Raw genomic sequence first — 55941 nt, forward strand, 5'->3', positions numbered from 1 at the left:
CACCCTCAAGTAGGCGGGTGCGGCGCCGTCGAATAGGCGGGTGCGGCGCCGGCGGGTGTGAACGAGTTCGCTTACGCGAACTCGGCGATCAGCTCCACCTCGACGGGCGAGTCGAGGGGCAGCACCGCCACGCCCACGGCCGAGCGCGCGTGCACTCCCGCGTCGCCGAAGACATCGGCCAGGAACTCCGATGCGCCGTTGATGACGCCGGGCTGGCCCGTGAACGACGGGTCGGAGGAGACGAAGCCGGTGACCTTGATGATGCGGGTGACCCGGTCCAGCGATCCGATCACGCTCTCGACCGCCGCCAGCGCGTTCAGCGCCGCCGTGGCCGCGAAGGCTTTGGCGTCGGCGGGCGACACGAGCCCTGAGCCCTCCCCCACCTTCCCGGTCTGGGCGAGTGCGCCCCCCACGAACGGCAGCTGGCCCGCCGTGAAGACGAGGTTGCCCGTGACGATCGCGGGGATGTAGGCCCCGGCGGGGGCGGAGACGGTGGGGAGCTCGATGCCGAGCTCGGCGAGGCGCACTGAGGTCTGAGACATGGCCCTACGCTATCGGCTCAGCTCTGCACGGGCCGCTTCAAATAGGCGACGAGACCACCCTCGGGCCCGGTGACGATCTGCACGAGCTCCCAGCCCTCAGAGCCCCAGGTGTTCAGGATGCCTGTGGTGTTGTGGATCATCAGAGGTGTCGTCACGTATTCCCAGGTGGGCACGGGCGCCCCTTTCTCGGCTTTTCTCATGGTTGTCGCTTACCCTGAATCTTATGTCTGCCTCGAAAGCCTCGGCTAGCGGTGTGGTCGGAGCCATTCTCGGCATCGTAGGTATGAGCGCTATCGCGGGCATCCTCGTCACAGCCATGGTCACGCCCGCTCTCGCTGTCACCGGTATTGCCGCGAACAACTCCATCGGGATGTTCGAGAACCTCCCGAGCTACATCAAGCCGGATGCGCTCGCCCAGAAGACCAACATCTACGCCACCAAGAGCGACGGTACGAACGTGCTGCTCGCCAGCGTGTTCGAGCAGAACCGCGAAGAGGTGGGCTGGGACCAGATCGCGCAGTCGGTGAAAGACGCCGTGGTCGCCGTCGAAGACCCGCGTTTCTACAGCCATGGCGGGGTGGATGTGGCCGCGACGCTGCGCGCCGCCGCCGGCAACGCCCTCGAGACCTCGTCGAGCGGCGCCTCGACCATCTCGATGCAGTACGTGCGCAACATCCAGGTGCAGAAGGCCGAGGCCATCCAGGACGAGGCCGAGCGCGACGCCGCCTACGAAGAGGCCACGAAGACGAGCATCGACCGCAAGCTCAAGGAGATCAAGCTCGCGATCGGCCTCGAGAAGGAGTTCTCGAAAGACGACATCCTGCTCGGGTACCTCAACATCGCTCCGTTCGGCGGACGGGTGTACGGCATCCAGTCGGCGGCCCAGTACTACTTCGGCGTGAATGCCTCCGACCTCACGGTGGCCCAGGCGGCCAGCCTCATCGCCACGGTGAACGAGCCGAACGGCCTGCGCATCGACGAGCCCGACAACGTGGCGGCCAACCAGGCCCGCCGCGACAAGGACGTGCTGCCGGCGATGCTCAAGGAGCACAAGATCACGCAGGCGCAGTACGACGAGGCCATCGCCACACCGGTCACCCCGAACGTGCAGCCACCCTCGACCGGCTGCCAGACCGCGAACCTGATCAGTGCCGGCTTCTTCTGCGACTACATCACCCGGATCGTGAAGAACGACCCGGCCTTCGGCACCGACGAAGACACCCGGTGGAACAACTTCAAGACCGGCGGCTACGACATCTTCACCACGCTCGACCTCGACCTGCAGAACTCGGCGGCGAACGCGATGAACGCCTACGTGCCGAAGTCGGGCGCGGGATTCGACCTGGGCTCCTCGCTCGTGACGGTTCAGCCCGGCACCGGCAAGGTGCTCGCCATGGTGCAGAACAAGGACTTCAGTGACGACCCCGAGGTGACGGCCACCAACGATGGCGCCTCGGCCATCAACTACTCCACCGACTACGCCTACGGCGGGTCGACCGGATTCCAGGTGGGCTCCACCTACAAGATCTTCACCCTCGCCGAGTGGCTGAAGACCGGTCACTCGCTGGGCGACATCATCAACGGAAACGCCGGCACGCTCAACCTCGCCCAGTTCCGCGACAGCTGCACCGGCGGCAACGGCGGCACCTACTCGGTGAAGAACGACGGGGGCTCGAACCCCGGCAACGTGACGGTGCTGCAGGCCACCGCCCAGTCGGTGAACCTCGCATACCTCCGCATGGCGCAGAAGCTCGACCAGTGCGAGATCCGCAAGACCGCCGAGGCCTTCGGCGTGCACCGCGCCGACGGCGGACCGCTCGGCGAGAACCCGGCCGACGTGCTGGGCACGAACGAGATCGCCCCGCTCACCATGGCCGCCGCCTTCGCCGCCGTGGCGAACCAGGGCACGTTCTGCACCCCGGTGGCCATCTCGCGCATCGTCGACTCCACCGGAGCCGAGCTGCCCGTGCCGCAGACCACCTGCAGCCAGGCCGTCGAGCCGAACATCGCCGCGGCCATGGCCACCGCCATGCAGGCCGTGCTGGCCGGCGGCGGAACGGCCGGCCTGTCGAACCCCAACGACGGCATCCCCCACCTCGGCAAGACGGGCACCACCGACTCCGAGAAGGACACCTGGTTCGTGGGCGCCAGCACCAAGCTGGCCACCGCGGTCTGGGTGGGCAACGTGGTGGGCACGGTCTCCATCCGCAACACCTCCATCATGGGAAACAGCGGCGGCAACATCCGTCACTACATCTGGAAGCAGTACATGACGGATGCGGACGGCAAGTACGGGGGCGACGCGTTCCCGGCGGCCGATTCGACACTGGTGAACGGCGTGAAGGTGGCCATCCCGAATGTGGCGGGCATGACCATCGACCAGGCCCAGGCCGCCATCACCCAGGCCGGCTTCGACTTCCAGGACGGCGGGCAGATCGACTCCACCCGCGCGGCCGGCGTCGTCGACTCCAGCTCGCCCTCGGGCAGCGCCAGCAAGGGATCGACCATCTCGGTCTTCACCTCGAACGGGCAGCTCCGCACCGTGCCGAACCTGGTGGGCCTCACGGCCGATCAGGCGAAGGCGGCCATCACGGGCGCCGGGATCGATGCGGGTCAGATCGTGTTCGACGGGCCCACCGGCAACGCCAAGGTGCAGTCGAGCAGCCCGGCAGCCGGGCAGCCCATCCGGGCCGGTTCCGACAAGCTCCGAGTCACCACGAAAGCCGGCTGACCCGGTGACCGCCCTCACACGGGCCGCCGCGGGCGCTCTGGGCGTCGCCGCGGCGGCCGGTGTCGGAGCGTTCGCTTACGGCTCCCTGATCGAACGCAACCGGTTCACACTGCGCACGGCGACGATCGACGTGCTGCCTCCGGGAGCCGCCGACATCCGGATGCTGCACCTCTCCGACCTGCACATGGCTCCCTGGCAGGAGCACAAGCAGGAGTGGGTGCGTGACCTGGCCCGCCTGAAGCCCGATCTGGTGGTGGACACCGGCGACAACCTGGGGCACCGTGACGGGCTCACCGGTATCCGCTCGGCGCTCACCGCGTTCGACGGCATTCCCGGCGTGTACGTGAACGGGTCGAACGACTACTTCGGCCCGTCGTTCAAGAACCCGTTCCGATACTTCCTGGGTCCGTCGAAGCACAACCGCACCGAAGAGCACCTCGACACCCCGGCGCTCGAGGCCTTCTTCGGATCGCTCGGCTGGAAGAGCCTGAACAATCGCGCCGAGACCATCGAGGTGAACGGCACGATCATCGACTTCTTCGGAGTCGACGACCCGCACCGCCGCTTCGACCGCCTCGAACGCATCCCGGGAGCGCTCGACGACCTGCGGGAGGACGACGACCGCGGCCCCCGCGTTCTCATCGGGGTGGCCCATGCGCCGTACCAGTACGTGCTCAACTCGTTCGTCACCCACGGCGCCGCGGTGATGTTCGCCGGGCACACGCACGGTGGACAGGTCTGCGTGCCGGGCTTCGGGGCGCTCGTGACCAACTGCGACATCCCGCGCTCGCAGGTGAAGGGGCTCAGCCTCTGGCGTCACGGCTTCCACTCGGCGTACCTGAACGTGTCGGCCGGGCTCGGAACGTCGATCTACGCGCCGGTGCGGTTCGCCTGCGCGCCCGAGGCGACGCTGTTGACACTCACTGCACGCAGTTCCTGACCGTGGTCTCGGGCCGGAGGAATATCGGCTATTCTTGTCTAGTCGTCAGCCGCGTTCGTCGCGGCGATGAATCGGGGTGTGGCGCAGCTTGGTAGCGCGCCTCGTTCGGGACGAGGAGGTCGTGGGTTCAAATCCCGCTACCCCGACACACGAGAAACCGGCCAGGGCAGCTGCCCTGGCCGGTTTCGTGTCTCGCGTGCCCCGGCTCGCGTGCCCCGGCTCAGTGGTGGCCGAGCACCCCGTGCGACTCGTCGAGGTAGCAGGCGCCGCAGAGCGACTCGTAGGTGACGTCTTCACCGTCGATGGCCACCTGCTCGCCGTCGAACACGTAGCGCCCGCCGATGGTGCGGGCGTTGAAGATGGCCTTTCGGCCGCACCGGCAGATGGTCTTCAGCTCTTCGAGGCTGTGCGCCACCTCGAGCAACCGGATGCTGCCCGGAAAGCCCTCGGTCTGAAAATCGCTCCGGATGCCGTACGCCAGCACCGGAACTCCGTCCAGAATGGCGATGCGCAGCAGGTCGTCGACCTGGGCCGGGCCGAGGAACTGCGCCTCGTCGACCAGCAGACAGCTCACGTCGACTCCGGAGTCGCTGCGCACCTGGGCGCGCCGGGCGGCGAACTCACTCCGCACATCCGTGGAGGGTGCGATGAGGAAGTCGGCGTCGCGGGTGACGCCGAGCCTCGACACGATCTGCAGGTCGCCCTTGGTGTCGACGGACGGCTTCGCGATCAACACCTGCTGGTCGCGCTCCTCATAGTTGTAGGCGGCTTGGAGCATTGCCGTGCTCTTGCCGCTGTTCATCGCCCCGAATCGGAAATACAGTTTCGCCACCCGAACACCCTATGCCCCGTACGGCGGAGCTCGGCCGGACGCCGGTGTCGCCGCGGAGTGGCGCGGCGCGAAGCGAATTACCAGCCGAAATGCAGGCAATTCGACGACTGCGGGGCGACTATGTACTCATCAGTTCGAACCCGAATTGCACACCGGCCGCAGATCCCCCATCCGGCGGCTGGTCAAGCGGTCGGTCGTGTGGCTCCCCATCCCCGCGACCGGCCGCTTCTTCTGTATCGGGCCGGTCTGTGTCGGGCCGGTCTGTGTCGGGCCGTTCCGCGTCGGGCCGTTGAGCTCTCCGCGATCTCGCGGTCAGAACAGCGTGGGCTGGCCTCCGCCGCCGGGCTGCAGACTGGGCAGCGAGACCTCGTCGGCCTGGCCTGGGGGCAGCACTCCGCCGGTGGCCGCTGAGAGCCGCGCCCGCTCGAGGCCGTGCCGTCGGACGATCGGGCGCATCCGCTCGGCCAGCCATTCGCGGTACGCCTTCGGGGCGTAGGTGCCCGCCGAGTAGAGGCGCTCGTAGGGTGCGACGAGTTCAGGATGCTCGCGACCGAGCCACAGCATGAACCATTCGCGCACGCCCGGCTTGAGATGCAGCGCCGAATAGGCCAAGCTCGACGCCCCCGCCTCGGCCGTCGAGCGCACCGCCCGCTCGAGGTGTTCGACGGAGTCGGTGAGAAACGGGAGCACAGGCATCAGGAGCACCTGGCAGTCGAGCCCCTTCTCGCGCGCGGCCGTCACCGTGGCCAGCCGGGCCTTGGTGCTCGGCGTGCCCGGCTCGATGGACTGCTGCAGCTCGTCGTCGAAGACGGCGATCGAGAGCGCAACCCGGGTGGGCACCACGCGTGACGCCTCGGCGACGAGATCGAGGTCGCGGCGGAGCAGCGAGCCCTTGGTGAGGATGGAGAACGGGGTGCCCGACTCGGCGAGGGCCCGGATGATCGACGGCATGAGCGCGTAGCGCCCTTCAGCGCGCTGATACGGATCGGTGTTGGTGCCGAGCGCGACGGCCTGGTGCTGCCAGGACTTCTTGGAAAGCTCTTTCGTGAGCACCTCGGCCACATTGACCTTCACGATGATCTGCCGGTCGAAGTCGTCGCCCGCGTCGAGCTCGAGGTAGGAGTGGGTGGGCCGGGCGAAGCAGTACACGCAGGCGTGCGAACAGCCGCGGTAGGGGTTCACCGTCCAGGCGAAGGGCATCGCGTTACTGGTGCCCGGCACATGGTTGAGTGCGCTTTTGGCGAGCACCTCGTGAAACGTGATGCCGGCGAACTCCGGCGTCTGCACCGTGCGCACGAGATTGCTGAGCCGCGCGAGCCCCGGCAGGGCGGCCTCGGCTTCGGAGTCGAGGGCCTGACCTGTCCAGCGCATACCGACAGTCGAACATACTTTCGAACGTGGTGCAAGACCGCCGAAGCCCGGGCCGGGGCTTCACGCCGCGGCGTACAGCTCCAGCGGCTGACCGTCGGGGTCGAAGAAGAACATCATGTCGCGGCCGGTGTGCGGATCGGTGCGGAGGTCTTCACACGGCACTCCTTTCGCGAGCAGCTCGGCACGGGCATCCGGAACCGAGTCGACCTCGAACGCCAGATGGCGGAGGCCGGTCGACTCCGGCCAGCTGCGGCGCTCGGGCGGATCGGGGAAGGAGAACAGCTCGATGAGGTACTCGCCATTGAGGGCCAGGTCGCCCATCCACGAGTCGCGTTCGGCCCGGTAGACCTCGCTCAGCAGGGTGCAGCCGAGCACATCGAGGTAGAAGGCCTTCGACCGCTCGTAGTCGGTGGCGATGATGGCGATGTGGTGCACGCGGTTGAGTCTCACGCCTACGAATGTAGCGGGCGACGGCGATGCGCCTGAAGCCGGCCGCGACCGATGTCGCCCGTTAACGATTTAGCGGGATGAGAGGACCCGATACTCTCATCCCGCAAGGAGCCGTCACGGTGCCTGTCATGTTGAGCCGTTACCCTTACGACCATGAAGCAGAACCGCTGAAGACGTCCCCGTTGCCCACACATTACACGTTCTGAGCGGTGTCTCCTACGCGGCGGGCGCCCAGCGCGACCCCTTGACACGGCGCCCCGGGCATGACATCGAAGTCACGCGTTTTCGAAACCTCAGGGCCGCAGATGGACCCCCAGCCGATGCAGCAGACACGCCAGCGCGACCCACAGCGCGAGCAGCGCGAGGGTGAACGGGAGCTGCCGCTCACCCCCGACCGCGAGTGCGTCGGCGATGCGATCGGCGAGGTTCGAGCCGTCGGCCTGCGGATGACGCAGCACGCTCATCAGCACGTGCGAGCCGAAGTACACCAGCAGGCTGTTGCGGCCGAGCGCGAGCAGCGGCCACGACAGCGCGGCGGTGACGCGACTCACCCGTTGCCGGTCGATGACCAGATGGCCGAGCAGCAGCAGGAGCACGGCGAGCGCCGCGGTGGCGAGGGCGAACGGCGGCGTCCACATCCGCTTCATCACCAGCGGTGGCGCGCCCCCGAGCCAGATCGGCACGACCACGGCGGCGACCGCGAGCGCCACGAACACACCGGCAGCCCCCAGCAGAGGCAGCACCGACCGACCGGGAGCCCGCACGGCCCGCAACCGGAGGAGCAGGTGCCCCACGGTCGCTCCGGCCGAGGCGCTCACCACGGCCCCGAGCAGCGCCATCAGGCCCACGGGATCGTGGCCCCACTCCCCCTGGTGATACACGTGGGCGGCGCCGAAGACCGCGACGTCGATGGTCGCCGACGGGTTGCAGCCGGGCACGAGCTCGCGGTCGGGACATCCGTTCGCCCAGAGCGCCAGCACCGTGGCATAGGTGGCCGCCGTCACCACCGTGATGACGAGCCACCCCCACCACGACCGTGTCACCAGGTGCAGCAGCCCGAGCACCAGCACCACCCCCGCGTAGAGCTGCAGCACCCCCGTGTAGACCCAGGTAGCCGGGTCGAACGAGTTCAGCACGATGGCGTTGTACACCAGACCCACCGCGATCAGGATGACGACGCGTCGCGCGAGCGGCCAGAACCGCACGCGTCGGTGCAGTGCGAAGGCCAGCCCGCAGCCGGTGAGCGTGACGAACACCGGGAAGACGAGGTCGAGCCCGTGCACCCCTTCCCACGCCGCGTGATTGAACCAGTCCTGCGTCAGCAGCAGCGAATTGACCGTCACGCTGACGAGGAGCATGATGCCCTTCGTCCAGTCCAGGCCCGCCACGCGCGCCGGTCGCGCCGGTCGCGCCACATCGTCAGTCATGCAGGTGAGGCTATCTCACTATCGGGCGTTACTCCCCCGTGGCCGCGCGTCGGGCGATGTCGTCGTGCGTGTACGCCCCCTGCGGGTTGCGCCCCGCACGGTCGCGCGCCAGCGCCGCGAGCAGGTGCCGCCAGTGCGTCGCCTTGCCGGCCCGGATGATGCGGCTTCGCAGCGTGTAGGCGTCGACCACGGCCAGCCGCGGCGCCCAGATGGGCCTCCGGCGGCGGTTCTCGATTCCCGCCGCCGCCGTGAGGTGCAGGAACGCCTGGGTGGTGCCGAGCGCACTCGCGAGATCGACGCCCGGGGCGATCGAGGGCAGCGAGGGGCGCGTGCCGTCGTGGCCGTCGCTGTTCATCGCCGCCAGTCCGCGCAGGTCGCTGTACGGGGGGATGTAGGGCAGGAAGCGCGCGAAGTCGACCTGCTGCTCGGCGATCTGCTCGAGCGACGCGTGCTCCGGCAGCCCCATGAACCGCTCGAAGGTGAACCCGCCCTCGGGTCGGAAAGCGGTGACGGTGGCCGCGAACCCCACGTTCACCACCAGCAGGTCGGGGATGCCGAGCGCCCGTGCGTGCCGGGCGATGGCCGTGCCGATCTCAGGATGCGTCGTCTCCGACTCGTCGAACACGAGGTCGCAGCCGGCGAGGAACTCCGCCGCATTCTCGGGGGTGACCCCGTCGCGATAGACGTGCACCACGGCACCGGGGTTGATGGCCAGCACCTCGTCGCGGAACACCTCCGCCTTCGGACGGCCGTAGGTTCGCGTGGTGGCACCCGGCACCCGGTTGGTGTTGGCGGGCTCGAAGGCTTCCGGGTCGGCGATGCTGAAGCTGCCCACGCCCATGCGCGCCAGCTTGCTGCCCACCTGATAGCCCACACCGCCCACACCGGCGATGGCCACCCGCGAACCGATCAGCGCCTGCTGCTCGGCCTCGCTCCAGAATCCGTAGTTGCGCGAGAATTCTTCGGCCTGCAAAGACCTCATCCGGTCTCGACGACCCCCGCCGCGACATCCGGGGCAGTGCCGTCGGCCAGCGCGTTCTCGCGCTGCACCCGGGAGATGCGACCGAAGTACTGCAGGTCTCCGTCGGCTGCGGCCAGCTGACCCAGGATGGTGGCGTTGCGCTCGGTGATGCACGCGGCCGAGCCCGGCAGATCGAACTCCACCGGGAGGTTGTAGTCGAGGTAGTGCTCGATGTAACGGGGCTCGCCGATGCGCCAGATGGCGAGCATGCCCGCGAGGTGCCGCTCGAGCCAGGGCTCGATGACGGCGAAGGTGCGGCCCACCTCGTGGGTGGAGAAGTACGACGACATCAGCGCGAACAGGTGCCACTGCACGAGCTCCTGCATGGCCACGCGCTCGTGCCGGGCGATCACGCGCGACACCTCGACACTGCCGGCGGGCAGCGGATGCTCGGCGAACAGCTCAGGACAGAAGTCCTCCACGGGCAGGGGGCGGTCGGTGCCGTCGGCGCCCTTGATGATGGTGCGGGCGACGCCCACGATCCGCACGCCGGCGGGCGAGTTCTCGAACACCGCGAAGGTGACCGAGCGCGAGTCGTCGTCGTCGCGGTCGAGACCGTCGTCGGAGAGCTCCGACGGGTCGAGCTGACCCGTCTGCTCCACGTACACCAGGCGCCGGAACTCGAGGTGCTGGCGGTAGGCGAGCTCGAAGCCGGGGCGGGCCACACCGTTCAGGGCGATGATGCCGGTCGCCAGGCGCGACTCCGGATCGCGGGTGAACGCGGGCGATCCCGCGATCAGGGGGATGACGGCGGCGTTGGACACCGAGCGATCAATACGTGACACCAGTTGGCCTCTGTGGATTCGCGTGGGTGTGTGGAATCGGGAGCACTGTGTGGTCCTCCGATTTTCACAGGAGTCGGGGTCGACCGGCGGGTCCGCTGGCGGTGGCTGCCGTAGACCCGAGCATAGAAGTGGCCCCCACGGGTTTGCAACTTGGGACGTGTTGTCCCAATATAGGATCGGAAGGGCGAATCGATGTCTGAGAACAGCTGGACGAGGTCCACCGGCGGTCGGCCACGAGCCCCGAAAGACGATGTGCGCACCGCCCTGATCGAGGCGGGTCTCGCCCGGGTTCAGGAGAACGGTCTCACCGTCGGCTTCGAGCATCTGTCGTTGGACAGCCTCATCAAGGAGGCCGGAGTGGCCCGCAGCGCGGTGTTCCGGGTGTGGGAGACGAAGGAGGCCTTCTTCGAAGACCTCCTCACCGAGGTGGCGAACCAGGTCTCGCCCGGCCGGGCCGACGAGGAGTCGCTCGTGGCCACCTGGGAGTACCTCGGCTTCCGCGCCGACGAGCTGCGCACGCCCGAGGGCCGCCGCCGCATCCTGGTCGACGTCACCGGTCTGGCCGCCGAACAGAACTTCGAAGCCGTCACCTCCTCGGTGCAGTGGCGCAGCTACGTGGCCCTGTCGTCGACGGCGCTCTCGTACGCCGACGTGCGGGTGCGCGAGCGCATCATCGAGGTGCTTCGCGACAGCGAGCTCGCCTTCCTCGACCAGATGGAGGTGTTCTACCGCAACATCGTTCCCGCGGTGGGCTACCGTCTGCGCCCCGACCTGAACGACGACTGGCGCCCACTGGTGGTGGCGGCCGCCGCCATCATCGAGGGCCTCGGCATCGCGCGCACGACCATCCCCGATCTCGTCGAGGCCCGCTACCAGGTCGACAACGAGGGCCGGCCGGCCGAGATCTCGCTGGCGGCCATCTCGTACCACGCCATGATCACGACCTTCATCGTGCCCGACCCGAACTACGACGCGGAAGCCGCCATCGCGCGCCTCTCCGGCGGCATCGACGAGATGCCCGTGGTTCAGCCGCGCAGCCGCGGCATCGACGACTGATTCACGGCCTCGGCTGATTCGCGGCTTCGGCTGATTCACGGCCTCGCCTGATTCACGGCATCGCCTGACGGGCAGATCCCGTCGTCAGTCGCGCGGGCGCTGATCGGCGAACAGCATCCGCAACGCGCCCGCCTCGACGGTGATCTGCGAGCGGCCGAACGCCGCGTTCATCACCGCGATGAAGCTGCCGTAGCTCCGTCTGGCCGCGGCCTCCCCGCCGGTCCACGGCGCGAGCACGAACACGCTGCGGTGGCCGCCCACCTCGGTGAGCCGAACCTCGACGACGCCCTCGTCGCGGCCCGGCCCGGCCAGCAGTGCCGTGACGAGCGCCCGCAGCGCGACCTTCTGCTCCGCACTCAGCGTCTCGGCCGACCCCGCCCGGTCATGCACGACGAGCTGCCCCGGGCGCCCCTCGACCAATCTCGTCAGCCAGGGCAGCCGCACCCCGGCGATGATCTCGGAACGCAACACCGCCGACAGCCGCCGCGCCTCGGCCGCATCGGCATCCGTCACCGCGCCCTGCGCGAGCACCCGGGCGAAGAAGGGCACCAACTCGGCCGAGAGCCGCGCACGGCCGGAGTCGCGCAGCATCTCGCGCACCCGGATGCCCACGCGGCGCGCGAGCCCGTGGCGAGCCCGCGCAGCCGCCTCCGCCTCGCGCATCAGCGCAAGACTCATGCGGTACGAGAACACCGAGGCCAGAGTGCCCAGGAGCACCACGGGGGTGACCGAGATGACGGCCGCCGTGAGCGGTGACACCTCGTCGGGCAGGAACGGCACCTCGGCCGCACTGGCCGCCCCCACCAGCACGGCGGCAAGCACCGTGCCGAGCGCGAGCTCGCGGCCGGGCCTGAACATGCTGAAGCTCAGGATGGTGACGCCCACCACGAACGGGCCCCAGGCGGTCCAGAGCACGGTCGACACGCCCCAGCTGCTCACCGCCGAGAGCAGATCGGCCGCCACCGCAGCGGCCACGGCGCCCGCGAACGCGGCCGCACCCGCACCGCCCACGCGCGTGCGCACGGGGTCAGTGGAACCGATGACGATCAGCCCGGCGAGCACGACGGCCGCCACGGCGGCGATGGCGAACCCCGGATGCACGATGAGCGGCCCGGCGGTGGCGGTGCGCGCCAGCGCCAGCACGGTGAACGCGATGGCCGACACCGAGAGCAGCGGATGCAGGGCCCCCGCCGCGATCGGAGCCTCACTCCGCGGAGCCTGCCGCCAGCTGAGGAAGCCGATCACGCTCCGCTGCGGCCACTCGCCCTGGTCGGCGGATCTGGGGCTCGAGGCCGCGGCCTGCGGGCGCCGGCCGACCTCTCGAGCGGGCGTCGCCGGCCAGGTGTTCTCGGGCGTCGGCGGCAGACTGAACAGGTAGGCCGTTCCCGAGCCGGCCGAGGTGAAGAGCTCGGTGCGCCCGCCCACGGCCTGGATGCGCGCGATGATCGACTGCCGCACCCCGAGCCGATCGGCCGGCACCGTCTCGGGGTCGAAACCCGCTCCGGCGTCGCTGGCCATCACGACGACCCCGTCGGCCTCGCCGTCGACCACGATCTCCACGCGGCCGGCACCGGAGTGCTCGCGCGCGTTCACCAGCACCTGGCCGAGAGCGAGGCCGAGCGCCTCCGCCGTGTCGGCACCGAGGCGCTGCAGCGAGGCGAGGTCGCCGGCGACGTCGACCTCGAGGCCCGAGGCCCGGCCGTCGGCGATCACCCCGCACAGGCCAGACGGCATCGTGAGGTCGTCGACGGGCACCGGATGCGCGTTCCCCTCGTCGGCGGGCCAGAAGCCGCCCTCCTCGATCATGCGCAGGTCGCGCTCGAGCGCGCCACGCAGCGAGGGGGCCAGCGGACCGGGCTGCTGCAGCGCCAGCACCGACAACTCCCCCAGCACGGTGTCATGGAACAGCGACACCACCTGCGCCTCGACCTCGCGCTGGTAGGCGTCGGCATCGGCATCTCGACGCGCGCGCTCCACCGCTCGGGCGTCGCTGTCGGAGCGGCGCTGCGACACGAGGTCGGAGACTCCCACCAGGAGCACCACCGCGGTGAGGGCGGCGGTGACACCGTCGAAGACCGGAACGCTGCCGCGCCCGACCGACGCCGCGTAGACGGCGCCCTGCGAGAGCAGATATGCCGAACCGATCACCACGAGGTTGCGGCGACCGAGCACGGATGGCGCCACGGAGTAGATGAAGGCGACCTGCGGCAACGCGAGGATGAACGGCGACTCCACCACGGGTGCAGCCGTGGTGCCGATGACCACCCAGGCGTACAGGCCGATGCTCGCGGTGCCGACGGCGAGGTGCACGAGGGTGAGGGGCATCGGCACCACCCGGACGACGCGCCCCGGAACCCCCGTCGCGGCCTGCCGGGCGCGCGACCGTGACAGCAGCATCAGAGCCGCGAGGGGTGCGAGCACCACGAGCGCCGGCCACACCGAGTTCTGCGGCATGTTCACCCCGCGAAGTGCCACGAGCACGGCGGCGATGAGGAGAGCCATCGCCGCGAAGGCCGAACTGGCGGCCGAGATCGCGTCGCCGGCGCTCCGCCCGGCAGGTGCGGATCGTGTCTCGCCCGTCATCGCTCCCCCTGGAAACGGCACCCAGCTCAGAGGTGATCTGGTCGAGTCTTCCACACGGCGGGTGTCCGGGAGACCGTCCAACCACCCGACCGCCCAACGACCTGAAGATCGGCTATCAGCAGGCTGTGTAAACACCTTGTTGCAGTCGTGTTGCCGGAGGCCGCCGCCCGAAATCACGCGGCTAGCGTGGCAGGTGCCCATCGGCGGGTCAGCTCCATCCGCCATCGAGGGCGGTGGGACGACACGTGCCGACGAGCTCCTCCCGCACACCCGCATCGAACAGGAGCACCTTGTCCCGATCACCACGCGCCTGGAGGTCGGCGGCCGTCGCCACCGTCCTCGCCGTCGCCGCCTCCCCCGTGTTCGTCGGCCTCCCGGCCTTCGCCGCATCCTCACCGACCGCGACCTCGCCGGCCACCTCCGCGGCGGCCACCTCTGTTCCCGCCGCACCGGTCGCATCCGGTGACGACTGGAGCGTCGAGGAGGTGCCGGGCGGGTACCAGGTCACCAAGACCCTCACCGAACCGCTCGAGATCCGCGCCGACGCCCCCACCCTCTGGGCCGACGGCCTCGAGCTCGGCATCGCCACCCAGTCGCTCGACGGACTCACGCTCAGCCTCGTGACGCCCGACCCGGCCGTCGCCGACGCCACCGTCGTCGACCAGGGCTGGTTCGGCGCCGGTGACCCGGCCGTCGAGCAGGAGCTCGACCGCTCGGGCTACCGCTCGCTGACCGATGCGGTACCGCTCGCCGACGCCGCTCCCGCTCTCGAGGCCGACCCCTCGGCCACCGGCGCGTACACCGTCGACCGCTACGACTACGACCTCGGCGACGAGGCCATCGACATCCGCGGCTTCAACCGCAAGGGCGAGGTGCGCGCCGCCGTGTTCATGCCGAAGGAGGCCGAGGGCGAGCGCCCGGTGGTCGTCTTCCTGCACGGCCGGCACACCTCCTGCTCCGGCGCCGGGGCGAACCCGCTGGCCTGGCCCTGCGGCCCCACCCAGGTCGACGTCGAGAGTTACCTCGGCTACAACGACGCCGCCGAGACCCTGGCCTCGCAGGGCTACGCCGTGATCTCCATCTCGGCCAACGCCATCAATGCGCTCGACGGCTCGCTCGCCGACGACACGGGCGCACTCGCCCGCGGCCAGCTGGTGCTGGACCACCTGTCGCTGCTGCGGCAGGCGAACGCCGGTGCATCCGTGGGTCTTGACCCGGCCCTCACCGGCCGGCTCGACCTCGACAATGTGGGCCTGATGGGTCACTCCCGAGGAGGCGAGGGCGTGATGCGCGCCGCACTGCTCAACTTCGAGCAGGGCGAGCCGTTCGGCATCAAGGCCGTGCTGCCGCTGGCCCCCACCGACTACACCCGCATGACGGTTCCGGATGTCGCGACGGCGGTCATCCTGCCGTACTGCGACGGCGACGTCGAGGACCAGATGGGCCAGAAGTACATCGACGACTCCCGTCACGCCTACGGCGACGACGTGTTCCGCACCTCGGTGCTCGTGATGGGCGGCAACCACAACTACTTCAACACCGCGTGGACGCCCGGCAAGTACCCCGTCGCCACCAGCGACGACTGGGCGATCATGGACCGCAACCAGACCGACCCGGTCTGCGGCGCATCCGCCCCCACGCGACTGAACGCCGACGAGCAGTACGCGTTCGGCAACGCCTATATCGCGGGCTGGTTCCGCCTCACCCTGGGCGGCGACGAGCAGTTCCTGCCGATGTTCGACGGCTCCGACGCCAAGCCCGCCTCGGCCGGCCGCGCCGACGTGCGCGTCTCGGCCACGAACGCGCCGAGCGACCGCATCGACATCGCCGACTTCACCGCCCCCGACCAGAGCGTTCAGGTCACGGGAGCCGGCACCTACGCGGTGTGCGAGAGCATGAGCCCGCTCGACGTGCCGGCCACGCTGCCCTACTGCGTGACGAAGCTCGAGTTCGCCCAGGCGCCCGACTACGGCTTCCTCAGCCCGCTCTACGGCAACGGTCGCGCCACGGCGGTGCCCTCGACCCCGTCGATGCACTTCACCTACACCGCTCCGGCCTCGGCCACGGCGGCGGCCGGTGAGCTGCGCGTCCCGGTTCCGGCCGAGGCCCGTGACTTCACGGCGGCCGGCAGCCTGTCGTTCCGCGTGTCACCGGATGACTCGGTGGCAGTGGGCGGCAGCACCGACCTCACGGTGACCCTCGTCGACTCCACCGGCGGATCGGCCTCGGTCACCGCCTCGCAGTTTGGCGACGCCCTCACCGTGCTGCCGGGTTCGACGAACCCGCTGCGCAAGGTGCTGCTGCAGCAGATCGAGGTGCCGGTCTCCTCGTTCACCGGGGTCGACCTCACCGACGTCACGCAGGTGCGGTTCACCGCTCCCCGCGCCGCCGGCGGCGTGCTGCTGAGCGACCTCGTGCTGCAGAAGGTCGAGACCACCCTGGGCTCGCCGACCATCTCGACGCGGCCCACCGTCTCCATGCGTGACGTGAAGGTCGAAGAGGGCAGCGGCGTCGGCGAGGTGGCTGTGCCGGTGGTGCTCTCGCGTCCGGCCGAGATCGCCTCGACGGTCTACGTCACCGCGGTCGCGTCCAGCGCGAGCAGCAAGGTGCTCCCCGCCATGCAGAAGCTGGTCTTCCAGCCCGGTGAGGTCTGCCGCACCATCACGGTGCCCGTCCAGGGCGACTCGGCCACGAGCACCACGGCGAGTGCCTCGTTCATCACCAACACCTCGAACACGCAGGCGGGCGTCACCATCGGCGACTCGTTCGGCAGCATCGCGGTTCGCGAGGATGACGGTGTCGTCGACCGCCAGGGTGCGACGCTCCCGTCGCTGCCCGAGGTGGGCGTGCAGGGCGACGCCTGCGCCGAGGCCCTGGCCACGCCGGGCGTCCTCGCCGTGAGCGCCGCCGAGGCCACGGCCGGAGACCAGGTCACCGTCACCGGCAGCGGCTTCCGCGTGGGCGAGTCGGTGGAGCTCACCCTGGGCGGCGTGAGCGCCGGCCGCGTGGTGAGCACCGACGGAACCGTGTCGTTCACCGTCACCGTTCCCGAGGGGACCGCGCTCGGAGCCACCGCACTGACGGCGACCGGCTTCGGCTCGGGCTTCACCGCCCAGGGATCGCTCTCGGTCGTGGGCCCGGTGCCCACGACCGACCGCATCGCGGGGGCCGACCGCTACGAGGTGGCCGTCAATGCCTCCAAGGCCGGATTCCCGGAGGGTGCCTCGACCGTGTACCTCGCGTCGGGCGCCACCTTCCCGGATGCCCTGTCGGCCGCACCCGCCGCCGCCGTGGCCGACGCGCCCATCCTGCTCACCCCCGCCGGCGCCCTGCCGTCGGTGGTGAGTGCGGAGCTCGCGCGACTCAACCCCTCGGAGGTCGTGATCGTGGGCGGGCCGAACAGCGTCAGCACGGCGATCGAGGACACACTGCGGGCCTCCCGCACGGTGACCCGCATCGGTGGGGCCGACCGTTACGAGGCCTCACGGGCCATCGCCGCGGCCGCGTTCCCCGAGGGTGCGGCGAAGGCCGTCCTCGCCACGGGCAGCACCTTCCCCGACGCGCTGTCGGCGGGTGCGGGCATCGCGGAGCAAGGTCCGGTCATCCTGGTGAACGGAGGCGCGGGCTCGCTCGACGCCGCCACGAAGTCGCTGCTCACGAGCCTCGGTGTCACCGACATCGTGATCGCGGGCGGGCCGGCCTCGGTCTCTCCGGGCATCGAGGCCGATGCGGCGACGCTCGGCAGCACGGTGCGGCTGGCCGGTGCCGACCGCTACGAGGCGTCACGGGAGATCAACGCGTACTTCTTCACGAGTGCCGACCGGGTGCTCGTGGCGACGGGCGCGGGCTTCGCGGATGCTCTGGCCGGCTCGGCCCTGGCACCCCGGCTGGATGCGCCGCTGTTCACGGTTCCCGGCACGTGCGTGCCGGCCGAGACGCTCTCGCAGATCCGGGGGCTCGGCGCCACGCGCGTCACACTGCTCGGCGGGCTGAACACGCTCACCGTGGCCGTGGAGGAGCTCGCTCCCTGCGCCGGGTGACCGAGGTCGTCTGACAGGTCGAAGGCCTCGTCTCCGCTCAGGCGGTGGCGGGGCCTTCGCCCTGTCGGCGCTCAGGCGTCGCGGATGACGCGGGCGACGAACCGCCCCAGCCGGGGCTTGCTCGTCACGATCTCGAGCCGCAGACCGAGCGGCCCGTACAGCCGATCGACCAGCGCCCGCAGCGACTCGTCGTCGACCAGCTCGGTGAAGTCGAACGAGTCGACCAGCACGGCGTCGGTCGAACCGGTGGAGTGCACCGAGAACTCCCACCGCTCGTGCCCCTCGACCTCCTCCACCCGCGAACCGGTGACCATGACGGCGTCGGCGAGATCGGGATTCACCAGACGATCGTATAGGCGGGCCTGAGAACCTCTCAACACCCCCTTTGGGGTTGCGAGGGTCCTGGGTGAAGATGGGTGGGTGGGCGAACCCGAGACCGTGTCGAACCGACAGCAGCAGAAGGCCCAGACGCGGGAGCAGATCCTGCGGGCTGCGGCGGCGCAGTTCGCCGAGCGGGGCTTCGACGCCACCAGTCTCGCCGACATCGCCGCCGAGATGGGGCGCCCGAAGTCGGCGCTCGGCTACCACCAGTTCCGCTCGAAGGACGAGATCGCGAACGCCGTGGTGACGCAGAAGCTGCACGACTGGGACGCCATCCGCATGCGGGCCGACCGGCACGAACCCGCCGGGGTACCCCGGCTGCTCACGCTGCTCCTGACCGCAGCGGTCGATGCGCGGGCCGACGCGTTCGGGCTCGCGACCATCCGGCTCATTCTCGAGTCGCGTCGGTTCGGTCGCTTCGAGCTGCCCGGCCTGCCGTTCAACTGGTTCGACTACACCGATTCGCAGCTTCGGGATGCGGTGCAGCTCGGTCAGCTGCCTCCCGAGGCCGAGCCCCGCGAGGTGGGCCAGCTGATCATCAACGCCGCCTTCGGCCTGTTCGAATCGGAGAACCAGGGGTTCCAGCCGGTGGACACCGAGGCGGGCCTGCGCGACATCTGGCTGCGGCTCCTGGTGGGCCTCGGCGCGGCCGACCCGGAAGGGCTCGTCGTGTCGACGATCGTGCTGGATGGGCGCGACCTCTCAGGCATGGGCCAGCGCCGACCGTAGAATGGTGACCCGGCCTTGCCCTCGAGGCCCGGCCGGAAGGGGCCCCTGATCACGCAGACCAGAGCACGCCCGGTGGCCGCGGTGCTGCTCGCCGCGTACTCGGTGCTGGTGCTCGTGATCGTGGCGTGGCCGACGCCGGTCGATCAGAAGGCGCACGGCTACATCATCCGGCTGCTTCGGGAGGCGCACGACCACCATGTGCTGATGTTCGTGGGCTACGCGCAGGTGGAGTTCTCGGCGAACGTGGCGATGTTCGTGCCGCTCGGGCTGCTGCTCGGTGTGCTTCTCGGGCCGCGCCGGTGGGGCTACGCCATCCTGATCGGGTTCGCGCTCAGCTCCACGATCGAGCTGCTGCAGTTCGCCCTGCTGCCCGGGCGGTACGGCACGGTCGACGACGTCATCGCTAACACCTCCGGTGCGGTGATCGGCGCGCTGCTCGCCCGGTCGTTCCTCAGGCGAGAGGCCGCCCGCGCGACGCGGACGGCCTCCGGCCCTCGATGAGCGCGGATTCCGCGCCGACTACTCCTGGTGCGTCCTACTCCTCGTGCTTCAGCGCGATGCCGATCGCGAAGAAGGTGGGCGCCCAGTGGCCGATGAAGATGCCCCATCGGTCGGACTGCGCCTTGTCATCGGTCTTCTTGCCGCGCGACACGAGCCACGCGATGAGCGAGATGATCACCGAGGCGAAGCCGGCCAGGTAGGCGTGCTTGCTACGGATGCCCAGGTCGTGGGCGAATTCGATGGGGTCGAAACCGACCTTCTCGATGTCTTTCTTGGCCATGAGACGTCCTCTCCAGAGTTCCCGGGGCGGGATGATTCCAGCGTCCACCCGACGGCCGTTTCGCGCCACACCTCCGCGGAAGCCCTCGGGGCGGGGAGACCCGCCCTAGGCGTCGAGCGATTCGGCAGCACGGAGCCAGGCGCCGAGCGCCTCGGGGTCGAGCTCGCCTAGGGCGGACACCTTGAGGCTGCCCATGCGCGACGAGCCCGTGGGCGTGAGGCCGGGCGCGTCGATGTCCTGTCCACGCCACAGCATCACGGTCACCCACTTCGAGGCCGCCTTGAAGCCCGCGACCGGGGTCGAGCCGATCATCCACACGGGGTGACCGTGCCAGACGGTCGCCTGGGCACGCTCGAGGTTCTCGTCGAGCACGGCCGTGAGGGCCTCGCAGATGCTCCGCAGGTTCTCGGGCTGAGCGGCGACGTACTCGCCGACGGTTCGGGTGGTGGCGGTCATGGCGTTCTCCTCAGGACGATCGACGGCGCTGCCGGTCGCGTCGCAGCGGTCACTCATTGTCACATTCGCCGGCGGCGCCGTGGGGTCGACTTAGGGTGGGTGCATTCCGCGGCGTACCCAAGTGGTCGAAGGGAACGGTCTCATAGCCCGTCAGTCGCAGGTTCGAATCCTGCCGTCGCGTCTCCCGGACCAGGCCAGATCTGCCGACCGCAGCTCACCAGCAGAGCTCATGCGCTCATCCGTGACACCGCCTCCGCGCGGCTCGAGACCTCCAGTGTGCGGAACAGGCTCGAGATGTAGTTCTTGACGGTCTTCTCGGCGAGGTGGAGCTCGTCGCAGATCTGTCGGTTCGTCAGCCCCTGTGCCATCAGCTCGAGGATGCGCCGCTCACGGTGACCGAGGCCGTCGAGCCGGACGTCGTCGGCGTGACCGATTCTCACGGCGGGCCCGGCCGGGGAGGCCAGAGGCCGGGCCGTCCGCGCCACGCTCGACGCCGAGCGGATCGCCTTCGCGAGCACCTCGGACGGCGCGCTGTACGACACGTAGGCATGCGCTCCGGCGTCGCGGGCGGCCCTCATCGACATCAGGTCGTCGCCCGACCCGAGCACCACGCACCGTGCCCCCGGGTAGTGGAGGGCGATCAGGGAGCACAGCCGAGCCGCCCCGTCGTCAGGTAATCGGGCTGCCACGAGAACCACCTCGACGGCCACCTCCGCCATCCGATCGATCGCACTCCGGGCGGTGCCCACCTCGTCGACGAGGTGGACCTCGGCCGACTCCCGGAGCGCCTCGAGCGCGCGACGATGGTGTGACGATCGGCCGCCGACCATCAGCACTGCGGCAGCTGTCGTCACGAGTTCCTCCGTTCGGCGGCCAGGGCAGACGCTCCGGGCATTCGGAGTGCGTCGTCGATCGGATGGGTCGATCACGTCCGACACTCAGGAATGCAGCCGACCTTCGTCGAAGTCCGCCGGAACGCGCCGATCGGGTGCGACAGTACGTCGGCTGGGCCCGCATGTCGATCCCCTAATCGCATTCGGATGCACGAGCTTCACTGTGACCACGCCCTTAGGCCGGCTCCGTCACCCGCGGAGTTCTCAGGCCGCGGTCATCGACGACCGGCACCAGTGATCGCTCCCGCTGGTGCACGGGACCCGCCCACCCACGCCACGAAGAGGTACCCACAGATGACCCCACCGCCAGACTTCATCGACGCCCTGAACACCATCTCGGCCGCCTGGCTGCCGGCCTGGAACACGGTTCAGGACACCGTCCGCACCCTTTCGGCCTACTTCCCGATCGCCATCGCCGGGCTCGTGGTGTGGGGGTTGTGGGTGTACCGCTTCGTGCTGTCGCGTCGCGCCGCGCCCATCGTGAGCGACTTCCGCACCACCACGTCGGTGGTCGTGCCGTCGTTCCACGAGGATCCCGACATCCTGATGAACTGTCTCGAGTCGTGGCGGGGCCAGAACCCCACCGAGATCATCATCGTGCTCGACGTCGACGACCTCGAGGCCTACCACCGCATCCTGGCCCTCGGCGACGACCGCGTCATCCCGATCCTGTTCCACCATGTGGGTAAGCGCTCGGCTCTTGGCGCCGGCATCCGGCACGCGACCGGCGAGGTCCTCGTGCTCACCGACTCCGACACCTGGTGGAAGCGCGGACTGCTCGCCTCGGTGCAGATGCCCTTCGCCGACCCGCTCGTGGGCGGCGTGGGAACCCACCAGAACGTGTTCCAGGCCTCGACCAGCGTGTGGCGGCGGATCGCCGACTGGATGGTCGACCTGCGCTACTACGACTACGTGCCCGCCATGGGCCGTGCCGGCGCGGTGCCCTGCCTGTCCGGCCGCACGGCCGCCTACCGCCGCCGCGCCGTGGTCGACGTGCTGGATCACCTCGAGAACGAGTACTTCCTCGGCCGGCGCTGCATCGCGGGCGACGACGGGCGCCTCACCTGGCTCATCCTGGCCTCGGGTTACACGACGGTGCACCAGTCGTCGGCCCGCGCGCTCAGCATGTTCCCCGACACGTTCCGCGCCTTCGTGAAACAGCGCATCCGCTGGAGCCGCAACTCGTACCGCTGCTACCTCACCGCCATCGCGCGCGGCTGGCTCTGGCGCGTGCCGTTCATCACGAAGGTGACGGTGCTCCAGATCCTGCTCACGCCGGTGACCATGGGGCTCACCCTCTTCTACCTGGTGTTCAGCCGCCTCGAGTTGTCGGTGCCGGGGGTGGCCCTGACTCTCGGATGGCTGCTGCTCGGCCGCGGCATCCGTGGGTACTCGCACCTGCGTCGCAACCCGGGAGACATCCTGCTGCTGCCGCTGTACGCCCTCGTGGTGATCTTCATCGCCCTTCCCATCAAGGTGTACGCCTTCGTGACCATGAACAAGCAGGGCTGGCTCACCCGGCACGCCGATCAGGTCGGCGGCGACGGCCAGGCCGCCCGCACTCTCGAAGAGGTGGCGTCATGAAGGTCGTGACCGGGATCTCGATCGGCGTCGCCGGCGCCGTCGTCGGTGCACTCGTGGCGGTGGGGGCGTCCGCCTTCTCGTCCTCGGACGACACTCCGGAGGCCTACGGCCTCAACGAGATCGCCCGCAACGGCACCGTTCAGGGCGACCTCTACCCGGGCGATCCCGGCACCGAGGCGGCCCTCGTGGCGAGCGAGGACCAGCGCGTGGTCTACGTGCGCAAGGTGGCGTCGGCTGCGTACTGGAACCTCGCCGTCAGTGCCCCTTACCGCTTTCAGACCGGCGCAGAGACCACCCTCGTGCTCCCGGCCCGAGACACCCCGTACTCGTTCGACGAACTGCGTTCCCTCGCCCCGGAGACCCTCCTGGCGAACCCCGACGGCTCGTACCTGCTCACCGAGGACGTCGCCGTGATGGAGGGCGCCACGCTCGACCTGTCGTCGTCGGGGACGCTCGAGTTGCGGCTGCAGAGCCGGAGCGGCTCCTTCGCCTCGATCATCGCCTTCGGCGGCACGCTCGACCTCTCGGGCACGAACGCGGCACCGATCTCGATCCTCAGTTGGAACCCGACCGTGAACGCACCCGATCTCGACACGACCGATGGCCGGGCGTACCTCCGCGTGATCGGCGGTTCCGCATCCGTCGCCTTCGCCACCGTGTCGCACCTCGGTTTCTGGTCGGGCAGCACCGGGGGCTTCGCCGTGACCGGCAACGACGGACTCGAGGACACCGCGCTGTCGCAGGTGGTGACCGCCGAGTCGCCCGAGCTGCCTGCACTCGGCGGTGCACCCGTGGTGGATGCCGAGAGTCTCTTCGCCGCGGCTGAGGCACCGGCCGACGCCGCCCCTGCCGGGCCGGTGCCCGGCGACGCCGCCGCCGCCGCGACCGACGGTCTCTCCACCGCCACGATCGCCGGCTCCACGTTCGACGGCAACGCCTTCGGCGTCTTCGTGTCGGGTGCTCGCGACGTGCAGATCACCGACAGCACCGTGAGGGGCAGCCTCGTCGACGGCATCACCTTCCACCGGCAGGTGACCTCGAGCTCGGTCTCCGACACCGCCACGAACGACAACGCGGTCGACGGGCTCTCGCTCGGCCGCTCGATCACGGGGGTGAGCCTCGACGGCGTCACCGCCTCCGAGAACGGCCGCAACGGCGTGTCGATCGACGGCCAGTCGCTGGCCGACGGGCCGAGCGCATCCGGAACCTCGGTGAGCCGCTACGGCGGCATCTCCCTGCTCGGCAGCACCGTGGCCTCGAACGGCCGCTACGGCGTCGAGATCAGCGGTGGCACCGGCATCCGGGTGCACGGCACGACGTTCGACGGCAACCCCGACGGACTGGTGCTCGACGAGGGTGCCGACCAGGTCTCCGTCAGCGACAACGTGTTCGAGGGGCAGACCGGCCAATCGGTCGCGATCCGCGACACCGTCACCGACGCCTCCGTTGAGGGCAACACCATCACCGGAGGCGACACGGGCATCTACATCCGCAATGCCACCGCCACCGTGGAGTCGAACGTGATGTCGTCGGTGACGAACCACGGCGTGACCCTCGTCGGCGATGTGGCAGGCACCGCAGTGGCCTCGAACGAGATCGGCGGCAGCGGCCAGACCGCGGTGCGGGCCGCCGACGCCGAGGGTGCCGTGGTGGGTGAGAACGACCTGGACGCCTGGCGCCCCGCCGCCACCGTGGCCTCGGTGGCTGGCTTCGTCTTCCAGCCCCTCACCGTGGTGTGGCTGCTGCTCGCACTGCTGCTGATCGTGACCGCCTTCACCCGCCGGAACGACACGGCCGACTCGGCCGACGGCATCCGTCACCCGTACGCCGAGAGGGTGCCGCTCACTGCGCTGAGCCGCGGAGTGGTGACCGTGGAATCGCTGACGGCCACGCCCGACCCGGCGCAGCCGATGTCTGCTGGGGCCACCCGATGAGCGCCACGCGAGCCGGCTGGGTCGTGGCCGCGGTGCTCGGAGCCGCCGTCGTCGTCACCCTGATCGTGGTGTTCGCGCTGCGTCCGAACGGCTCCGCCGGCGGGGCGGATGCGGCACCGAACGCGGGCGGCAGCACGTCGACACCGGCACCGGCTCCGGCTCCCGGCGCTCCCGGCGCTCCCTCGGCGGAATGCAGCGGAGCCACCGAGACCGTCTCGACGTCGTCGCAGTTGCAGACCGCACTCGACGATGCCACCCCCGGCGCCGTGATCATGCTGTCGCCCGGCCAGTACCCCGGCAACTTCACCGCCACCACGAGCGGCACCGCCGAGGCACCCATCCGCCTCTGCGGCGGCAGCGACTCGGTGCTCGACGGAGGGCGGATCGACGACGGTTATGTGCTGCATCTCGATGCGGTGAGCAACTGGGAAGTCTCGGGCTTCGCCATCCGGAACGGCCAGAAAGGCCTGATGGCCGACGGCACGACTGACACCCTCATCCAGGGCCTCACGGTGTCGAACATCGGCGACGAGGCGATCCATCTGCGCGGTTTCAGCTCCGACAACACCGTCTCGGGCAACACCATCTCGGACACCGGCCAGCGCAAACCCCAGTTCGGCGAGGGCGTGTACATCGGCACCGCCGAGAGCAACTGGTGCGACATCACCGACTGCGATCCGGATGCCAGCGACCGCAACATCATCTCCGACAACACCTTCCGGGCCACCACCGCCGAGAACATCGACATCAAAGAGGGCACCACCGGCGGCGAGGTGAGTCGGAACACCTTCGACGGCTTGGCTCTGGTCGAAGACGACGCCGACTCCTGGGTCGACGTGAAGGGCAACGACTGGGTGATCGAGAACAACATCGGCACCGACTCGCCTCAGGACGGGTTCCAGGTGCACGAGATCGTCGACGGCTGGGGTACCCGCAACGTGTTCCGGGCGAACGTGGCCCAGGTCGACGGCCCGGGCTTCGGCTACTCCATCACCCCCGAGCGCGAGAACGTCGTCGAGTGCAGCAACAGCGCCTCCGGAGCCGGGGAGGGCCTCAGCAACATGGACTGCACTCCGGGCTGATCTCGACGCCCGCATCCGCTGCACCGCTCATGACTCGTGGACCACCGAGTCCCACTCCCATCCGCCCGACTCATCCGCCTGACCAATTCCGCACGACCCATTCCGCCCGCCCATCCCGCCCGATCCATTCCGCACGACCCATTCCGCACGACCCGACCCGCCTGGAGGCATCCCATGACCGCTGACATCACCTCGACCCTCGCCCTCGCCGACCCCGTGATCGAGCACCCCCGCATCACCGTGATCGGCACCGGCTATCTCGGAGCCACCCACGCGGTGTGCATGGCCATCCTCGGCTTCGACGTGCTGGGCGTCGACGTCGACGAGAAGAAGATCGCCGACCTCGCCTCGGGCACCGTGCCGTTCTTCGAACCCGGACTGCCCGAGAAGCTCAGAGAGGCCCTCGACTCCGGCCGGCTGCGCTTCTCGACCGACTTCGACGAGGCCGCGCGGTTCGGCGACGTGCACTTCGTGTGCGTGGGCACGCCCCAGGCGAAGGACTCCACTGCCGCCGATCTGCGGTACGTCGACGCGGCCTTCACCGCCCTGGCTTCGCGTATCGACCGCAAGGCCCTGCTCGTGGGCAAGTCGACCGTGCCCATCGGCACTGCCGCACGCCTGACCGCCCTGGTTCAGGATGTCTCACCGATCGGCTCCGAGCTCGAGCTGGCCTGGAACCCCGAGTTCCTGCGCGAGGGCTTCGCTGTGCAGGACACCCTGCACCCCGACCGTCTGGTGTTCGGCGTCTCGTCGCCATGGGCCCGCGCTCAGCTGGAGGCGGCGTTCCGCCCCATCCTCGACGACGCCACTCCGCTCGTCGTGGCCGACCTCGCCACCGCGGAACTGGTGAAGGTCGCCGCCAACTCCTTCCTGGCCACCAAGATCTCGTACATCAACGCCATGGCCGAGGTGTGCGAGGCCACCGGCGCCGATGTGAACCTGCTCGCCTCGGCGCTGTCGTTCGACACCCGCATCGGTGGGCGCTTCCTCAAGCCCGGGCTGGGTTTCGGCGGAGGCTGCCTGCCGAAGGACATCCGCGCCTTCGTCTACCGGGCGGAGGAGCTCGGTGTGGGCCAGGCGGTCGGCTTCCTGAAGGAGGTCGACGGAATCAACCAGCGCCGTCGCGTGCGCACGGTCGACCTGGTTCGCGAGCTCGCCGGTGGCGACCTCGCCGGTAAGCGGGTGGCTGCCCTGGGCGCCGCTTTCAAGCCGAACTCCGACGACGTGCGCGACGCCCCCGCACTCGACGTAGCGCGCTTCCTCTATATGGAAGGGGCCGAGGTCACCGTGTACGACCCGGAAGCGAACGAGAACGCCCACCGCGCCTACCCCGATCTCAGCTATGCCGACAGCATGAACGAAGCCCTCCGCGATGCCGACGTGGTGGTGCTTCTCACCGAATGGCAGGAGTTCCGCGACGCCGACCCGGTGCTGATCGGATCGATCGTTGCCGAGAAGCGAATCGTCGACGGGCGCCACGCCCTCGACGCCGACGCCTACCTGGCCGACGGCTGGACGTACCGCGCCCTGGGCCGGCCTTCCGACGCCCGCACGGTCGCCCTCGTGTCGGATGCGCGCGACGAAGGCCACTCCACCGCCGCCTGAGCGGCCGGCCGGCCGATGGGCCGGCCACCGGGCCGGCCGCTGGGCCGGCTGGTCACGGGACCAGCCGGTTCGAGCTGCCCGCCAACCCTGGCTGCGACGGAGTACGGTGAGGCTGGTCCCCGCCGCCTGCCCCGGCCGCATCCTTCGAGGAGAACCGATCCCATGAGCCCCTCGAGCCCGCCCGGCTCCGACGACCAGCCCGGCTTCTCCCTTCAGAGCCCCGACTCGACGCCGATCCGCTACGTCGCCATCGGCGACAGCTTCACCGAGGGCGTCGGCGACGACGGCACGGGCACTGGCAATGGCACTGGGACCGGCACCGGCGCTCCCGCGCCGTTCCCCGGCTGGGCCGGCAGGCTCGCCACCGGGCTGGCCGCGAGCGGCGACCGGCCGGTGTTCTACGCGAACCTCGCCATCCGGGGCCGGCTGCTGGGCGGCGTTCTCGACGAGCAACTGCCCGCCGCGCTGGCGCTACAGCCGCCCGCCACGCTCGTGACGTTCTGCGCCGGCGGCAACGACATGCTGCGCCCGCGGTTCGACACGGCCGCGCTGCTCGCACGGGTCGAGACCGCCGCGACGGCGATCCGCGCCACCGGCGCCCAGCTGGTGCTGCTGAGTCCGGCCGATCCGAGTTCGCGCATCCCCCTGGGGCGACTCGTGCGCAGCCGGGGCATCGCCTGGGCCGAGTTGCTCGGGTCGTTCGCCCAGGGGTCGGGGATCCCGTTCGTCGACGTGTCCCTCGATCCGTACCTGCACGAGGCCGACTTCTGGGCATCCGACCGGCTGCACATGAATGCGGCCGGGCACGAGCGGGTGGCCGACCTGGCCCTCGAAGCGATCGCGGATGCGCCCCCGCCCCTGGCGCCCGTTCTCGATCCAGCGGGTCGCGCCCGCCTCGGTTCCGACCTGCGGTATTACCGGGAGCACGTGGCCCCGTGGGTGAAGCGTCGCCTCACACGCCGGTCGACGGGTGATGGGCGCGCCGCTCCCTACCCTGTCTGGACCCGGGTGTAAACCCCCCTGCCATCCAGGAGCGTGGTGGCCGTGATTGGGGTATGGGCAAGCTGATCTACGACTCCACCCTCTCCGTCGAGTTCGACGACCGCGTTCTGGCCCACCTCCGCGTCGTGCTGACGACCAAACGCAATCGCGGTGAGACCTTCGTGTTCACGTGGGGCGAGAAGGCCGACGACCCGGATGGTCTGAACAGCCTCTGCATCCGCCCCGGGGTCGAGTTGGCGTTCGTCTTCCGTGGGGCGCGGGTGCCGGCGATCAACCAGCGCTGGATCCGGGCACTCCTGGCCGATGGCCAGTCCCGGCCGTCGCTCGACCTGCACCTCATCGCGGAGCCGGATGCCGCCACCGCCGAGCCGTTCGAGCCCCACGGCAGAAGTCTCTATTCGTAGCGATCGCCGCCATCGGATTGGCCGGTTCGCAATCCGGCTGTTCAAGCGCCCCGAGCCTGGCAGAGTGCCTGGCACTTGGCACGCCACGCCGTTCAGGGCTACGGTCAGGTAACTCACACCTCGTGATTCATGCCCCGGAGAACACGGGGATTCTGGAGGGCTTCATGAGAAGTCTCACCGCTCATCGCACATCTTCTTCTTCCCGCTCGTCCACCTTCGTTCGTTCGGGTGCTGCCGGCGCCGCCCTGGTTCTCGGCACCATCTCCATCGCCTGGCTGGGCTCGCAGTCGGCCAGCGCCATCGCCACCACGGTCGATCTGGGCAACGCGGGCGCCTACACCGTGCTCGGCGGCCAGAGCGTCACCAACACCGGGCCGAGCGTCCTGCCCGCCAGCCTCGGGGTGAGTCCGGGCACACCGTCCGGCCCGCGCATCTCGGGCTTCCCGCCCGGCTTCGTGGGAGGCGAGACGCACGACGTCGATGCGCAGGCCCTCGCCGCCCAGAACGATCTCACCACCGCGTACAATGCGGCCGCGGGTCAGGCCTCCGACGGCGACATCGCGGGCGACATCGGCAACACCACCGTTCTCCCCGGCGTCTACACGGCGGCGAGCTCGATCGGCATCACCGGCCCGCTCACGCTCGATGCGGGCGGCGATCCGGATGCGGTGTTCGTCTTCCAGATCGGATCGGCCCTCACCACGGCCACCGGCAGCAGCGTGGTGCCGACCAACGGGGCGAACAGCTGCAACGTGTTCTGGCAGGTGGGGAGCTCGGCGACGCTGGGCACCGGGAGCACGTTCACGGGCACCATCATGGCTCTCGCCTCCATCAGCACCGAGTCGGGCACCGTGGTCGACGGGCGGGCTCTGGCTCGCAACGCGTCGGTGACGCTGATCAACACCACGTTCCTCCGTCAGGACTGCGACGCGGCCACGACGCCGCCCACCACGTCGAACCCGCCGACCACGTCGAACCCGCCGACCACGTCGAACCCGCCCACCACGTCGAACCCGCCCACCACCACAGCGCCCCCGACGTCGAACCCGCCAATCACGACTCCGCCCACCACGACTCCCCCGGGCGGCGGCACTCCTCCCGGTGAGGGTACGCCTCCCGGAGGCGGCACTCCTCCTGGGGGCACCCCTCCCGGTGGGGGCACCCCTCCCGGTGGCGGAACTCCTCCCGGTGGCGGCACACCTCCCACCTCCACCAACTCGGTGCCGGTGACCCCGGGCGGTGGTTCGGACGCCTCGGGCCCCGGCTCCAGCGGTGACCTCGCCTCGACGGGCATCGGTCCGATGCCGCTCGCGATCGGTCTGGGAGCAATCGCCGCTCTCACGCTCGGCTCCATCCTGGCCATCGCCATGGTTCGTCGCCGCCGCTCGCAGGTCTGAGTTGCCCGAAGCCGCCGTTCTCTCGCGAGGGCGGCGGCTTCGTCGTGCCCGCAGAGCGCTTTTCGACCAGACCTCCCGCCCGCGGCAGCCGCTGCGCTACGCTCCCGAACGTGTGCACACGCATCTTCTGGAATGACAACGACGTAGCCAAGACGGTCAGCCGCTGCATGGACTGGGCGGTGAGCGACGAACCCGAACTCTGGTTCGTGCCCCGCGGCACCGAGCGCTCGGGCCGTTCGGTCGACAGCGACAGCCACACCTGGGTGTCGACGTACTCGAGCATCGTCACGAGCATGTGGGGAATGGGCACGGTCGACGGCCTGAACGAGAAGGGTCTCGGCGCGCACGCGCTCTACCTCGACCCCGATGACGTCTCGTTCCCCGAACCGGATGGGCGCCCTTCGGTCGCCAACGCTCTCTGGGTGCAGTACCTGCTCGACAACTACGCGACGGTGGCGGAGGCCATCGACGACATCGATCACATCCGCATCACGTCGCCCACGTTCCGCGGCCTCGAGTTGGGCATCCATATCGCCCTCGAGGACGCCACGGGCGACTCGGCGATCATCGAGCCGATCGGCGGCGAGCTGGTCGTGCACCACGGGCGCGAGTTCACCGTGATGGCGAACTCGCCCACGCTCGACAAGCAGCTCGAGAACCTCGCGAACTACCGCCCGTTCGGTGGGGAGCTGCCCCCGCCCGGTGACATCACGTCGCTCGACCGGTTCGTGCGTTCGGCGTACTTCTTGAACTACCTGCCCGAGCCCGAGAACGTGGAGGAAGCGGTGGCGGGGGTGTTCCAGCTGATCGCGAACGTCTCGGTTCCGTACGGGGCGCCGTACTCCACCGGCGACGTGTACCCCACCTGGTGGCGGGCGGGAGCCGACCTCACGAACCGCGTCTACTACTTCGGTTCGACGCGGAGCCCCAACATCTTCTGGATCACCCTCGACGATCTGGCCGACACCACCGAGGTGGTGAGCCTCGACCCGCGCGAGCTCACCCTCGTGGGCGACCAGACCGCGCACCTCGCCCCGGGCACCCTCGCCTACTGATTCCTACCGACCCACGCCTCCGCGTCAGCTGACCCTAGGGGCTAGCGCCGCGAGCGGGGTGGGTGGTGAATTGGGCGCCGCGCGGGGTGGTCCAGAGGAGGGTGCGGCCGGGGCCCGCCTCGACCGACCAGCCGCCGTGGTGCTTGAGGTGGTGGTGCCCGGAGCACAGGTGGGCCAGGTTGTCGGGGGTCGTGCTGCCGCCGAGGGCCCAGTCGCGGGTGTGGTCGAGTTCGCAGCGGCTCGCCCGGCGGGCGCAGTTCGGAAACCGGCAGGTCTCGTCGGCGACCATGAGCGCCGTGCGCATCAGCGCCGACGCGCTGTAGCGCGAGCGGCCCGACTCGGCAGCCGCGGGTGCGGCTCCACCCGTCGCTGAAGCCGGATTCGCCTGGACCGTGGCACCAGCCTCAGGCCCAGCAACCGCCGTCGGCAAGGCCGTGCCACGCGACTCATCGGGGTGCGCGGAGGGCGGACGGCGGTGGCGGGTGAGGAGGACCGGGTCACCGGTGGTGGGGTGCGTGAGGACGCGGATGTGGGTTGGTGCCCGGGCGGCGAGCCCACGTGCCGTGTCGGCATCGATGGGGCCGTAGCCGTGGAGCTCGCCCGGCTCCTCGGTGTGGCCGGCGATCGTGGCGGCGGGGACGGTGAGCAGCACCGTGGGCGTGAAGGCCCCGCGGTCGCAGGTGCCGAGAACCAGGCCCGTGAGGACGTCGGAGCGGCGCTGGGCGTGGGAGCGCGGGTCGGTGTCGGAGCGCTGCGACCGGGCCATCCTGTCGATCAGGTCGTCGATGGCCAACGCCTCGGCCGCAGGCAGCAGGTGCACCAGCGTCGACAGGCCGTCGCAGCCCGGCTCGAGGGCGACGTGGCGCTCGTCGCGGGCGGCGCGGGGGCGTTCGGCGATCGACTCCGGGTGGGCGCGCTCACGGAGGCGGCGGACGCGGTCGTCGAACCGGTAGGCCGGTTCGGTGGCCGCGAACGGGAGCACCTGCGCCTCGAAGGCGGGGCGCGCCGCCACGGGCAGGGTGATGGCGTGCGCGATGACGGCTCGGGCGTGCGCGTACGAGATGGCACCGGCGGCGACCTGGGCGAGGGTGGCCGGGAGCTCGTGCACCAAGCGCTCGCCCTCGTCGATCAGCCGCGCGATCGTGCGCTCCGAGCGCCGCATCGCGCAACCGATCTCGGCTGCGATGCCACGCCGCGCCATCGAACGACCCACCGACGTGGAGCCCTCACCGCTGACAAGCGACCGCTCCTCCGCCAGCGCCGCGGCCCGCGCGAGCAGCGTCGCGCGCCGCCCCTCCAGCACCGCCACCTCCGCCTCGACCTGCACGAGCGAAGCCAGCACCGCCCGGATCTCGTCGTCGACGGCATCGATCGCCGCCGCAACACCCTCACCCCCAAGCCCACAGCGCTCAGGCAAGCCGGCCGCAGGCCCGGCGAACCCGCCAGACCCGAATCGCACACCCGAACTCTTCATGAGATTAATTCAATCCCACCCCACTGACACCCACGCCCCCGCGGATAAATCTGTGTACAAAACCAGGCCATCCGACGCCTGTGCACAACCACCCACCCACCGACCGGGCGCACAGCACCACCCCGGCCCGCGCATCCGCTCTCGAAAAATCACCCCACGATCACGAGGGCAAGCGCCCCGCGCGCGGCAGCCGCGCCCGCGGCCCCAGCGCATCAAGCCCCCCAAGGCCGCAACCCCCTACCCCAACCGCCCCGCCAACCGCCCGCGAATCCGCGAACTCTCCTCGTTCAACCCCACGAACTCCACCTCGACCCCCCGCTTGTCATACTTGGTGCCGATCGCATCCAGCGCGGCCACGGTCGATGCATCCCAGATGTGGCTCGCCGACAGGTCGATCACCACGCGGGCAGGATCATCCGCGTACTCGAACTGCGTGGTGAGGTCGTTCGACGAGGCGAAGAACAGCTCCCCCACCACGGTGTAGTACGCCGTGGGAACCGGTTCGTCGAGCCGCACCGAGCGCGTCACCGTGGCGAAGTGCGCCACCCGCCGGGCGAAGATCACCATCGCCACCAGCACCCCTACGATCACGCCGATGGCGAGGTTGTGCGTGGCCACCACGACCCCCACGGTCACCACCATCACGGCCGTCTCGCCGACGGGCATGGTGCGCAGCGTCGACGGGCGGATGGAGTGCCAGTCGAACGTGGCCACCGACACCATCACCATCACGGCCACCAGCGCGGCCATCGGGATGATCGACACCAGGTCGCCGAGCCCCACGACGAGAATGAGCAGGAACACACCGGCCAAGAACGTGGAGATGCGCGTGCGGGCGCCCGAGGCCTTCACGTTGATCATCGTCTGCCCGATCATCGCGCACCCGCCCATGCCGCCGAAGAACCCCGAGAGCACGTTGGCCACGCCCTGGCCCCAGGCCTCGCGGGTCTTGCGCGAGTGCGTGTCGGTGATGTCGTCGACGAGCTTCGCGGTCATCAGCGACTCGAGCAGCCCCACCACGGCCATCGCGGCGGCAAACGGGGCGATGACGGCGAAGGTGTCCCACGTGAACGGCACGTTCGGCACGAACAGCGACGGCAGGCTGCGTGGCAGGGCGCCCTGGTCGCCCACGGTCGGCACGTTCAGCGCGAACACCAGCGTCGCGGCGGTGAGCAGCACGATCGCCACCAGCGGCGCCGGCACCACCCGCGTGATGCGCGGCATCAGAACCAGGATGAGGATGCCCACCGCGACGAGCGGGTACACGAGCCAGCTCACGCCGAGCAGCTGCGGCAGCTGGGCGATGAAGATCAGGATGGCGAGCGAGTTCACGAAGCCCACCATCACGCTGCGCGGGATGAACCGCATCAGCTTGGCCACGCCGAGCACGCCGAAGAGCACCTGGAAGACGCCCGCCAGAATCACCGTGGCGATGAAGTAGTCCATGCCGTAGTCCCGAGCGACCGGCGCGATCACCAGCGCCACGGCTCCGGTGGCGGCCGTGATCATGGCCGGCCGGCCGCCGAGGAAGGCGATCGACACCGCCATCACGAACGACGAGAACAGCCCCACCTGCGGGTCGACCCCGGCGATGATCGAGAACGAGATGGCCTCGGGGATGAGCGCCAGGGCCACCACGAGCCCGGCGAGCACCTCCCGGGTCAGGATGCGAGGGGTCTTCAGCGCGGTGAGAACCGTGGGCTCGGCCCGGTAGCGCTCGGCCGAGCCTGGTTTCCGGGTGATGGACATGGCTGTCTCCTGGAGAATAGGGGTGGGTTGGAGCTCTCACTGGAATCTCAGCGGGTTCAGCAACTCTACCTTAACGTAAGAGTTGATTTACCGGAGAGACGCCATGGAGCCCGACACCACCGCCGCGATGATGCACATCGGCGAGCTGGCCGAGCGCACCGAGCTGTCGCTGCGCACCATCCGGCACTACGACGAGATCGGGCTCCTGAAGCCGTCGGGGCGCACCGACGGCGGGTTCCGGCTCTACACGGAGCGGGACTTCGCCCGACTGATGCTCATCCGGCGCATGAAGCCGCTCGGGTTCCCCCTGGAGGAGATGAGCGAGCTGCTGCGCATCATCGACACGCTCGAGCAGGGCGACGACCCGGAGCTGCGGGCGCAGCTCGACCGCTTCGTGGAGCGCGCCGCCGAGCAGCGGCAGAAGCTGCAGCGGCAGCTCGACATGGCCGACGAGTTCTTGGCGCTGCTGCACGACCGAAGCAGCAGCGGCGGCAGGAGCGCCGGCCGACACCCCTGAGCCGGGCGACTCAACCCCCAAAGGGCTATTTGACGGTCACCGGCCACCCGGTCACGATGGGGCCATGACCGAACTCGACCGTCTGCGCGCCACCGCCCATCCGCTTCGGCTGCAGATACTCTCGCTCGTGACGGCGTCGGCCCTGAGTGCAGCGGAGGTGGGGCGGGAGCTGCGGGTGTCGCAGGCGGCCGCGAGCTATCACCTGCGGGTGCTCGAGCGCGCGGGGCTGGTGCGGGTGGTGGAGGTGGTGCGGCTGCGCGGCGGGGAGGCGAAGCGGTATCGGCACGAGTCGTCGGCGGAGCCGTTCCGGCTCGACGACGCGGTGCCGGCACCCTCGTCGTCGGCGGCCGGCCGCCCGGCGGATCAGGATTCCGCACCCGAAGAGCGCGCTCTCTACGTGGCCGCGCTGGCCGCCGAGCTGCAGCGTCGCTCGGCGGCCCGCGTCGAGGGCCCGCAGGTGACGACGGATGCGGAACTGTGGGTAGACGCCGACACCTGGCGCCGGGTCGTGCTGATGGTGGGGCAGGCTTCGGCGCTGCTGCACGCACGGGCTCAGCCGCCCCGATCGCCGGGCACCGGGCCGGTGTCGATGACGGCGGCACTCTTTCCACTGAAGCGCCCGCGTCCGTGACGCGCCGGCCACGGCGAGCAAGCCGCCGCGGCGGGCCCCTGCGGCACGGCGCGTTCCGGTGGCTGCTCGCGGCGCGCACCACGAGCATCCTGGGCAACGCGGCCGCGCCCGTGGCACTGGCCTTCGCCGTGCTCGACCTCACCGGCTCGGCCGCCGATCTCGGGCTCGTGGTCGCCGCCCGATCCATCACCAACGTCGCCGTGCTGCTGTTCGGCGGCGTGCTCGCCGACCGCCTGCCACGCACCCTGGTGCTCGTGGGTGCCTCGCTCGCGGCGGCCGCCACCCAGGCGACGGTGGCCGGGCTGGTTCTCACCGGGTCGGCGACGGTTGTGTCGCTCGCCCTGCTGAGCGCCCTCAACGGCGCGGTGGCGGCGGTGAGTATGCCGGCGGCCGCGGCGATGGTGCCCGAGACGGTTCCGGCCGAGCTGCTGCGGCCCGCGAACGCCCTGCTGCGGCTGGGTCTGAACGCCGGGGGCATCGTGGGCGCGGCGGCGGGCGCCGGCATCGTGGCGGCAGTCGGACCCGGATGGGGGCTGGCCGTCGACGCCGCCGGCTTCGCCCTGGCCGCCCTGCTCTTCTCCCGCCTGCGTCTCACCCCGCCCGCGGAAGCCGCCCCACCCGAGCCAGCCGCAGCCGCCCAACCCGACCCGGCCGCAGCCGAAGCCGCCCCACCCGAGCCGCCCCCTCCCGTGCCCCGCGCATCCGTCGTCGCCGACCTGCGCACCGGCTGGCGCGAGTTCACCGCGCGCCGCTGGGTCTGGGTGGTCGTGGCCCAGTTCGCCGTGCTCAACGCCGCCTTCGTGGGAGCGACCACCATTCTCGGGCCGGTGATCGCCGACGCCACGTTCGGCCGCGCATCCTGGGGGCTGGTGATCGCCGCCCAGACCGCCGGACTCGCCGCCGGAGCCGTTCTCGCCCTGCGCTGGCGCCCGAACCACGCCCTCGGCATCGGCGTAGGGCTGATGGCTGTGACCGCCGTGCCGGTGGCCGCGCTCGGCATCGCGCCCGCGTTGCCCACCCTTCTCGTGGCGTTCGCGCTCGGCGGCGTGGCCCTCGAGGTGTTCGCCATCGCCTGGGACCAGTCCCTGCAGACCCACATCCCCCGCGAGGCCCTCGCCCGCGTCTACTCCTACGACATGGTCGGCTCGTTCGTCGCGATCCCGCTCGGCGAGGTGCTGGTCGGGCCGCTGGCCGAGCGCTTCGGCACCGAGGCCACCCTGATCGGATGCGCGACCCTGATCGTGGTCGCCTCGCTCGCAGCGCTCTCGGTCGCGAGCGTGCGCCGCCTCACCACCCCGAGCACTCCCACGCCCGGCGCCGAACCCACCCCACCGATAGGTTGATGCGACGACCCCACCGAGAGGCCCCGCATGCTCATCCGCCACCGCACCCACGCCCCCACGATCGACCCCACCGCCTACGTCGCCCCCTCGGCCGTGATCGTGGGCGACGTGCGCATCGCTGCCGGCGCCCGCATCCTGCACGGCGCGGTGCTCACCGCCGAAGACGGCCAGGTGTTCATCGGCGAGAACACCGTCGTCATGGAGCACGCCCTCGTCCGCGGTCGCGCCGGCCACCCCGCCCGCATCGGTGCGGCGGTGATGATCGGGCCGCACACCCACGTGAACGGCAGCACCGTCGCCGACGAGGCCTTCGTCGCCACGGGCGCGTCCCTGTTTCCGGGCAGCAGCATCGGGCACGGCGCCGAGGTGCGCATCAACGGTGTGGTGCAGGTGAACACCGTCGTCGCGCCCGGGGCCGTGGTGCCCATCGGCTGGGTGGCCGTGGGCGACCCGGCGGCCATCCTCCCGCCCGACCGGCACGACGAGATCTGGGCCATCCAACGCGAGCTCGACTTCTCGGGCACGGTCTACGGCACGGGCCCCGGCGTCTCCCCCGCCGAACGGATGCGGCAGCAGTCCGCCTACTACGGCACCCACGCCGCCGACGAGATCATCGCCCCCTGAGTGGAGGGGTCTGCACCGGGCGACGTCGAGACTGAGTCCTACGAAGCAGCCGGCGCCTCCGAGGCGGCCGAAGAACCCGCGGCGCCGCCGCGCTTGCGCACCTCGCGCAGCACGATCTGCTCGGGGCACACCGTCGAGAGAAAATCACCCACCGAGAGCGCGAGCCGTTCGCCCACCAGCGAGTACAGGATGCGGTTCGCATCCCGCCGCTCGGTCACGAGGCCGGCCTGTCGCAGCACGCTGAGGTGCCGCGAGATGGTGGGCCCGGTGGCGTTGAAACGGCCGGCGATCTCGCCCGCCGCGAGCTCGCCGTCTTTGAGGTCTTGCAGAATCTGACGGCGAGTCGGATGGGCGAGAGCCGCGAAGATGTCTGACGCCGTATCTGCCATGGTTGCAATATAGCACTGATACTAAATACAGTGTAGCTTCATTGCTAATAAGCGAAGGAGCGCACCATGCGAGTAGCCATCACCGGCGGCACCGGATTCGTCGGACGCCATCTGGTCGAGCGGTTGGATCAGGCGGGCAGCGGGGTCGAGACCGTGATCGTGTCGCGCCGAACCGGCACCCGCATCGACGACGTCGACGCACTGGCCGCGGACTTCGCCGGCTGCGACGCGGTGGCCCACTGCGCCGGCATCAACCGCGAGATCGGCGACCAGACCTTCGAGAGCGTGCACGTCGACGGCACCCGCGCGGTGATCGAGGCCGCTCACCGGGCAGGCGTGCAGCGCATCGTGCTCCTCAGCTTCCTCCGCGCCCGCCCCGACAGCCGGTCGGCCTACCACCGCACGAAGTGGGCGGCCGAGGAGCTCATCCGCGCCTCGGGCATCGACCACACCATCCTGAAGAGCGGCATGATCTACGGCCCGGGCGACCACATGGTCGACCACGTCTCCCGTGCAGTGCGCACCTTCCCGGTGTTCGCCACGGTGGGCTTCCGGGAGCGGGCGGTGCGCCCGGTTCCCATCGACGACGCGGTCGACGTGCTGGTGGCCGCCATCGAGGGCCGCATCGTCGAACCCACCGTCGCCGTGATGGGCGCCGAGGAGCTCGAGCTCGGCGCCGCCGTGCGACGCATCGCCGGGGTGGCGGGCCGGCAGCCCCGGTACGTGCGGGCGCCGGTGTGGTCGATCCGGATGCTCGCCCAGCTCACCGAGTGGACGATGGTCACCCCGCTGGTGGCGAAGGCTCAGGCCCAGATGCTCGCCGAGGGCGTGAACGAGCCGGCGCCGTTCGCTCCGGAGCTGCCGGTAGGCATCCGCCCTTCCCGGCCGTTCGACGAGGCGAGCATCCGCGCCGCGCTGCCCGAGGGCCGCTTCAGCGTGGCCGACCTGAGGATCACCGCCTGGCTGGGCCGCCGCCGCCCTCTCACGTCACCGACGAGGCCCGCTCAGTCGCGGTCGCCGAGGTAGGTGTCGAAGTCGGGCTCCACGGCCGGGTTCAGGTCGTCCGCCTGACCCCGGAGCGGCTGCAGGTCGGCCACCTTCTGCCGCATGACCAGCACCGCGTCATGGTCGTCGAGGTCGACCTCGAGTTCGACACCGAGCCCCATTCCGGGGTCGGGCACCGGGGTGGCGTAGAGCTGGCTCGCGGGCCCGAGCAAGAAGGTCGTCGAGCCGACGACATCTCCTTCGGTGAGCGAGGGCACGGTGACCAGGTCCGACCTGGCCACATCGGCGAGCGCTCTCGAGTACTCCATGACGGCCGCGCACACGTCGTCACCGAGCAGCACCGAGCCGCTGGAGTAATAGAGCTTCTGCATGGCCTCACTCTGCGTTCCGCGCGCCGAAAGCACACCACCGTTGACGAACCGGGCACCGCGTGTGATGGTCGGGGCGGCCGGCCGCGCGATCGGCTGCGCGACGGGCTCCGCAACCCCGAACGGCCGGTTAGGCATCCCCGCCCGGGTGTGAGATGGTCAGAGGTCACCCACCACGTCGCCCCCGCGACACCGAGAGGTTGCATGCCGCCGATTCCAGGCGAGAACGAACTCTCCGAGGCCCAGCTCACCTCGGCCTACGAGCTGGGGTGCGACCACGCCGAAGACGGCCGGTCGCGGCACCTCAGCCAGGATGCTCTGTGGGATCTCCTGATCGGGGAGCCACGCACATCCTTCACCCCGCACTCGCCGATGGCGCTGATGCACCGCTACGAGGCCGGCTACCGCGACTTCTGGTTCTGACCCGCACCCCGAATCGACCGCGACCGACTGCCGCAGGCCCCCGCTCAGTACGCGATCCGCCCCTCCCGGTCGTGGAACTCCCCCGTCGGGCCGTCGGCACCCAGCAGCGCCAGCCGAACCGTCGCGTCCGTTCCCTCGGTGACGGTCTGGTGCCCGCCGTGCCCGTTGAAGTCGGTGGCGGTGTAGCCCGGGTCGCTCACATTGATCCGGAACTCGGGCAGGTTCTTCGCGTACTGAACCGTCAACGCGATCACGGCCGCCTTCGACGCCGCATACGGGATGGCCGGCACCGGGAACTCGTCGCGCCCCTCGGTGGTGAGCCACCGCGGCCACCCCACGCCCGACGCCACGTTCACCACCACCGGCTGCGCCGACCTCCGCAGCAGCGGCAGTGCCGCCTGAGTCACCCGGATGATGCCGAGCACGTTCGTGTCCAGCACGCTCTGCATGCTCTCGGCCGTGAGGTCGTCGACTCCGAACGAGGTGCCGAGCACTCCCGCGTTGTTGACGAGAACGTCGAGTTCGGGCAGCGAGGCCAGGGCGGCGTCGACGCTCGCCTGGTCGGTGACGTCGAGCTGCACGGCGATGGCGCCGAGCGACCGGGCCTCGTCTCCGGTGCTGAGGTCGCGCATCCCGGCGTACACGGTGTGGCCGGCTTCGATGAGCCGGCGGGTGGTCTCGAGGCCGAGACTCTTGTTGGCCCCGGTGATCAGTGTCGTTGTCATGCCCTCAGCCTGCGCCCGGCCGCGCGCATCCCCCAGGCCCCCGCCGACACCGGGACCGGCCGACAGGAGGACTCGCAGTACCACCCCACGCCCATCCCGAGGGCGCAGGATGGGACCATGAGCGAATTCGCCAGCGTGCTGCGATCCTGGCGCGACCGCGTCACCCCCGCTGAAGCGGGCCTGCCCGCCGGAGCCGGCCGCCGCACCGCGGGCCTGCGCCGCGAGGAGCTGGCCGCCCTCGCCGGCGTGAGCGTCGACTACATCGTGCGGCTCGAGCAGGGCCGCGCGCAGAACCCGTCTCCCCAGCTGCTCGGCGCCCTGGCCATCGCGCTGCGCCTCAGCGACGACGAACGCGACCACCTCTACCGCGCGGCGGGCGCCGCTCCTCCCTCGACCGGCATCGTGCCGCAGCACGTCAGCCCCGGCGTGCAGCGCATCGTCGACCGGCTGCACGACGTTCCCCTGGCGGTGTTCACGGCCACTCACGACATCGTGCTCTGGAATCCCCTGTGGGCCGCCATCAACGGCGACCCGTCGCACTTCGCGGGCATCGAACGCAACCTGGTGTGGCGGCATTTCATGTGGGGCCACGACGGCACCGAGTTCGACGCCCAGCACGAGGAGGACTTCGCGAGCGACCTGGCGGCCGACCTGCGCGCCGCCGTGGGCCGCTACCCCCGCGACGGCCGCCTGGCGCAGCTCGTCTCGCGCCTGCGTGCCGAGTCGCCCGAGTTCGAGCGCCGCTGGGCCGAGGCCAAGGTGGCCGAGCACCGCGCCAGCCGCAAGACGGTCACGAGCACCCCGGTGGGCCCCATCACCGTCGACTGCGACGTGCTCACGGCCCCGGGCAGCGACCTGCGCATCGTGGTCTACACGGTGGCCCCCGACAGCCCGGATGCGGCCCGCCTCGACCTCCTGCGCGTCACCGGCCTGCAAACGCTCACCCCCACCCCGGCCTGACCCGCCAGCGTCGTCCGGCCGAATCCGCGCCACCCCGCCAGTGTCGGGCAAGTGGCGGGACTCTGGCGGGTTGCTGTCGTGGTCGCATCCGGGCCTCGCGCCGTAGCGTTGCCCCATGAACGAATCGCGCATCACCACCCTCCGCCGTGAGCGGGGCTGGACCCAGGAGAAGCTCGCCCTCGAGAGCGGCGTCGCCGTGCGAACCATCCAGCGCCTCGAGGGCGGCCACGACGCCAGCCTCGAGACCCTGTCGATGGTGGCGAAGTCGCTGCAGGTACCCGTTCGCGACCTCTTCACCACGGTCGACGACGACGACTTCAGCGCTGCGGTCGACGGCCTCGACGACCGTGCGGCCGCCCAGCAGCGCCGGCGCGACTCCGTGGTCGAGGGCTACCGCAACCTCTACCGCGGGGTGGGTCTGCTGGTCACGTTCGTGGTGATCGCCCTCATCGCCACCCAGGTGGTGCCGGGCATCGCCATCCTGGCCGTGGCCGCGTACTGGGCGGCCGGCAGCCTGCTCTCGCGCTTCCTGCTCGACTCGGTCATCAACCCCCGCCTCGACCAGAAGTACCCGCTCTCCCGCTCGGCCACCCCCGCCGAGTGAGCTCCTCATCCCCGCCCGCCACGGCAGGCCGCGCAGGTGTCCACCATCTGGTGGACGCGACGCCTCCCGTGACTTCGTAGAGTGACGGATGCAGGGCCGCACTCCGCGCGGCCCTGGCGCACCGCCGAGAACGGAGCACCCATGGACAGCGCAGTCACCGCCGTAGTCATCGCCGCGATCGTGGTCGTGGTGATCGTCGTCGTGACACTGATCGCGTACTCGGCCCGCCGCTCGGCAGCCGCGGGCCGGCGATCCCGCTCCGCCGCCCAGAACGATGCCGGGGCGACCCCGGTCTTCTTCGGCTCCGACCCGCCCTCGTCATCTCGCGACGACCACCACCCCGGCGTCGACCCCGACGGCCCGCCCACCCCGACGCACACCGGCAGCCAGGACGGCGGCGGCACCGACAGCGGGAGCTACGACGGCGGCGGTGGAAGCAGCGGCGGCGGTTCTGACGGCGGCGGCGGGGGCGACGGCGGTGGTGGTGGCGGAGGCGACTGACTGCCCGCATCCACACGCCGGCCGGCTCAGCCCAGCGACCCCGCCGCGATCCGCTGCAGCGCCGCCACGTGCCCGTCGAACGCCCGGCGCCCGGCGACGGTGAGCCCGACGGTGGTCGTCTGCCGCAGATCGCTCCGCCCGCTCGACGCCCCCTTCGACACCTTCACGTAGCCGACGTCGGCGAGCGCCTTCAGCGTCTTGGAGAGATTGGCCTCCGACAGCCCCAGGGCCGACCGCAGCACCGAGAACTCCGCCGTGTCGACCGGACGCAGCAGCCCGCAGATGCGCAACCGGTTCGGTGCGTGGATGAGCTCGTCGAACCCGTCCTCAGCGCCCATGCCGGAGCTCACGATCGTAGGCGCGGTCATAGAGCACGCCGCCGCCCCACATCACCGCGAACGCTGCGGCGGCCGAGGCGGCGATCCAGGCGGAGTGCCCGGTGGCGGCCAGCGAGAACGACACCCCCAGCAGCAGAACCACCACGATGCCCAGCACGATCGACAGCCCCAGGCTCCGCGGCCCGGCCGTGCGGGTGACGGTGAGCCCGGTGGCCTTCTGGTACGCCATCGTCAGGAAGACGATCCCGAGGCATCCGAACGTCACCATCACGAACTGCCCCGGCAGTCCCCCGCCGGGCGAGCCGATGATCAGTGCGGTCGCCACCCCGAGCAGAGGGTAGTACCAGCGAGGTGTGCTGATGCGATCGGCGAGCACCTGCCGATCGGCGTGCAGCGCGTCGAGCGCCTCCCGTGCCTGCGCGCTCTCGTCGTTCGCCCGCATCCGTTCCGATTCACTTTCCATACAGCCAAGTCTTTCACTTGCCTGCGAGTAAAGTCAATGCTCGCCGACCGCCACTCCATCACCGCGCGCCTCCCGGCCCCGGGCGCGCACGGCGAGCACAGCCAGGATGACCGCGGCCAGCCCGAGCACCGCGGCGAGCATCCAGGTCACCACGAGAACGACGAACCCGCCGGGCCGTTCGACGTAGTGGTTGGTCTCGTTCGCGGCATCCCATTCGATCCAGGACACTCCGTACCCCGAGCCCAGAACGACCAGTATCAGCCCCGCCCCGGCCGCGAGCGCGGCGAGCAGCCCCGCCCGCACCGACCACGACTGGCGCTGCCCCCTCGCCGCGACCGCGAACCCGACGGCCGCCGCCACGACGGCGATCGCACCCGGCACCTCGCTGCCGATCGGGCTGTCGTGCGTGCCGAAGAACGGGTTCAACATCACGTAGTCGACGAGCGGAAACGACACGACCGCCGCCACGGCCACGAGGGCCCAGCCCAGCGCTTCGACAGACCGTCGCGTGCGGTACGCGAGTGCGACCGCGGTGACGACGGATGCGAGGGCCGCCACGAGAGAGACGACCGAGAGAACGGCCCAGCTCTCGATCACCCCCAGCTCACCCTCGGTCGCGGCAGCCAGCAGCTGCGTGACGGCGATGCAGAACGAGCCGGCCGCTGCGATCGCCGACCCCGCAGCGAGCACGCGACGCGTGCGGAACCGCCATCCGGTGACCGCCCAGAACACCACGAGCACCATCGACGCCACCCCCGCCAGGGCCACGGCGCCGGGAATCGGCTCGAACGGTGCGGAGATGAGGGCGTAATCGCGAAGGTGGTCGACGGCTGCGGCACAGGCATCCGTCTGCACCCCGTCAGCCGAGTAGGCGGGCGGGCCGTCGATCACGCAGGGCGCCCACCGCACGGTCGCGGCAGCGAGTTGCAGCGCGCCGGCCAGCCCGAGCAGCACCGCGAGGGTGGCTGCACCCCCGGCATCCGGCGTCGACGAGCGCAGATTCACGGATGTCGCGGCCACTGCTCCAGGAGTCGAGCGCATGGGGGTACCATCCCACGCCGACGAGTCCATGGGGTGAACACGCGGGTGGCGGTCGCCCTCCGCCCGAGGTCAGCGCCGATACGCCGGAGCGCCCAGCGGGATCGGATCCGGGTTCAGGCCCACCCATCGAACGGCGAACTCCGCCAAAGCCGCATGGTCGACGTCGAATCTCTTGCGACCGCGGAGGCGTTTGACCTCGGCCTTCGTCGTGGCGAGATCCTGCGCACCGAGCGCCGATGCCCGGGCGAAGTGGTCGAGGAGCGCCTCGGCCATCCGCTGGAAGTCACGATCCCAGTTGACGCCGCCGTTGCGCTCGATCTCGTCGGAGATCCGTCCGGTGATGCGGATCACCTCGCCCTGTACCGTCGCCGCTGCGCCCTGCGAGGGCACGAGGAGGTTCCACAGCTCCCGATGCTGCTCCTGCCACGTCGACGAGCTCACCGCGATGGTCGACGACCCGTCGTGCGTCTGCCGCGCCTCGACCGGAGCGGCGCCCAGGAGCGCGTAGATCTTCTGCAGGGCAGCATCCGTGGCGGGCAGCATGTCGGGGTTGAAGTTCTGGCGATGGAACTCGAACTGCGCCCCGATCCTGGCCGCATCGGTCCGCAGCTCGTCAGAGAGAACCGCGCCCCCGCCGACCAGCACCTCGAGGATCTCGGCGGTCTCGGCGATCGTGGCGTTCTCGCAGGTCGCCAGCGCCAGGGCGGCAGGCGTGAGACCGCGCCTGTTCACTGCCGCGACGTCCGCTCCGCGGTCGACGAGCACTCGAACGTTCCGCGCCCGGTGACTGCTCGCTGCCGCGTGGAGCGCCGTCTCGCCGTCTCTGTTCACCGCCTCGATGTCCGCCCCGAGATCCAGCAGCATCCCCGGTCGGCCGTTCCACGCCTTCGCGTGCGCCTGCAGGGGGCTGACGCCGTACGTGTCGGTGGATTCGACATCCGCGCCGTGATCGACCAGCCAGCGTGCGACGACTTCCGGACACGTGGGGTAACCGAGCGCCGTGCTCTTGCCGTACCCGCCCCGCGCATCGACCTGGCACGTCTCGAACACGGCAAGCACCGCCGCGTCATCCCCGGCATCGAGAAGGTCTGTGAAGTTCTTGGGGAGTGTTGACCGCAGGGCACCCATGCCGACCACCCTAGCCATCGCGGCGGCCTCTGCAGTCCGTGGACTGCGGCGCCCTTAGCGACCCGGCAACGCCGGGCACCTACTCCCGATCGGCGAACTGCTTGATCCAGAGCTCGTCAGCGCAATCCTCCGAGCACGCCTTACCGCCGTAGACCATCTCGGCCCGAGCGACCCTGATGCCGCAGTGCCGACACCGTCGAAGCCGTCGCCCCAATCGGCCGGCCGGCCGACCTCCGCCCTCCAACCAATCCTCTCGACGCCCACTCCCGGCGCCCACCGCTTCGGCTTGTTCGAGCAGGTACCGCCGAAGCGCCTCGTCGACCGCAGATTCTACCGACCGCCCAGCCTGTTCGGCCGCGGCCTCGATGAGGGCGATCAAGGGATCGGAGACGATAACGTTACGAGGTGCCATGCACCTAGTTTACGAGGTGCAACACACCTTTTCAAGGATTACTCACGTGCGAAGATGGTGCTATGCCGAACCAGCCCAAGACCCCGACTCGAGCGTTCCGCATCTCCGATGAGATCTACGCCGGCCTGGCTGAGGTCGCCAAGGAACGCGGCCTCACTGTCACGGATGTCGTCAGAGACGCGTTGCAGAAGTACCTGCGCGACGAACTGTGGCGAGACACCGAATAGGCAACGAATCCCCGTTCCAACCTGCGAGAGATTCGACAGCGCGCCGAGACGTTCGATGAATCAGTACGCCCCGTCTTTTGCGAGCACGGCCCTGGCCGTCTTGAACAGGATGACGAGGTCGTTCGTCAGCGACCAGTTCTCGACGTAGTACAGGTCCAGCCGCACCGTGTCGTCCCACGAGAGATTCGACCGGCCACTCACCTGCCACAGCCCCGTGATACCGGGCTTCACCAAGAACCGACGGTGCACGTGCTGCTCGTACTGCTGCACCTCGCTCGCCAGCGGCGGGCGCGGGCCCACGAGCGACATCGACCCGTTGAACACGTTGAACAGCTGCGGCAGCTCATCGAGACTGTAGCGCCGCAGGAACCGCCCCACCGGCGTGATGCGCGGATCGTTCTGCATCTTGAACAGCACCGAGTTACCCCGGTCGCGCTCCTGTTGCTGAAGAGCGATCAACCGCTGTTCGGCGTCGATCACCATCGACCGGAACTTCAGCATCTGGAACCGCTCGCCGTTGCGACCGATGCGCTCCTGGCGGAACAACACCGGGCCGGCACTGCTCAATCTCACCACCACGGCGATCACGAGCAGCAGCGGCGAAATGAGCGCGATGCCGAGGCCAGACGCGATGACGTCGAAACTCCGCTTGACGAACCAGGTACTGCCCTCGTACCGCGGAGTCTCCACATGGATCAAAGGCAGACCCGACACGGGCCTGGTGTGCACTCGAGGACCACCGATGTCCACCAAGCTGGGTGCGACCACCAAGTGCTGCCGACCAGGCTCCAGGGCCCAGCTGAGCTTGCGCACACGCTCCGGCGGAAGTTCATCGGCACTCGTGATCACCACCGTGTCGGCGTTGCTCGTCACCATCGCCTGCGGCACCAGATCGAAGTTACCGAACAGGGGAACATCGGTTCCTGGAACCGTCTCCCCGACGAGGTTTGTGGGAACGCAGGCGCCCACAACGAGGTAACCCGCCTGAGGCATCCGCCGCAGCTCTGAAGCGATATGAGCAACGGATGCTCGGGAGCCCACCAGAAGCACCCGTGACACGTACTCGCCTCTCGCCCGCTGCACGCCGAGCCACTGGCGCCACATCCATCGGGAGAAGATCAGCACGATCAGACCGAGCGGAAGAGCGATCAGCACATACCCGCGAGCGAAGCTGATCTGAAAGAGGAAGGCGACGATCGCGAACAATCCGAAGATGCGCAGGGCGCCATCGGCGATGAGCCGGAACTCCTGGATACCTGTGCCAATCACGCGGTATCCCCGAGTGCCGTAGATGCTGAGGACGGCCATCCAGCCAATGAGGAGGATGACGGAGATGACGGTGTAGCTGATGGCGACTCTGCCCTCATCCCGGATCGCGACATCGGCGGTGTCGACACCGAACCAGGCAATCTGCACGCCGAAGATGACCCACGCCAACACCAAGAAGTCCGTGATGATCAGGCGTCGCGCATAGACATCGCGCCAGTCCTGCCGCATGCCCGGCATTGTGGGTGCTCCCAGCCGTTGTTGCTTCTCAGTCACCACCGAATTCCCCATTCTCCATGGCTATCGATGCGAACGGCGGTGTTCCCACCACGTTGTAGTTGAAGTGTAGGGGCACTGAGGACCTACTGAGCGACTACTGAGTTACAAGCTCTTTTCCAGTTTCTAGCGCGACAGCTGCAGCGCCTCGGCTGTCGACTCGATCGATCGCTCGGCCTTGCGCTTGTTCTCGTTCAGCTTCTCCCCGAACGAGGGGATCATCGCGGCCAACTGCTTCTCCCACTTCGGGTACTCATTCGGAAAGCACTGCTTCACGAGTGAGATCATGATGGGCACGGCCGTTGACGCCCCCGGAGACGCACCGAGCAAACCGGCGATGGAACCGTCGGCGGCGGTGACGACCTCGGTACCGAACTGGAGCACCCCACCCTTTTTGGCATCCTTCTTCATCACCTGCACCCGCTGGCCGGCGGTGATGAGGTACCAGTCATCAGCCTGGGCGGTGGGCATGAACTCTCGAAGGGCCGCCAGCTTCTTCTTCTTGCTCGCCAGCAACTCGCCGATGAGGTACTTCATCAGATCGAAGTTGTCGCGAGCAACGGCAAGCATCGGCCCGAGGTTGTGCGGTCGAACCGACAAGGGCAGATCGAGCCATGACCCCGTCTTCAGGAACTTCGGGCTGAACCCGGCGTACGGCCCGAACAACAATGACGACTGACCGTCGACAACGCGGGTGTCGAGGTGCGGCACCGACATGGGCGGCGCACCGACCGCAGCTTTCCCGTAGACCTTGGCGTCGTGCTGAGCCACCACAGCGGGGTTGTCGGTTCGAAAGAACATTCCGCTGATCGGGAATCCGCCGAACCCTTTGATCTCAGGGATGCCCGACTTCTGCAAGAGGGGCAGCGCATGTCCCCCGGCACCCACGAACACGAACTTCGCGTTGATCTCGTAAGGGGTTCCGCCGACGAGCTCCTTCAGCCCCACCTTCCAGCTGCCGTCCTTCTGCTTCTTGAGCTTCTTCACCTCGGTCTCGAGGCGCAGCTCGGCGCCGTTGCGCTGCAGATAGTCGAAGAGCTGGTGCGTCAACGCGCCGAAGTCGACGTCGGTGCCGGTCGTGATGCGAGTGGCCGCGATCTTCTCGTCCTTCTGGCGATCTCGCATGAGCAGGGGGGCCCACTCGTAGATCACCTTCGGGTCGTCGCTGAACTCGATGCCTTCGAACAGCGGCTCCTCTTTGAGCAGCTCCCACCGGCGCCGCAAGTAGTCGACGTTGTCCTCACCGCGCACGAAGGTCATGTGCGGCGTCGGGTTGATGAACGAGCTCGGCTTCTCGAGCACTCCCGCTTTCACCAGAGACGACCAGAATTGCCGACTCACCTGGAACTGCTCGTTGATGTTGACCGCGCGCGAGGTCTCCAGCGACCCGTCGGGCGCCTCTGGCATGTAGTTGAGTTCAGCGAGAGCGGCGTGCCCGGTGCCGGCATTGTTCCAGGGATTGGAACTCTCCAGGCCCACGTCACTCAGTCGCTCGAAGATCATGATCGACCAGTCGGGCTGCAGCTGCTTGATCATCGTACCGAGGGTGGCACTCATGATGCCCCCACCGATCAATGCGACGTCGACATTCTTTGTGCTCACAGCCCTTAGTCTACGACCCTTGTATACAAGCGGACCCCGGTGCGACTCGTTAAATACCAGAGCCCCCGCCTTTCGGCGGGGGCTCCAGAATCGGGTGCGGAATCGGGAGTGTTAGTTCGCAGCCTTCTGGCGACGAACGACGGTGAGCACGATCACGAAGGCTGCGCCGAGGGCGAGCAGTCCGCTACCGGCCCAGATGCCGAGCGTCGGGTCCATGGCACCCGTGTTGGGCAGGCCCCCGGTCGAGCCGGTTCCGGTTCCGGAACCGTTGGACACGACCGTGATGGTGGTGTTGGCGAGAGCGCCCGAGCTGAGGCCGGTAGCGCTCAGCGTGTAGGTGCCGGACGCGTTCGAGGGAAGCGTGACAGACACAGACACAGCGCCGGCGGCGTCTGCGCCCTTGACGAAGGCCGGGCTGGTCTCAACCGCGGTGACGACCGAAGCGAAGGTTGCCGAGGCGGCCGACTCACCGGTGAGGGTGAAGGAGACGTCTTCGTTCGGAGCGAAGCCCGTGAACGAAACCGTAACCGTGCCACCAGCGCCGACAGTGACGCCGGCCGGAGGCGTCGGCACGTATGCCTGAGCGGCAGCCGGAACGGAAAGAAGTGCGAGTACTGCGAGAGCTACGCCCGCAAGAGCTTTTTTGATCATGGTTTGAGGTTCCCCACCCTTGTTGTTGTGAAAGGTTCAGTGCAATAAAAACAGCGTCAAGTCAATTTTTAGATCGACCGACGCTGTCGATGAAGCAGATGAATCCTTAGCCATGGTACCCGAATTAGCACTCTGAGAAAGACCTGTTTGTTTCGGTTGAGTAAACAGTTGGCTTGATAGTGGGCGTGATCAGGGCATCGATCTGAGATGAAAGGCCTGATTGGGCAACCAAATCTACAGACACCGTCCGACTCTCGCCGGGTGCCAGGTCGACGCTGAAACCCGTCACAGTGTGCAACCCGTCGCGCGCACTGAACAACGATCCACCGTCGACCCCGGGATCGAGATTGGTCACCAGCGTCGGCTCATCCGGGTTCGGATTCGAGGGAGCGTAGATGTACACGATCGTGCTGACGTTGCCGGGGGTCACCCTGAACGCGCCACCCCCGGTCACGTACCGTGGAAGGGTTGCTCCGGCGTCGGCCGGAGCAGTGTTGGTGAGCGTCACCGACACCGCGATCGACATCCGACCATCGGCGCGACAGACCGCCGTCGCCGTCTGCACTGCTGTGTCGAGGTAGTAGTCCATTTTCGCCCCGGTGGCGTCGTTGAAGTACACCCCGACGCCCGTTGCGTCGTCGGAATTGACCGGTAGACCGCCGGCGAGTGTCGTGTCGACGAGAACAGCCTGGTCATCCGGGTGTGAACTCCACACCTTCAGCCGGTCTTCCCCCCCGGCCTTGCCCAGAGCATCGAGCAGCTTGATCGGATCGATCGAGCCACCGGCGATCGTGTCGAAGACCGCCTTGGCCGACTCGGCGAACACGGCATCCTGAGCGGATGGCTCCTGATACTTCGCATAGACGTCGCTCAGCAGGAACTGCACCGCATTCTGCGCGGTGAGCACTTCACCGGTCGCCGGCAAAGTGATGGGGCCGGTGGCTTCCAGAAGGTAGCTCAGGGCCACCGGGTCGATGGACAGGACTCCATCGACCTGTGTGCCGTATTCATTGGCCCACATGGTCGCCGCGATCTGCCCCGAAGTGGCGAAGTCGGGCACCAGGGTCGTGTTCTGAACGTACCGAGCCGCGCGATCCCCGTAGAGATCGAGCGTTTCAGCGGGAAGCTGCACCACAGGCGCCTCGATCCCGCGGAAGTCGCCGCCGGAGGCCTGTCGCGCCAGGGACACCGAACCCGCGTTCGTCGAGATCTCGGCCAACGCGCTGGTTATCCCACCTCCCGCACGGAGCTCGGCGGGGTTCTGGAAGAGCAAGAGATAGGTACGCGCACCGTCAGCCCCGAGCATCCGGGGAAGGAGAGTGACCGCCCGGTCGACCCCCTCGATCAGGGTGTCCGCACGATCCACCGATGTCGTCAACTGGTCGACCGCATCGGAGATCGGGTCGATCGTCTCCGACACGTCGATGGATCTCGCCTGGGCGGCCGCTCCGTTCAGCGCTATCCGGGCACTCGAGACCGTCGGCTGAGCCGCGACTATCGGCCCCAGGTCGATGACGCCGTTCACGGGCTTGAAGCTGTCCGCCCCCAGTTCTGCCACGTCTGACACCAGCGGGAAGACCGCTTCTCGAGCGACGGTGTCGGTCACCTCGGCCGCCTCGCGCACTGCCCGGAGGTTGCCACCCACCCAAGGCACCAATTCGCTCACCCGCCAGATCGGATCACCGGTGAGCTCGTGCGCGGAGCGCGAGTGGTCGACGAGAGCAGCCGCGCTGGTCTTTGCCGCCTCGATCTCACCGTCGGCGACCTGGGATTGCACCTTCGATGCGAGAGGAACGGCGGCTTGGAGCTCCCCCGCAGCCAGGTATCCACGAATGCCTACCCAGGCCGCGACGGCCACCACGGCGACGAAGAGGCCCATGATCGACCAGCCGACGATCCTGCGGGTGCGCTTGGAACGGGTGCGCTTGGAACGGGTGCGCTTCCGCGACCGCGATCTCGAGCCCTTCCCGCGAGTCGGCTCGCCCCGAGGTGACGACGTCCCAGGGGACGGGCGTCGAGACGATCGGCGACGCGGTCGTGATGACTCGTCGAGGCTGGGATCGCCGGACTGCCAATTGCGCATCCAGTCGTCGTTGTCGCCGCTCACGAGGTCAATTCAATCAGAACGGCGTCGGAGGTCAGGGCCTTCCCATCCCCTTGTAGGTCCAGCCGGCAGCACGCCAGGCCGGCGCATCCAGGCAGTTGCGGCCATCGACGACGATCGCACCGTTCACGGAGTCGAAGACGTCTACGGGGTCGAGATCGCGGAATTCCTTCCATTCCGTCACCACCACCACGATGTCGGCGCCTTCGAGAGCATCGGCCGCACTCGAAGCGAAGTGCAGCTGCGGGTGCTTCGCAGCCGAGTTGGCCATGGCCTCGGGGTCGTAGGCCGAGACGTTCGCGCCCAGCCCGTGAAGCTGCACCGCGACATCCAAAGCCGGCGAGTCTCGGATGTCGTCGGAATCCGGCTTGAAGGCGAGGCCGAGTACCGCGACCTTCTTCTCGAACGCCTGACCACCGAGCTCTTCCACCACCATGTCGACCACGCGCTGGCGACGACGGAGGTTGATCGCGTCGACCTCTTTGAGGAATGCGACGGATTCGCCGCGACCCAACTCTTCAGCCCGTGCGGAGAACGCGCGGATGTCTTTCGGCAGGCACCCGCCGCCGAACCCGACTCCCGCGTTCAGGAATCGACGGCCGATTCGCGCGTCGTATCCGATCGCATCTGCCAACTGCGTCACGTCGGCGCCCGACACCTCCGCGATCTCGGCCATCGCGTTGATGAACGAGATCTTGGTGGCGAGGAAGGCGTTCGCAGCGACCTTCACGAGCTCGGCGGTGGCGTAGTCGGTCACGACGAGAGGCGTCTCGTTCGAGAGCGCCTGCGCATAGATCTCATCCAGCTGTTCCTTTGCGCGCTCACCAGCCGCTCCGGACGGCACTCCGTACACCAGGCGGTCCGGTGAGATGGTGTCTTTGACCGCGAAACCCTCCCGAAGGAACTCCGGGTTCCAGGCAAGACTCGCGCCCACCGCCTCGACGACCGCCGCCAATCGCGCAGCAGTCCCCACCGGCACGGTCGACTTGCCGACGACGAGGTCGCCGCTGCTCAGGTGCGGAACGAGCGCATCCACCGCGGCATCGACGTACGTGAGGTCGGCGGCGCTCTCGCCCTTCTTCTGAGGCGTCCCCACCGCCACGAAATGCACCTCGGCACCCTGCACCTCGGACATGTCGGTCGAGAACCGCAGACGACCGGATTCCGTCGCCGATCGCAGGATCTCGGGGAGCCCTGGTTCGAAGAACGGTGCCCTGCCTGCCGACAGTTCGGCGATCTTGTGAGCGTCGACATCGATTCCGACGACGTCATGGCCGAGCTCCGCCATCGACGCTGCGTGAACAGCCCCGAGGTACCCGCAGCCGATAACTGAAATTTTCACAGCAGTCCCCGTTTCAATCCAGCAGTGCACGGGACGGCGATCTCGCCCCGCAGATAATAAGGAGCGATCGCGTTACTCACGAAGGTGGTCGACATGCTGCCGATACCACTCGACGGTTGATCGCAGACCGTCTTCGAGGCCCACGCTGTAGGTCCAACCCGCCTCGGCGAGCTTGGAGACGTCGAGCAGCTTCTGCGGGGTTCCGTCGGGCTTGGTGGTGTCCCACTCCGTGGTTCCCGTGTACCCGACCACTTTGGCCACCGTCTCGGCGATCTCCGCGATCGTGACATCAGTCCCGGTGCCGACATTGACTTGCGCCGGACCGTCGTAGCTCTCGAGGAGGTGCAGGCACGCGGCAGCCATGTCGTCGACGTGCAGGAACTCCCGGCGAGGAGTTCCTGTTCCCCAGTTGGTCACCACCGAGGCACCCGATCGGGCCGCCTCGTCGTACCGCCTGATCAAGGCGGGCAGCACATGCGACCCCTTCGGTGAGAAGTTGTCGCCTGGCCCGTACAGGTTCGTCGGCATGGCCGAGATCCACGGCTTGCCATACTGCCGGCGCACCGCCTGGATCTGGAGGATGCCCGCGATCTTCGCGATCGCGTAGGAGTCGTTCGTCTCTTCGAGGTGGCCCGTGAGAAGCGTGTCCTCGCGAATCGGCTGGGGAGCGAACTTCGGGTAAATGCACGACGATCCGAGGAACAGCAGACGATCGACGCCGGCTTCGAGGGCAGCGTCCATCACGTTGACCTGAATCTGCATGTTCTCACTGAGAAAATCGACCGGATAGGTCGAATTGGCAAGAATGCCACCCACCTTCGCCGCCGCCAGCACGACATTCGTCGGCTTCTGCTCGCGGAAGAAAGCGAAGACCGCAGCGCGATCCTTCAGATCCAGCTCGGCCGATGTTCGGCCGATCAGATCGGTGAAGCCTTCGGCTTCGAGCTTCCGCCAGATGGCGGACCCCACGAGCCCCCGGTGACCCGCTACATAGAAGGGAGCAGATCGGTCCAGCTCTCGCGGAGCGAACTCCACCTCGTCGCTACTCATGCGGTTCCCCAGCTGGCCAACTTCACCGAGTCGATCCAGTGCCGGCCCTGGTGCTCGAGCGCCGCGATGTCGGCGTCGACCATGATCCGAGCGAGCTCGGCGGTGTCGACGGTCGGCACCCAGCCGAGTTTCTCCTTCGCTTTGCTGGCGTCACCGACGAGCGCATCGACCTCGGTCGGCCGCAAGTAGCGCTCGTCGAAACGCACGTGGTCTTCCCAGCTGAGTCCTGCGTGCGAGAACGCCGTCTCGAGGAAGTGCCGGACGGTGAAGTTGCCACCGGTCGCGAGGACGAAGTCGTCGGGCTCGTCGGCCTGGAGCATGCGCCACATGCCTTCGACGTACTCGGCGGCATAACCCCAGTCGCGGATGGCATCGAGATTGCCGAGGTAGACGTGATCCTGCGTGCCGGCCTTGATCGCCGCCACCGCCCGCGTGATCTTCCGCGTCACGAAGGTCTCGCCGCGCCGGGGAGATTCGTGGTTGAACAGGATGCCGTTGACAGCGAACATGTCGTAGGCCTCGCGGTAGTTCTTCGTGATCCAGAAGCTGTACAGCTTCGCCGCCCCATAGGGCGACCTTGGATAGAAGGGGGTCGTCTCGCTCTGCGGCGGCGGAGTCGCGCCGTACAGTTCCGATGACGAGGCCTGGTAGAACCTGGTGTCGATGCCGGCGAGCCGCACCGCCTCGAGGAGGCGGACCGTTCCGGTGCCCGTCGTGTCGGCGGTGTGCTCCGGCTCGTCGAACGAAACGCGGACGTGGGACTGAGCCGCCAGGTTGTAGACCTCGTCGGGCTTGATCTCCGACAGCAGCGTCACGAGGCGGGCCCCGTCACTGAGGTCCCCGTAGTGGAGGAACAGCTTCGCAGACGGATCGTGCGGATCGACGTACAGGTGATCGATCCGCGCGGTGTTGAAAGTGGATGCGCGGCGGATCAGGCCGTGGACCTCATACCCCTTGCTGAGCAGCAGCTCGGCCAGGTATGAGCCGTCTTGGCCGGTGATACCGGTTATGAATGCTCGTTTCGTCACGGAGTCCCCATCTGTGTGTCGAACGAGCGCAGCCTAACGGCCGCGCTCCGCTGCCAGGCTAACTAACCACTCAGCATAGTGATCGATGGCGGACTCAGAGCCAAGTACTCGAGTTCGATACTCGAGCCCCCTGCTCCCGAGTTGATCCGACAACGTCTCGTCGCGCCCGAGGGCGATTACGGCGTCCAGCAACGCGCCCGGGTTGTCGGCGTCCACGCGAATTCCACCGCCGGATGCCTCGATTTCACCTGCGGTGACGCTCGCCGCGTCGGTCGCAGCCACCACCGGCCGCCCGGTGCTGAAGTAGGACGTGAGCTTGCTGGGTACGGCCATCTCCGCCAGCCCGGGCAACTCGTTCACGAGGAGGAGATCTGCCGCTGCGAGCGCGTTCTGGAAGCCGTCGTTGGGCAGGGGATCGATGAACTGGACCCGCTGCACCCCGGCTGCCGCAGCCACCAGCGAATCTCGCTGATTACCGCCACCCATGAGCACGAATCTCACCGATGAACCCCGCTCGTCGGCAAGTCGTGCCGCGCGTAACACATTGGTCAGCCCCTGCTTCTTGCCCATGTTGCCCGCGTGCAGCACCACGATCTCGTCGGGTTCCCAACCCAGCGAC

At 69.0% G+C, this 55941-nt stretch carries 55 protein-coding genes and 2 tRNA genes (2 of these 57 running past the window's edge); 27 read left to right on the forward strand and 30 right to left on the reverse strand.

Annotated elements, in window-relative coordinates; genetic code table 11:
- A protein-coding gene (gene acs / locus ACEXOR_RS05915) for an acetate--CoA ligase (protein WP_374848499.1) crosses the window boundary here: on the forward strand, positions 1-13 show its 3' portion. The gene continues 1958 nt to the left of window position 1, outside the view; only the last 13 of its 1971 coding nucleotides appear in the window; the start codon falls outside the window, past its left edge; it ends in the stop codon at positions 11-13.
- Positions 14-71: 58 nt separating this feature from the next.
- Here the strand turns inward: acs and ACEXOR_RS05920 are convergent, their stop codons facing one another.
- Positions 72-542, reverse strand: coding sequence for a RidA family protein (locus ACEXOR_RS05920; protein ID WP_374848500.1), 471 nt, complete (start codon positions 540-542; stop codon positions 72-74).
- A gap of 17 nt (positions 543-559) precedes the next feature.
- Positions 560-715 carry a Sp36 family protein gene (gene sp36 / locus ACEXOR_RS05925; protein ID WP_374848501.1) on the reverse strand — a complete coding sequence of 52 codons (156 nt, stop codon included), beginning with the start codon at positions 713-715 and terminating at the stop codon, positions 560-562.
- 110 nt (positions 716-825) lie between these two features.
- On the opposite strand from sp36, the gene ACEXOR_RS05930 reads away from it, so the two are divergent.
- The 3 genes from ACEXOR_RS05930 (at position 826) to ACEXOR_RS05940 (ending at position 4359) form a co-directional block, all read left to right on the forward strand.
- Positions 826-3273, forward strand: coding sequence for a transglycosylase domain-containing protein (locus tag ACEXOR_RS05930; protein ID WP_374848502.1), 2448 nt, complete (start codon positions 826-828; stop codon positions 3271-3273).
- 4 nt (positions 3274-3277) lie between these two features.
- On the forward strand, positions 3278-4213 hold the full coding sequence (locus ACEXOR_RS05935) for a metallophosphoesterase (RefSeq protein WP_374848503.1): 936 nt from the start codon (positions 3278-3280) through the stop codon (positions 4211-4213).
- 72 nt (positions 4214-4285) lie between these two features.
- Positions 4286-4359 (forward strand) — tRNA-Pro (locus ACEXOR_RS05940).
- A 74-nt stretch (positions 4360-4433) separates the two neighbouring features.
- Here ACEXOR_RS05940 and ACEXOR_RS05945 read toward each other — a convergent pair.
- The 6 genes from ACEXOR_RS05945 to ACEXOR_RS05970 all read right to left on the reverse strand — a co-directional run bounded on the left by ACEXOR_RS05945 (position 4434) and on the right by ACEXOR_RS05970 (position 10099).
- Positions 4434-5045, reverse strand: a complete 612-nt coding sequence (locus ACEXOR_RS05945) for a thymidine kinase (protein WP_374848504.1) — start codon at positions 5043-5045, stop codon at positions 4434-4436.
- Positions 5046-5357: 312 nt separating this feature from the next.
- Entirely contained in the window at positions 5358-6416 is a 1059-nt protein-coding gene (locus ACEXOR_RS05950; protein ID WP_374848505.1) for an Rv2578c family radical SAM protein, read from the reverse strand.
- A gap of 60 nt (positions 6417-6476) precedes the next feature.
- Complete coding sequence (locus tag ACEXOR_RS05955; RefSeq protein WP_374848506.1) at positions 6477-6866, reverse strand: VOC family protein; 390 nt, start codon at positions 6864-6866, stop codon at positions 6477-6479.
- A 293-nt stretch (positions 6867-7159) separates the two neighbouring features.
- Positions 7160-8293, reverse strand: coding sequence for a heparan-alpha-glucosaminide N-acetyltransferase domain-containing protein (locus ACEXOR_RS05960; RefSeq protein WP_374848507.1), 1134 nt, complete (start codon positions 8291-8293; stop codon positions 7160-7162).
- Between the two features lie 28 nt (positions 8294-8321).
- On the reverse strand, positions 8322-9275 hold the full coding sequence (locus tag ACEXOR_RS05965) for a ThiF family adenylyltransferase (RefSeq protein ID WP_374848508.1): 954 nt from the start codon (positions 9273-9275) through the stop codon (positions 8322-8324).
- Complete coding sequence (locus ACEXOR_RS05970; protein WP_374848509.1) at positions 9272-10099, reverse strand: hypothetical protein; 828 nt, start codon at positions 10097-10099, stop codon at positions 9272-9274. The genes ACEXOR_RS05965 and ACEXOR_RS05970 overlap by 4 nt, the downstream gene beginning before the upstream one ends.
- Positions 10100-10291: 192 nt before the next feature.
- Between ACEXOR_RS05970 and ACEXOR_RS05975 the strand changes: the two genes are divergently transcribed.
- Entirely contained in the window at positions 10292-11155 is an 864-nt protein-coding gene (locus tag ACEXOR_RS05975; RefSeq protein ID WP_374848511.1) for a TetR/AcrR family transcriptional regulator, read from the forward strand.
- A gap of 84 nt (positions 11156-11239) precedes the next feature.
- Here ACEXOR_RS05975 and ACEXOR_RS05980 read toward each other — a convergent pair whose 3' ends face one another.
- Positions 11240-13738 (reverse strand): sensor histidine kinase, encoded by a 2499-nt coding sequence (locus ACEXOR_RS05980; protein WP_374848512.1) that lies wholly within the window; start codon positions 13736-13738, stop codon positions 11240-11242.
- A gap of 290 nt (positions 13739-14028) precedes the next feature.
- On the opposite strand from ACEXOR_RS05980, the gene ACEXOR_RS05985 reads away from it, so the two are divergent.
- Positions 14029-17778, forward strand: a complete 3750-nt coding sequence (locus ACEXOR_RS05985) for a cell wall-binding repeat-containing protein (RefSeq protein WP_374848513.1) — start codon at positions 14029-14031, stop codon at positions 17776-17778.
- Positions 17779-17849: 71 nt separating this feature from the next.
- On the opposite strand, the gene ACEXOR_RS05990 is transcribed toward ACEXOR_RS05985, so the two are convergent.
- The gene (locus ACEXOR_RS05990; RefSeq protein ID WP_374848514.1) at positions 17850-18119 is read right to left on the reverse strand and encodes a hypothetical protein; all 270 of its coding nucleotides are present in this window, start codon (positions 18117-18119) and stop codon (positions 17850-17852) included.
- A 79-nt stretch (positions 18120-18198) separates the two neighbouring features.
- Between ACEXOR_RS05990 and ACEXOR_RS05995 the strand changes: the two genes are divergently transcribed.
- Together ACEXOR_RS05995 and ACEXOR_RS06000 are read left to right on the forward strand one after the other, a co-directional pair.
- Entirely contained in the window at positions 18199-18888 is a 690-nt protein-coding gene (locus tag ACEXOR_RS05995; protein WP_374848515.1) for a TetR family transcriptional regulator, read from the forward strand.
- A gap of 15 nt (positions 18889-18903) precedes the next feature.
- On the forward strand, positions 18904-19389 hold the full coding sequence (locus ACEXOR_RS06000) for a VanZ family protein (protein WP_374848516.1): 486 nt from the start codon (positions 18904-18906) through the stop codon (positions 19387-19389).
- Positions 19390-19423: 34 nt separating this feature from the next.
- Here the strand turns inward: ACEXOR_RS06000 and ACEXOR_RS06005 are convergent, their stop codons facing one another.
- Complete coding sequence (locus ACEXOR_RS06005; RefSeq protein WP_374848517.1) at positions 19424-19669, reverse strand: hypothetical protein; 246 nt, start codon at positions 19667-19669, stop codon at positions 19424-19426.
- A 105-nt stretch (positions 19670-19774) separates the two neighbouring features.
- Entirely contained in the window at positions 19775-20125 is a 351-nt protein-coding gene (locus ACEXOR_RS06010) for a DUF1801 domain-containing protein (RefSeq protein WP_374848518.1), read from the reverse strand.
- Between the two features lie 107 nt (positions 20126-20232).
- Here ACEXOR_RS06010 and ACEXOR_RS06015 point away from each other — a divergent pair.
- Positions 20233-20306: transfer RNA gene (locus ACEXOR_RS06015), tRNA-Met, on the forward strand.
- Positions 20307-20352: 46 nt separating this feature from the next.
- Here the strand turns inward: ACEXOR_RS06015 and ACEXOR_RS06020 are convergent.
- Positions 20353-20979 (reverse strand): response regulator transcription factor, encoded by a 627-nt coding sequence (locus ACEXOR_RS06020; RefSeq protein WP_374848519.1) that lies wholly within the window; start codon positions 20977-20979, stop codon positions 20353-20355.
- 333 nt (positions 20980-21312) lie between these two features.
- Between ACEXOR_RS06020 and ACEXOR_RS06025 the strand changes: the two genes are divergently transcribed.
- The 8 genes from ACEXOR_RS06025 to ACEXOR_RS06060 all read left to right on the forward strand — a co-directional run bounded on the left by ACEXOR_RS06025 (position 21313) and on the right by ACEXOR_RS06060 (position 31081).
- Complete coding sequence (locus ACEXOR_RS06025) at positions 21313-22602, forward strand: glycosyltransferase (protein ID WP_374848520.1); 1290 nt, start codon at positions 21313-21315, stop codon at positions 22600-22602.
- Positions 22599-24536 (forward strand): NosD domain-containing protein, encoded by a 1938-nt coding sequence (locus ACEXOR_RS06030; RefSeq protein ID WP_374848521.1) that lies wholly within the window; start codon positions 22599-22601, stop codon positions 24534-24536. The genes ACEXOR_RS06025 and ACEXOR_RS06030 overlap by 4 nt, the downstream gene beginning before the upstream one ends.
- On the forward strand, positions 24533-25618 hold the full coding sequence (locus tag ACEXOR_RS06035; protein ID WP_374848522.1) for a right-handed parallel beta-helix repeat-containing protein: 1086 nt from the start codon (positions 24533-24535) through the stop codon (positions 25616-25618). The genes ACEXOR_RS06030 and ACEXOR_RS06035 overlap by 4 nt, the downstream gene beginning before the upstream one ends.
- A gap of 174 nt (positions 25619-25792) precedes the next feature.
- Positions 25793-27223: a UDP-glucose dehydrogenase family protein gene (locus ACEXOR_RS06040; protein WP_374848523.1), complete on the forward strand. Its 1431-nt coding sequence runs from the start codon at positions 25793-25795 to the stop codon at positions 27221-27223.
- A 162-nt stretch (positions 27224-27385) separates the two neighbouring features.
- Positions 27386-28237: an SGNH/GDSL hydrolase family protein gene (locus tag ACEXOR_RS06045; protein ID WP_374848524.1), complete on the forward strand. Its 852-nt coding sequence runs from the start codon at positions 27386-27388 to the stop codon at positions 28235-28237.
- 41 nt (positions 28238-28278) lie between these two features.
- Positions 28279-28629: a DUF7882 family protein gene (locus ACEXOR_RS06050; RefSeq protein WP_374848525.1), complete on the forward strand. Its 351-nt coding sequence runs from the start codon at positions 28279-28281 to the stop codon at positions 28627-28629.
- 164 nt (positions 28630-28793) lie between these two features.
- On the forward strand, positions 28794-30026 hold the full coding sequence (locus tag ACEXOR_RS06055) for an ice-binding family protein (RefSeq protein ID WP_374848526.1): 1233 nt from the start codon (positions 28794-28796) through the stop codon (positions 30024-30026).
- A 110-nt stretch (positions 30027-30136) separates the two neighbouring features.
- Positions 30137-31081, forward strand: coding sequence for a linear amide C-N hydrolase (locus ACEXOR_RS06060; protein WP_374848527.1), 945 nt, complete (start codon positions 30137-30139; stop codon positions 31079-31081).
- Positions 31082-31115: 34 nt separating this feature from the next.
- Here ACEXOR_RS06060 and ACEXOR_RS06065 read toward each other — a convergent pair whose 3' ends face one another.
- Positions 31116-32555: an HNH endonuclease signature motif containing protein gene (locus ACEXOR_RS06065; protein WP_374848528.1), complete on the reverse strand. Its 1440-nt coding sequence runs from the start codon at positions 32553-32555 to the stop codon at positions 31116-31118.
- A 237-nt stretch (positions 32556-32792) separates the two neighbouring features.
- Positions 32793-34304 carry a SulP family inorganic anion transporter gene (locus ACEXOR_RS06070; RefSeq protein ID WP_374848529.1) on the reverse strand — a complete coding sequence of 504 codons (1512 nt, stop codon included), beginning with the start codon at positions 34302-34304 and terminating at the stop codon, positions 32793-32795.
- Between the two features lie 103 nt (positions 34305-34407).
- On the opposite strand from ACEXOR_RS06070, the gene ACEXOR_RS06075 reads away from it, so the two are divergent.
- The 4 genes from ACEXOR_RS06075 to ACEXOR_RS06090 all read left to right on the forward strand — a co-directional run bounded on the left by ACEXOR_RS06075 (position 34408) and on the right by ACEXOR_RS06090 (position 37419).
- Positions 34408-34821 (forward strand): MerR family transcriptional regulator, encoded by a 414-nt coding sequence (locus tag ACEXOR_RS06075; RefSeq protein ID WP_374848530.1) that lies wholly within the window; start codon positions 34408-34410, stop codon positions 34819-34821.
- Between the two features lie 64 nt (positions 34822-34885).
- Complete coding sequence (locus ACEXOR_RS06080; RefSeq protein ID WP_374848531.1) at positions 34886-35452, forward strand: ArsR/SmtB family transcription factor; 567 nt, start codon at positions 34886-34888, stop codon at positions 35450-35452.
- On the forward strand, positions 35449-36795 hold the full coding sequence (locus ACEXOR_RS06085; RefSeq protein WP_374848532.1) for an MFS transporter: 1347 nt from the start codon (positions 35449-35451) through the stop codon (positions 36793-36795). Before ACEXOR_RS06080 ends, ACEXOR_RS06085 begins: the two co-directional genes overlap by 4 nt.
- A gap of 27 nt (positions 36796-36822) precedes the next feature.
- Positions 36823-37419 (forward strand): gamma carbonic anhydrase family protein, encoded by a 597-nt coding sequence (locus tag ACEXOR_RS06090; RefSeq protein ID WP_374848533.1) that lies wholly within the window; start codon positions 36823-36825, stop codon positions 37417-37419.
- 38 nt (positions 37420-37457) lie between these two features.
- Here the strand turns inward: ACEXOR_RS06090 and ACEXOR_RS06095 are convergent, their stop codons facing one another.
- Complete coding sequence (locus ACEXOR_RS06095) at positions 37458-37808, reverse strand: metalloregulator ArsR/SmtB family transcription factor (RefSeq protein ID WP_374848534.1); 351 nt, start codon at positions 37806-37808, stop codon at positions 37458-37460.
- 66 nt (positions 37809-37874) lie between these two features.
- On the opposite strand from ACEXOR_RS06095, the gene ACEXOR_RS06100 reads away from it, so the two are divergent.
- Positions 37875-38834: an NAD-dependent epimerase/dehydratase family protein gene (locus ACEXOR_RS06100; RefSeq protein WP_374848535.1), complete on the forward strand. Its 960-nt coding sequence runs from the start codon at positions 37875-37877 to the stop codon at positions 38832-38834.
- On the opposite strand, the gene ACEXOR_RS06105 is transcribed toward ACEXOR_RS06100, so the two are convergent.
- Positions 38813-39184, reverse strand: a complete 372-nt coding sequence (locus ACEXOR_RS06105; RefSeq protein WP_374848536.1) for a hypothetical protein — start codon at positions 39182-39184, stop codon at positions 38813-38815. The two genes, ACEXOR_RS06100 and ACEXOR_RS06105, sit on opposite strands and share 22 nt — an antisense overlap.
- 201 nt (positions 39185-39385) lie before the next feature.
- Here ACEXOR_RS06105 and ACEXOR_RS06110 point away from each other — a divergent pair, with 201 nt between their 5' ends.
- Positions 39386-39604, forward strand: a complete 219-nt coding sequence (locus ACEXOR_RS06110) for a hypothetical protein (RefSeq protein ID WP_374848538.1) — start codon at positions 39386-39388, stop codon at positions 39602-39604.
- A gap of 44 nt (positions 39605-39648) precedes the next feature.
- On the opposite strand, the gene ACEXOR_RS06115 is transcribed toward ACEXOR_RS06110, so the two are convergent.
- Positions 39649-40329 carry an SDR family NAD(P)-dependent oxidoreductase gene (locus tag ACEXOR_RS06115; protein WP_374848539.1) on the reverse strand — a complete coding sequence of 227 codons (681 nt, stop codon included), beginning with the start codon at positions 40327-40329 and terminating at the stop codon, positions 39649-39651.
- A 117-nt stretch (positions 40330-40446) separates the two neighbouring features.
- On the opposite strand from ACEXOR_RS06115, the gene ACEXOR_RS06120 reads away from it, so the two are divergent.
- From ACEXOR_RS06120 to ACEXOR_RS06130, 3 genes are all read left to right on the forward strand, one after another.
- Positions 40447-41289 (forward strand): helix-turn-helix transcriptional regulator, encoded by an 843-nt coding sequence (locus ACEXOR_RS06120; protein WP_374848540.1) that lies wholly within the window; start codon positions 40447-40449, stop codon positions 41287-41289.
- 115 nt (positions 41290-41404) lie between these two features.
- On the forward strand, positions 41405-41893 hold the full coding sequence (locus ACEXOR_RS06125; protein WP_374848541.1) for a helix-turn-helix domain-containing protein: 489 nt from the start codon (positions 41405-41407) through the stop codon (positions 41891-41893).
- 141 nt (positions 41894-42034) lie between these two features.
- Positions 42035-42394, forward strand: a complete 360-nt coding sequence (locus ACEXOR_RS06130; protein WP_374848542.1) for a hypothetical protein — start codon at positions 42035-42037, stop codon at positions 42392-42394.
- Positions 42395-42420: 26 nt separating this feature from the next.
- Here the strand turns inward: ACEXOR_RS06130 and ACEXOR_RS06135 are convergent, their stop codons facing one another.
- The 4 genes from ACEXOR_RS06135 to ACEXOR_RS06150 form a co-directional block, all read right to left on the reverse strand.
- Positions 42421-42732, reverse strand: coding sequence for a transcriptional regulator (locus ACEXOR_RS06135; protein WP_374848543.1), 312 nt, complete (start codon positions 42730-42732; stop codon positions 42421-42423).
- Positions 42722-43195, reverse strand: a complete 474-nt coding sequence (locus tag ACEXOR_RS06140) for a hypothetical protein (RefSeq protein WP_374848544.1) — start codon at positions 43193-43195, stop codon at positions 42722-42724. Before ACEXOR_RS06140 ends, ACEXOR_RS06135 begins: the two co-directional genes overlap by 11 nt.
- 33 nt (positions 43196-43228) lie before the next feature.
- On the reverse strand, positions 43229-44236 hold the full coding sequence (locus ACEXOR_RS06145) for a hypothetical protein (RefSeq protein WP_374848545.1): 1008 nt from the start codon (positions 44234-44236) through the stop codon (positions 43229-43231).
- A gap of 69 nt (positions 44237-44305) precedes the next feature.
- Entirely contained in the window at positions 44306-45382 is a 1077-nt protein-coding gene (locus ACEXOR_RS06150) for an ankyrin repeat domain-containing protein (protein ID WP_374848547.1), read from the reverse strand.
- Positions 45383-45838: 456 nt separating this feature from the next.
- Here ACEXOR_RS06150 and ACEXOR_RS06155 point away from each other — a divergent pair, with 456 nt between their 5' ends.
- Positions 45839-46003, forward strand: coding sequence for a ribbon-helix-helix protein, CopG family (locus ACEXOR_RS06155; protein ID WP_374848548.1), 165 nt, complete (start codon positions 45839-45841; stop codon positions 46001-46003).
- 60 nt (positions 46004-46063) lie between these two features.
- On the opposite strand, the gene ACEXOR_RS06160 is transcribed toward ACEXOR_RS06155, so the two are convergent.
- The 8 genes from ACEXOR_RS06160 to ACEXOR_RS06195 all read right to left on the reverse strand — a co-directional run.
- Positions 46064-47509 carry a sugar transferase gene (locus ACEXOR_RS06160; protein ID WP_374848622.1) on the reverse strand — a complete coding sequence of 482 codons (1446 nt, stop codon included), beginning with the start codon at positions 47507-47509 and terminating at the stop codon, positions 46064-46066.
- Positions 47510-47671: 162 nt separating this feature from the next.
- On the reverse strand, positions 47672-49207 hold the full coding sequence (locus ACEXOR_RS06165; protein ID WP_374848623.1) for a malate:quinone oxidoreductase: 1536 nt from the start codon (positions 49205-49207) through the stop codon (positions 47672-47674).
- A 51-nt stretch (positions 49208-49258) separates the two neighbouring features.
- Positions 49259-49798 carry an LPXTG cell wall anchor domain-containing protein gene (locus tag ACEXOR_RS06170; protein ID WP_374848549.1) on the reverse strand — a complete coding sequence of 180 codons (540 nt, stop codon included), beginning with the start codon at positions 49796-49798 and terminating at the stop codon, positions 49259-49261.
- A 124-nt stretch (positions 49799-49922) separates the two neighbouring features.
- The gene (locus tag ACEXOR_RS06175; RefSeq protein ID WP_374848550.1) at positions 49923-51677 is read right to left on the reverse strand and encodes a DUF4012 domain-containing protein; all 1755 of its coding nucleotides are present in this window, start codon (positions 51675-51677) and stop codon (positions 49923-49925) included.
- Between the two features lie 259 nt (positions 51678-51936).
- Positions 51937-53244 (reverse strand): UDP-glucose dehydrogenase family protein, encoded by a 1308-nt coding sequence (locus ACEXOR_RS06180; RefSeq protein WP_374848551.1) that lies wholly within the window; start codon positions 53242-53244, stop codon positions 51937-51939.
- Positions 53245-53316: 72 nt separating this feature from the next.
- Positions 53317-54294 carry a GDP-L-fucose synthase family protein gene (locus tag ACEXOR_RS06185; RefSeq protein ID WP_374848552.1) on the reverse strand — a complete coding sequence of 326 codons (978 nt, stop codon included), beginning with the start codon at positions 54292-54294 and terminating at the stop codon, positions 53317-53319.
- Positions 54291-55322, reverse strand: coding sequence for a GDP-mannose 4,6-dehydratase (gmd, locus tag ACEXOR_RS06190; RefSeq protein ID WP_374848553.1), 1032 nt, complete (start codon positions 55320-55322; stop codon positions 54291-54293). The genes ACEXOR_RS06185 and gmd overlap by 4 nt, the downstream gene beginning before the upstream one ends.
- Positions 55323-55355: 33 nt before the next feature.
- On the reverse strand, positions 55356-55941 hold the final stretch of the coding sequence (locus tag ACEXOR_RS06195) for a glycosyltransferase (RefSeq protein ID WP_374848554.1). The gene runs 659 nt beyond the window's last position; only the last 586 of its 1245 coding nucleotides appear in the window; its start codon lies beyond the right edge, outside the window; the stop codon is at positions 55356-55358.

The sequence above is a fragment of the Herbiconiux liangxiaofengii genome (genome assembly GCF_041927335.1).
In the GTDB taxonomy this organism is placed as follows: domain Bacteria; phylum Actinomycetota; class Actinomycetes; order Actinomycetales; family Microbacteriaceae; genus Herbiconiux; species Herbiconiux liangxiaofengii.

What these genes read in the sequence shown, in the direction of transcription:
- ACEXOR_RS06035 (WP_374848522.1), top strand. Translation starts at nt 24,533, where the DNA reads ATGAGCGCCACGCGAGCCGGCTGGGTCGTGGCCGCGGTGCTCGGAGCC.
- ACEXOR_RS06005 (WP_374848517.1), bottom strand. Translation starts at nt 19,669, where the DNA reads ATGGCCAAGAAAGACATCGAGAAGGTCGGTTTCGACCCCATCGAATTC.
- ACEXOR_RS06055 (WP_374848526.1), top strand. Translation starts at nt 28,794, where the DNA reads ATGAGAAGTCTCACCGCTCATCGCACATCTTCTTCTTCCCGCTCGTCC.
- ACEXOR_RS05980 (WP_374848512.1), bottom strand. Translation starts at nt 13,738, where the DNA reads ATGACGGGCGAGACACGATCCGCACCTGCCGGGCGGAGCGCCGGCGAC.
- ACEXOR_RS06030 (WP_374848521.1), top strand. Translation starts at nt 22,599, where the DNA reads ATGAAGGTCGTGACCGGGATCTCGATCGGCGTCGCCGGCGCCGTCGTC.
- ACEXOR_RS06070 (WP_374848529.1), bottom strand. Translation starts at nt 34,304, where the DNA reads ATGTCCATCACCCGGAAACCAGGCTCGGCCGAGCGCTACCGGGCCGAG.
- ACEXOR_RS05965 (WP_374848508.1), bottom strand. Translation starts at nt 9,275, where the DNA reads ATGAGGTCTTTGCAGGCCGAAGAATTCTCGCGCAACTACGGATTCTGG.
- ACEXOR_RS06185 (WP_374848552.1), bottom strand. Translation starts at nt 54,294, where the DNA reads ATGAGTAGCGACGAGGTGGAGTTCGCTCCGCGAGAGCTGGACCGATCT.
- ACEXOR_RS05950 (WP_374848505.1), bottom strand. Translation starts at nt 6,416, where the DNA reads ATGCGCTGGACAGGTCAGGCCCTCGACTCCGAAGCCGAGGCCGCCCTG.
- ACEXOR_RS05920 (WP_374848500.1), bottom strand. Translation starts at nt 542, where the DNA reads ATGTCTCAGACCTCAGTGCGCCTCGCCGAGCTCGGCATCGAGCTCCCC.
- ACEXOR_RS06075 (WP_374848530.1), top strand. Translation starts at nt 34,408, where the DNA reads ATGGAGCCCGACACCACCGCCGCGATGATGCACATCGGCGAGCTGGCC.
- ACEXOR_RS05930 (WP_374848502.1), top strand. Translation starts at nt 826, where the DNA reads ATGAGCGCTATCGCGGGCATCCTCGTCACAGCCATGGTCACGCCCGCT.
- ACEXOR_RS06160 (WP_374848622.1), bottom strand. Translation starts at nt 47,509, where the DNA reads ATGCCGGGCATGCGGCAGGACTGGCGCGATGTCTATGCGCGACGCCTG.
- ACEXOR_RS06110 (WP_374848538.1), top strand. Translation starts at nt 39,386, where the DNA reads ATGCCGCCGATTCCAGGCGAGAACGAACTCTCCGAGGCCCAGCTCACC.
- ACEXOR_RS06155 (WP_374848548.1), top strand. Translation starts at nt 45,839, where the DNA reads ATGCCGAACCAGCCCAAGACCCCGACTCGAGCGTTCCGCATCTCCGAT.
- ACEXOR_RS05975 (WP_374848511.1), top strand. Translation starts at nt 10,292, where the DNA reads ATGTCTGAGAACAGCTGGACGAGGTCCACCGGCGGTCGGCCACGAGCC.
- ACEXOR_RS06145 (WP_374848545.1), bottom strand. Translation starts at nt 44,236, where the DNA reads ATGCGCTCGACTCCTGGAGCAGTGGCCGCGACATCCGTGAATCTGCGC.
- ACEXOR_RS06140 (WP_374848544.1), bottom strand. Translation starts at nt 43,195, where the DNA reads ATGGAAAGTGAATCGGAACGGATGCGGGCGAACGACGAGAGCGCGCAG.
- ACEXOR_RS06095 (WP_374848534.1), bottom strand. Translation starts at nt 37,808, where the DNA reads ATGGCAGATACGGCGTCAGACATCTTCGCGGCTCTCGCCCATCCGACT.
- ACEXOR_RS06170 (WP_374848549.1), bottom strand. Translation starts at nt 49,798, where the DNA reads ATGATCAAAAAAGCTCTTGCGGGCGTAGCTCTCGCAGTACTCGCACTT.
- ACEXOR_RS06040 (WP_374848523.1), top strand. Translation starts at nt 25,793, where the DNA reads ATGACCGCTGACATCACCTCGACCCTCGCCCTCGCCGACCCCGTGATC.
- ACEXOR_RS06025 (WP_374848520.1), top strand. Translation starts at nt 21,313, where the DNA reads ATGACCCCACCGCCAGACTTCATCGACGCCCTGAACACCATCTCGGCC.
- ACEXOR_RS06080 (WP_374848531.1), top strand. Translation starts at nt 34,886, where the DNA reads ATGACCGAACTCGACCGTCTGCGCGCCACCGCCCATCCGCTTCGGCTG.
- ACEXOR_RS06045 (WP_374848524.1), top strand. Translation starts at nt 27,386, where the DNA reads ATGAGCCCCTCGAGCCCGCCCGGCTCCGACGACCAGCCCGGCTTCTCC.
- ACEXOR_RS06125 (WP_374848541.1), top strand. Translation starts at nt 41,405, where the DNA reads ATGAACGAATCGCGCATCACCACCCTCCGCCGTGAGCGGGGCTGGACC.
- ACEXOR_RS06115 (WP_374848539.1), bottom strand. Translation starts at nt 40,329, where the DNA reads ATGACAACGACACTGATCACCGGGGCCAACAAGAGTCTCGGCCTCGAG.
- ACEXOR_RS06120 (WP_374848540.1), top strand. Translation starts at nt 40,447, where the DNA reads ATGAGCGAATTCGCCAGCGTGCTGCGATCCTGGCGCGACCGCGTCACC.
- ACEXOR_RS06130 (WP_374848542.1), top strand. Translation starts at nt 42,035, where the DNA reads ATGGACAGCGCAGTCACCGCCGTAGTCATCGCCGCGATCGTGGTCGTG.
- ACEXOR_RS06100 (WP_374848535.1), top strand. Translation starts at nt 37,875, where the DNA reads ATGCGAGTAGCCATCACCGGCGGCACCGGATTCGTCGGACGCCATCTG.
- ACEXOR_RS06175 (WP_374848550.1), bottom strand. Translation starts at nt 51,677, where the DNA reads ATGGGCCTCTTCGTCGCCGTGGTGGCCGTCGCGGCCTGGGTAGGCATT.
- ACEXOR_RS06150 (WP_374848547.1), bottom strand. Translation starts at nt 45,382, where the DNA reads ATGGCTAGGGTGGTCGGCATGGGTGCCCTGCGGTCAACACTCCCCAAG.
- ACEXOR_RS05960 (WP_374848507.1), bottom strand. Translation starts at nt 8,293, where the DNA reads ATGACTGACGATGTGGCGCGACCGGCGCGACCGGCGCGCGTGGCGGGC.
- ACEXOR_RS06135 (WP_374848543.1), bottom strand. Translation starts at nt 42,732, where the DNA reads ATGGGCGCTGAGGACGGGTTCGACGAGCTCATCCACGCACCGAACCGG.
- ACEXOR_RS06010 (WP_374848518.1), bottom strand. Translation starts at nt 20,125, where the DNA reads ATGACCGCCACCACCCGAACCGTCGGCGAGTACGTCGCCGCTCAGCCC.
- ACEXOR_RS06065 (WP_374848528.1), bottom strand. Translation starts at nt 32,555, where the DNA reads ATGAAGAGTTCGGGTGTGCGATTCGGGTCTGGCGGGTTCGCCGGGCCT.
- ACEXOR_RS06090 (WP_374848533.1), top strand. Translation starts at nt 36,823, where the DNA reads ATGCTCATCCGCCACCGCACCCACGCCCCCACGATCGACCCCACCGCC.
- ACEXOR_RS06050 (WP_374848525.1), top strand. Translation starts at nt 28,279, where the DNA reads ATGGGCAAGCTGATCTACGACTCCACCCTCTCCGTCGAGTTCGACGAC.
- ACEXOR_RS06105 (WP_374848536.1), bottom strand. Translation starts at nt 39,184, where the DNA reads ATGCAGAAGCTCTATTACTCCAGCGGCTCGGTGCTGCTCGGTGACGAC.